Source organism: Mycolicibacterium flavescens (genome assembly GCF_001722335.1).
GTDB lineage: Bacteria > Actinomycetota > Actinomycetes > Mycobacteriales > Mycobacteriaceae > Mycobacterium > Mycobacterium flavescens.
Window position 1 is genome coordinate 346030 of the sequence record NZ_MIHA01000002.1, and the last position, 56244, is coordinate 402273.

At 69.3% G+C, this 56244-nt stretch carries 50 protein-coding genes, 1 tRNA gene, 1 rRNA gene and 2 pseudogenes (1 of these 54 only partly in view); 34 read left to right on the forward strand and 20 right to left on the reverse strand.

All coding sequences use genetic code 11. The annotated features are described in order from the left end of the window. From BHQ18_RS04115 to BHQ18_RS04130, 4 genes are all read left to right on the forward strand, one after another. Positions 1-130 carry the 3' end of a ribosome hibernation promotion factor gene (locus BHQ18_RS04115; RefSeq protein WP_069412287.1) on the forward strand. It extends 653 nt beyond the left edge of the window, so the window shows 130 of its 783 coding nt (coding positions 654-783); its start codon lies beyond the left edge, outside the window; it ends in the stop codon at positions 128-130. A gap of 33 nt (positions 131-163) precedes the next feature. After that, positions 164-1582 (forward strand): MFS transporter, encoded by a 1419-nt coding sequence (locus BHQ18_RS04120; RefSeq protein ID WP_069412288.1) that lies wholly within the window; start codon positions 164-166, stop codon positions 1580-1582. 10 nt (positions 1583-1592) lie between these two features. Beyond that, a complete protein-coding gene (locus BHQ18_RS04125) occupies positions 1593-2462 on the forward strand; it encodes an SCO6745 family protein (protein ID WP_069412289.1) in 870 nt (289 codons plus the stop codon). A 69-nt stretch (positions 2463-2531) separates the two neighbouring features. After that, positions 2532-2602: transfer RNA gene (locus BHQ18_RS04130), tRNA-Cys, on the forward strand. 17 nt (positions 2603-2619) lie between these two features. On the opposite strand, the gene BHQ18_RS04135 is transcribed toward BHQ18_RS04130, so the two are convergent. Next, positions 2620-2883, reverse strand: a complete 264-nt coding sequence (locus BHQ18_RS04135) for a hypothetical protein (protein ID WP_069412374.1) — start codon at positions 2881-2883, stop codon at positions 2620-2622. A gap of 221 nt (positions 2884-3104) precedes the next feature. Next, positions 3105-4325, reverse strand: a complete 1221-nt coding sequence (locus BHQ18_RS04140) for a cytochrome P450 (RefSeq protein ID WP_069412290.1) — start codon at positions 4323-4325, stop codon at positions 3105-3107. A 185-nt stretch (positions 4326-4510) separates the two neighbouring features. On the opposite strand from BHQ18_RS04140, the gene BHQ18_RS04145 reads away from it, so the two are divergent. After that, entirely contained in the window at positions 4511-5059 is a 549-nt protein-coding gene (locus BHQ18_RS04145; RefSeq protein WP_069412291.1) for a TetR/AcrR family transcriptional regulator, read from the forward strand. 3 nt (positions 5060-5062) lie between these two features. Here BHQ18_RS04145 and BHQ18_RS04150 read toward each other — a convergent pair whose 3' ends face one another. After that, on the reverse strand, positions 5063-5719 hold the full coding sequence (locus tag BHQ18_RS04150) for a UdgX family uracil-DNA binding protein (protein WP_069412292.1): 657 nt from the start codon (positions 5717-5719) through the stop codon (positions 5063-5065). A gap of 220 nt (positions 5720-5939) precedes the next feature. On the opposite strand from BHQ18_RS04150, the gene BHQ18_RS30390 reads away from it, so the two are divergent. Then, positions 5940-6380: a universal stress protein gene (locus tag BHQ18_RS30390; protein WP_069412293.1), complete on the forward strand. Its 441-nt coding sequence runs from the start codon at positions 5940-5942 to the stop codon at positions 6378-6380. On the opposite strand, the pseudogene lnt reads toward BHQ18_RS30390, so the two are convergent. The 4 genes and pseudogenes from lnt to BHQ18_RS04175 form a co-directional block, all read right to left on the reverse strand. Next, positions 6316-7731 (reverse strand): annotated as a pseudogene (gene lnt, locus BHQ18_RS04160) (apolipoprotein N-acyltransferase); the annotation flags it as partial. The gene BHQ18_RS30390 and the pseudogene lnt overlap by 65 nt on opposite strands. A gap of 26 nt (positions 7732-7757) precedes the next feature. Beyond that, the gene (locus tag BHQ18_RS04165; protein ID WP_069412294.1) at positions 7758-8642 is read right to left on the reverse strand and encodes a fructose bisphosphate aldolase; all 885 of its coding nucleotides are present in this window, start codon (positions 8640-8642) and stop codon (positions 7758-7760) included. A 129-nt stretch (positions 8643-8771) separates the two neighbouring features. Continuing rightward, positions 8772-9605, reverse strand: coding sequence for an SDR family NAD(P)-dependent oxidoreductase (locus BHQ18_RS04170; protein ID WP_069412295.1), 834 nt, complete (start codon positions 9603-9605; stop codon positions 8772-8774). Continuing rightward, positions 9599-10273, reverse strand: a complete 675-nt coding sequence (locus BHQ18_RS04175) for an MBL fold metallo-hydrolase (RefSeq protein ID WP_069412375.1) — start codon at positions 10271-10273, stop codon at positions 9599-9601. Before BHQ18_RS04175 ends, BHQ18_RS04170 begins: the two co-directional genes overlap by 7 nt. 75 nt (positions 10274-10348) lie before the next feature. On the opposite strand from BHQ18_RS04175, the gene uvrA reads away from it, so the two are divergent. Together uvrA and BHQ18_RS04185 are read left to right on the forward strand one after the other, a co-directional pair. Beyond that, entirely contained in the window at positions 10349-13252 is a 2904-nt protein-coding gene (gene uvrA / locus BHQ18_RS04180; protein ID WP_069412296.1) for an excinuclease ABC subunit UvrA, read from the forward strand. Positions 13253-13299: 47 nt separating this feature from the next. Next, on the forward strand, positions 13300-14511 hold the full coding sequence (locus BHQ18_RS04185; protein WP_069412297.1) for a cytochrome P450: 1212 nt from the start codon (positions 13300-13302) through the stop codon (positions 14509-14511). Between the two features lie 3 nt (positions 14512-14514). Here the strand turns inward: BHQ18_RS04185 and BHQ18_RS04190 are convergent, their stop codons facing one another. Next, on the reverse strand, positions 14515-15675 hold the full coding sequence (locus BHQ18_RS04190; RefSeq protein ID WP_069412298.1) for a winged helix DNA-binding domain-containing protein: 1161 nt from the start codon (positions 15673-15675) through the stop codon (positions 14515-14517). Between the two features lie 120 nt (positions 15676-15795). Between BHQ18_RS04190 and BHQ18_RS04195 the strand changes: the two genes are divergently transcribed. The 3 genes from BHQ18_RS04195 to BHQ18_RS04205 all read left to right on the forward strand — a co-directional run bounded on the left by BHQ18_RS04195 (position 15796) and on the right by BHQ18_RS04205 (position 19081). Continuing rightward, a complete protein-coding gene (locus tag BHQ18_RS04195; protein ID WP_069412299.1) occupies positions 15796-16281 on the forward strand; it encodes a lipoprotein LpqH in 486 nt (161 codons plus the stop codon). A 62-nt stretch (positions 16282-16343) separates the two neighbouring features. After that, positions 16344-17924 carry an ATP-binding protein gene (locus tag BHQ18_RS04200; RefSeq protein WP_069412300.1) on the forward strand — a complete coding sequence of 527 codons (1581 nt, stop codon included), beginning with the start codon at positions 16344-16346 and terminating at the stop codon, positions 17922-17924. Next, positions 17921-19081, forward strand: coding sequence for a CHAT domain-containing protein (locus tag BHQ18_RS04205; RefSeq protein WP_069412376.1), 1161 nt, complete (start codon positions 17921-17923; stop codon positions 19079-19081). The genes BHQ18_RS04200 and BHQ18_RS04205 overlap by 4 nt, the downstream gene beginning before the upstream one ends. Here BHQ18_RS04205 and BHQ18_RS30010 read toward each other — a convergent pair. Next, complete coding sequence (locus BHQ18_RS30010) at positions 19053-19226, reverse strand: hypothetical protein (protein ID WP_165614528.1); 174 nt, start codon at positions 19224-19226, stop codon at positions 19053-19055. The genes BHQ18_RS04205 and BHQ18_RS30010 overlap by 29 nt on opposite strands. A gap of 84 nt (positions 19227-19310) precedes the next feature. Here BHQ18_RS30010 and BHQ18_RS04210 point away from each other — a divergent pair, with 84 nt between their 5' ends. Then, on the forward strand, positions 19311-20612 hold the full coding sequence (locus tag BHQ18_RS04210) for a hypothetical protein (protein WP_069412301.1): 1302 nt from the start codon (positions 19311-19313) through the stop codon (positions 20610-20612). Further along, positions 20609-21691 (forward strand): hypothetical protein, encoded by a 1083-nt coding sequence (locus tag BHQ18_RS04215; RefSeq protein ID WP_069412302.1) that lies wholly within the window; start codon positions 20609-20611, stop codon positions 21689-21691. The genes BHQ18_RS04210 and BHQ18_RS04215 overlap by 4 nt, the downstream gene beginning before the upstream one ends. Here the strand turns inward: BHQ18_RS04215 and BHQ18_RS04220 are convergent. From BHQ18_RS04220 to BHQ18_RS04235, 4 genes and pseudogenes are all read right to left on the reverse strand, one after another. Continuing rightward, the gene (locus tag BHQ18_RS04220) at positions 21685-22050 is read right to left on the reverse strand and encodes a hypothetical protein (RefSeq protein WP_276045469.1); all 366 of its coding nucleotides are present in this window, start codon (positions 22048-22050) and stop codon (positions 21685-21687) included. The two genes, BHQ18_RS04215 and BHQ18_RS04220, sit on opposite strands and share 7 nt — an antisense overlap. Before the next feature lie 418 nt (positions 22051-22468). Beyond that, positions 22469-24034: pseudogene (locus tag BHQ18_RS04225) on the reverse strand (HNH endonuclease signature motif containing protein); the annotation flags it as partial. A 97-nt stretch (positions 24035-24131) separates the two neighbouring features. Further along, a complete protein-coding gene (gene lysX, locus BHQ18_RS04230) occupies positions 24132-27458 on the reverse strand; it encodes a bifunctional lysylphosphatidylglycerol synthetase/lysine--tRNA ligase LysX (RefSeq protein WP_069412303.1) in 3327 nt (1108 codons plus the stop codon). 59 nt (positions 27459-27517) lie between these two features. Continuing rightward, entirely contained in the window at positions 27518-27853 is a 336-nt protein-coding gene (locus tag BHQ18_RS04235; protein ID WP_069412304.1) for a DUF1844 domain-containing protein, read from the reverse strand. Between the two features lie 191 nt (positions 27854-28044). On the opposite strand from BHQ18_RS04235, the gene infC reads away from it, so the two are divergent. The 4 genes from infC to BHQ18_RS04255 are packed head-to-tail and all read left to right on the forward strand — an operon-like array spanning position 28045 to position 30107. Continuing rightward, positions 28045-28668 (forward strand): translation initiation factor IF-3, encoded by a 624-nt coding sequence (gene infC / locus BHQ18_RS04240; RefSeq protein WP_109789182.1) that lies wholly within the window; start codon positions 28045-28047, stop codon positions 28666-28668. A gap of 30 nt (positions 28669-28698) precedes the next feature. After that, positions 28699-28893, forward strand: a complete 195-nt coding sequence (gene rpmI / locus BHQ18_RS04245) for a 50S ribosomal protein L35 (protein WP_069412306.1) — start codon at positions 28699-28701, stop codon at positions 28891-28893. 42 nt (positions 28894-28935) lie between these two features. Continuing rightward, positions 28936-29325, forward strand: a complete 390-nt coding sequence (gene rplT / locus BHQ18_RS04250) for a 50S ribosomal protein L20 (protein ID WP_069412307.1) — start codon at positions 28936-28938, stop codon at positions 29323-29325. Between the two features lie 23 nt (positions 29326-29348). Then, entirely contained in the window at positions 29349-30107 is a 759-nt protein-coding gene (locus tag BHQ18_RS04255; RefSeq protein ID WP_069412308.1) for a TrmH family RNA methyltransferase, read from the forward strand. A 55-nt stretch (positions 30108-30162) separates the two neighbouring features. Here BHQ18_RS04255 and BHQ18_RS04260 read toward each other — a convergent pair whose 3' ends face one another. Further along, positions 30163-31395 carry an acyl-CoA dehydrogenase family protein gene (locus BHQ18_RS04260; RefSeq protein WP_069412309.1) on the reverse strand — a complete coding sequence of 411 codons (1233 nt, stop codon included), beginning with the start codon at positions 31393-31395 and terminating at the stop codon, positions 30163-30165. Positions 31396-31399: 4 nt separating this feature from the next. Then, positions 31400-32446: an oxygenase MpaB family protein gene (locus tag BHQ18_RS04265; RefSeq protein WP_069412378.1), complete on the reverse strand. Its 1047-nt coding sequence runs from the start codon at positions 32444-32446 to the stop codon at positions 31400-31402. Between the two features lie 215 nt (positions 32447-32661). Here BHQ18_RS04265 and BHQ18_RS04270 point away from each other — a divergent pair, with 215 nt between their 5' ends. From BHQ18_RS04270 to argH, 11 genes are all read left to right on the forward strand, one after another. After that, complete coding sequence (locus BHQ18_RS04270; RefSeq protein WP_069412310.1) at positions 32662-33477, forward strand: adenylate/guanylate cyclase domain-containing protein; 816 nt, start codon at positions 32662-32664, stop codon at positions 33475-33477. A 57-nt stretch (positions 33478-33534) separates the two neighbouring features. Continuing rightward, complete coding sequence (gene pheS / locus BHQ18_RS04275) at positions 33535-34578, forward strand: phenylalanine--tRNA ligase subunit alpha (protein ID WP_069412311.1); 1044 nt, start codon at positions 33535-33537, stop codon at positions 34576-34578. Next, positions 34578-37076, forward strand: coding sequence for a phenylalanine--tRNA ligase subunit beta (gene pheT, locus BHQ18_RS04280; RefSeq protein WP_069412312.1), 2499 nt, complete (start codon positions 34578-34580; stop codon positions 37074-37076). Before pheS ends, pheT begins: the two co-directional genes overlap by 1 nt. A gap of 100 nt (positions 37077-37176) precedes the next feature. Further along, positions 37177-38211, forward strand: coding sequence for an N-acetyl-gamma-glutamyl-phosphate reductase (gene argC, locus BHQ18_RS04285; protein WP_069412313.1), 1035 nt, complete (start codon positions 37177-37179; stop codon positions 38209-38211). Then, positions 38208-39410, forward strand: coding sequence for a bifunctional glutamate N-acetyltransferase/amino-acid acetyltransferase ArgJ (gene argJ / locus BHQ18_RS04290; protein ID WP_069412314.1), 1203 nt, complete (start codon positions 38208-38210; stop codon positions 39408-39410). The genes argC and argJ overlap by 4 nt, the downstream gene beginning before the upstream one ends. Next, complete coding sequence (gene argB / locus BHQ18_RS04295) at positions 39407-40279, forward strand: acetylglutamate kinase (RefSeq protein WP_069412315.1); 873 nt, start codon at positions 39407-39409, stop codon at positions 40277-40279. The genes argJ and argB overlap by 4 nt, the downstream gene beginning before the upstream one ends. Further along, a complete protein-coding gene (locus tag BHQ18_RS04300; protein WP_069412316.1) occupies positions 40276-41445 on the forward strand; it encodes an acetylornithine transaminase in 1170 nt (389 codons plus the stop codon). Before argB ends, BHQ18_RS04300 begins: the two co-directional genes overlap by 4 nt. Further along, entirely contained in the window at positions 41442-42365 is a 924-nt protein-coding gene (argF, locus tag BHQ18_RS04305) for an ornithine carbamoyltransferase (protein WP_069412317.1), read from the forward strand. Before BHQ18_RS04300 ends, argF begins: the two co-directional genes overlap by 4 nt. After that, positions 42362-42856, forward strand: a complete 495-nt coding sequence (locus tag BHQ18_RS04310) for an arginine repressor (protein WP_069412318.1) — start codon at positions 42362-42364, stop codon at positions 42854-42856. The genes argF and BHQ18_RS04310 overlap by 4 nt, the downstream gene beginning before the upstream one ends. Next, positions 42856-44058, forward strand: a complete 1203-nt coding sequence (locus tag BHQ18_RS04315; RefSeq protein ID WP_069412319.1) for an argininosuccinate synthase — start codon at positions 42856-42858, stop codon at positions 44056-44058. The genes BHQ18_RS04310 and BHQ18_RS04315 overlap by 1 nt, the downstream gene beginning before the upstream one ends. 82 nt (positions 44059-44140) lie before the next feature. Further along, positions 44141-45562: an argininosuccinate lyase gene (argH, locus tag BHQ18_RS04320; protein ID WP_069412320.1), complete on the forward strand. Its 1422-nt coding sequence runs from the start codon at positions 44141-44143 to the stop codon at positions 45560-45562. Here argH and BHQ18_RS29825 read toward each other — a convergent pair. Both BHQ18_RS29825 and BHQ18_RS04330 read right to left on the reverse strand, forming a co-directional pair. After that, positions 45559-45996, reverse strand: a complete 438-nt coding sequence (locus BHQ18_RS29825; RefSeq protein WP_131815650.1) for a hypothetical protein — start codon at positions 45994-45996, stop codon at positions 45559-45561. The two genes, argH and BHQ18_RS29825, sit on opposite strands and share 4 nt — an antisense overlap. A 22-nt stretch (positions 45997-46018) precedes the next feature. Then, positions 46019-47770, reverse strand: a complete 1752-nt coding sequence (locus BHQ18_RS04330; RefSeq protein WP_069412322.1) for an ABC-F family ATP-binding cassette domain-containing protein — start codon at positions 47768-47770, stop codon at positions 46019-46021. Between the two features lie 91 nt (positions 47771-47861). Between BHQ18_RS04330 and BHQ18_RS04335 the strand changes: the two genes are divergently transcribed. The 3 genes from BHQ18_RS04335 (at position 47862) to BHQ18_RS04345 (ending at position 51679) form a co-directional block, all read left to right on the forward strand. Continuing rightward, positions 47862-50831, forward strand: coding sequence for an acyl-CoA synthetase (locus BHQ18_RS04335; protein ID WP_069412323.1), 2970 nt, complete (start codon positions 47862-47864; stop codon positions 50829-50831). A 77-nt stretch (positions 50832-50908) separates the two neighbouring features. Beyond that, on the forward strand, positions 50909-51457 hold the full coding sequence (locus BHQ18_RS04340) for a hypothetical protein (protein WP_069412324.1): 549 nt from the start codon (positions 50909-50911) through the stop codon (positions 51455-51457). Between the two features lie 3 nt (positions 51458-51460). Continuing rightward, entirely contained in the window at positions 51461-51679 is a 219-nt protein-coding gene (locus BHQ18_RS04345) for a Trm112 family protein (RefSeq protein ID WP_165614529.1), read from the forward strand. On the opposite strand, the gene BHQ18_RS04350 is transcribed toward BHQ18_RS04345, so the two are convergent. From BHQ18_RS04350 to BHQ18_RS04360, 3 genes are read right to left on the reverse strand one after another with little or no spacing between them, the layout of a single operon-like run. After that, positions 51662-52273, reverse strand: coding sequence for a TetR/AcrR family transcriptional regulator (locus BHQ18_RS04350; protein WP_069412325.1), 612 nt, complete (start codon positions 52271-52273; stop codon positions 51662-51664). The two genes, BHQ18_RS04345 and BHQ18_RS04350, sit on opposite strands and share 18 nt — an antisense overlap. Beyond that, entirely contained in the window at positions 52270-53094 is an 825-nt protein-coding gene (locus BHQ18_RS04355) for an ABC transporter permease (protein ID WP_084293870.1), read from the reverse strand. The genes BHQ18_RS04350 and BHQ18_RS04355 overlap by 4 nt, the downstream gene beginning before the upstream one ends. Continuing rightward, positions 53022-53777 (reverse strand): ABC transporter ATP-binding protein, encoded by a 756-nt coding sequence (locus tag BHQ18_RS04360; RefSeq protein WP_069412326.1) that lies wholly within the window; start codon positions 53775-53777, stop codon positions 53022-53024. Before BHQ18_RS04360 ends, BHQ18_RS04355 begins: the two co-directional genes overlap by 73 nt. A 92-nt stretch (positions 53778-53869) precedes the next feature. Here BHQ18_RS04360 and BHQ18_RS04365 point away from each other — a divergent pair, with 92 nt between their 5' ends. The 3 genes from BHQ18_RS04365 to BHQ18_RS04375 form a co-directional block, all read left to right on the forward strand. Then, positions 53870-54481 carry a DNA-3-methyladenine glycosylase gene (locus BHQ18_RS04365; protein ID WP_069412327.1) on the forward strand — a complete coding sequence of 204 codons (612 nt, stop codon included), beginning with the start codon at positions 53870-53872 and terminating at the stop codon, positions 54479-54481. Positions 54482-54508: 27 nt separating this feature from the next. Further along, positions 54509-55795: a tyrosine--tRNA ligase gene (gene tyrS, locus BHQ18_RS04370; protein ID WP_069412381.1), complete on the forward strand. Its 1287-nt coding sequence runs from the start codon at positions 54509-54511 to the stop codon at positions 55793-55795. A gap of 389 nt (positions 55796-56184) precedes the next feature. Beyond that, positions 56185-56244 (forward strand): 16S ribosomal RNA (locus BHQ18_RS04375); the annotation flags it as partial.

Consider the following 56244-nt stretch of genomic DNA (forward strand, 5'->3'; position numbering starts at 1 on the left):
GCAGGCCGCGGAGCGGATGGGTCTGCTGGGGCTGCCGTTCATGTTCTTCATCGATGCGGCCCAGGGTCGTGCCGCGGTGCTCTACCAGCGCTACGACGGTCACTATGGGCTCATCACACCCGGCGGTTGACCTCAACCGGGATTGAGCTTCTAGCCTGACCCGGTGACCGACACCGCGAGTATGCGCCCCGCCGGTTGGCGGGAACTGCTGGGACCGAGGTACCTCGGCGCCAGCGTCGTCCTCGCCGGCGGGGTCGCCCTCTACGCGACCAACGAGTTCCTCACCATCAGCCTGATGCCCAGCGCGGTCGCCGACATCGGCGGTCAGCGGCTGTACGCGTGGGTGACGACGGTCTACCTCGTCGCGTCGGTGGTGGCGGCCACCACCGTGCACTCGACGCTGATGCGGCTGGGCCCGCGGCTGTCATACCTGGTGGCGCTGAGCGTGTTCGGGGCGGGCAGCGTGGCGTGCGCGGCCGCGCCCACGATGGAACTGCTGCTGGTCGGTCGCACAGTGCAGGGCCTCGCCGGTGGTCTGCTGGCCGGGCTGGGCTACGCCGTCATCAACACGGCGTTGCCGGAGCATCTGTGGACCAGAGCCTCGGCCCTGGTCTCGGCGATGTGGGGCGTCGGCACGCTGCTGGGCCCGGCGGCGGGCGGACTGTTCGCGCAATACGCTTCGTGGCGTTGGGCTTTCGGCGCGTTGGCCATCCTGACCGCGGTGATCGCCGCGCTGGTGCCGGTCGGCTTGCCGGCCCGAGGGGACGCCGACGTCGACGTGCCGAGGATCCCGATCCCGGTGTGGTCGCTGCTGCTGTTGGGTGCGGCGGCGCTGGCGGTCAGCGTGGCCGGACTGCCCCGGGACGAACGGGCCACCGGGGCGCTCGTCGGGCTGAGCGTGGTTCTGGTCCTGGTCTTCCTGGTGGTGGACCGGCGGACCACGGCTTCGGTGTTGCCGTCCAGCACCTTCGGGCCCGGGCCGCTGAAGTGGATCTACCTGACGCTGGGTGTGCTGATCGCCGCGACGATGGCCGAGATGTACGTTCCGCTGTTCGGCCAGCGCCTGGCGGGTCTGACGCCGGTGGCGGCGGGGTTCCTCGGCGCGGGGCTCGCTCTGGGTTGGACCTTCGCCGAGATCGCCAGCGCGTCGCTGAGCGGTGCGCGGACGATCCGGCTCGTCGTGGCCGTCGCGCCCGGGGTGATGGCCGCCGGGCTGGCGGTCGCGGCGCTGACGATACGCGCCGACGCCTCCCTGCTGCTGGTCGCGGTGTGGGTGGTCGGACTCTTCGTCGCCGGTGTCGGGGTGGGGATGGCGTGGCCGCACCTGTCGGCGTGGGCGATGGGCCGGGTCGACGATCCCGCGGAAGGCCCGACCGCCGCTGCCGCCATCAACACCGTGCAGCTGATCTGCGGTGCGTTCGGCGCGGGCCTGGCCGGCATCGTGGTCAACATGACCGAGGATGGTGGCGCCGCCCCCGCGCGGTGGCTGCTGGCCGGGTTCGCGGTGCTGGCGGCGCTGGGCCTGATCGCCTCCACGCGGAGCACCCGGCCCACCGCGCGACCAACACCCGGCGCGGCGTAGCGTCGCCCCCGTGGACGCCTACACCGCAGGTCGGCTGTGCCGCAGCGTCGACCCACTGCACTCGCTGTCGTACTTCCTCCCGGAGGTCGCCGAGCGCTTCGGCGCACTCGGAATGAGTGGTATGACACCGTATTTCGCGGTTCGCGCGGCGCCGATGGGCGCGGTTTCCGCCTCCGTTGTGGCGGCGGTCTTCTACACCTTCAACCCCGAGTTCGTCGCGCAATCGATCCCGGCGGCGTGGGCGCTGGCATCGCCGGACGAGGTCATCGCCACGCGCTACGAGATGCTCGGCGCGGTGCTGTCCCGTGTCCTCGGCGAGGAGTTCACCCGGTCGAACGAGTTGGTTCGGGCCGCGGCGATCCTGCGGCGTACGGCCGAGGACGCCCCGGACGGCGACGGCCGCCCGCTGTACGCCGCGCACGCCGAGTTGGCCTGGCCTGACGCGCCGCACATGCAGTTGTGGCACGCGGTCACGTTGCTTCGGGAGTATCGCGGCGACGGACACACCGCAGCGCTGGTCGCCAACGGGCTCAACGGCTTGGAGGCGTTGGTCAGCCACACCGCGGCGGGCATCGGGTTCTCGGTGCCGTTCGCCCAGACGCTGCGCGGATGGAGCGAAGAGCAGTGGGCGGCGGGGGTGGAGCGGCTGCGGTCGCGCGGACTTCTCGGCGGCGACGGGACGCTGACCGAGGCGGGGGAGCAGCTGCGGGTCCGCGTCGAGGACCTCACCGACGAGTTGGGCTACGCGCCGTGGGCGACGGTGAACGACGTCGACCGCGGGCACATCGTCGCCGTCGCCGATGTGGTCCGCGCGGCGGTGGGCGCGGCCGGTCTCATCCCGGCGCAGGCGTTCGGGCCGAGGTACGGTGAGCCGCGCTGAGATGTATTCAGCTCACGGCGATTTCAAACCTGGCCAACCGCCGTCGTCACCGGCAGGGTGGAATGTGACGCGGGTGTGGCTGAGTGGCTAGGCACCGGCCTGCAAAGCCGTTTACGCGGGTTCGAATCCCGTCACTCGCTCGCGTACCCGCCCGCTGTCAGCAGACCGCGGGCGGCACCCAGGCGGACACCGCCGGGGGAACCCACGCGCACGCGCTGTGCGGGGGCGGGCCGTGCCAGCCGCGACCACGCCAGCCGTTGTCCCAGTCGTCCCACTCGTGGTCGTGTGGGCGGTCCAGTTTCCAGGTGACCGACGGCGAATCGGTGAGCGGCTGTTCGGCGTTGGCGACTCCGGTGCCGATCCCGAGCGCGGGGACCGCCAACGTACCCGCCATGACCACTGCGCTTCCGATCATCTTCATCTTCACGATCAAACCCCTATTGCAGCACTGTTTCGCGTACCGACCCGGACCGAGTTTATCTCGCGCCTCCACCTGACGCGGTGACTGGTCGATCGGCAAATTCGTTGTGCCGCAACCACGGATGCGCTGATACCGGGCCGACCCCAGGCTGATGGACCGCGGCCGGTTTGCCTGCGCCGGGCGGCTCCGCACTCGGCGGGGTCCACCGCAAACTGACCGACTCATTCGACGGCGAGGTCGAGATGGTCGAGGCGCCTGACCAAGAGGCTCGGCAGCCACCTTCCCCGGCGGCTGGCGGTGAAAGAGCGTGTCTCGTGCAGGAGGAAGCGCAGGACGACGCGGGCTTCCATTCGTGCCAGCGCGGCGCCGACACAGAAGTGCACGCCTTTGCCGAAGGCGACGTGACCTTTGCCGCGAGGTCGGTCGAGTAGTAGTCGATCGGGCTCGTCGAAATGGTCCGGATCGCGATTCGCCGCTCCCCACAACAGGAGCAGCCGCGAATCCGCCGGCAATGCCACACCGCACAGTTCGGTGTCGACGACGACGTGCCGGTAGTGAGCACGGAACGGCGGCTCGAAGCGCAGGACCTCCTCGATGAAAGGGCCGAGCAGTTCGGGGGTTTCGCGGACCTGCTGTTGGATGTCGGATCGAGTCGCCAGCAGCCAAGCGGCCGAACCCAGAAGGGAGGCGGTGGATTCCCCTCCCGCGCTGAACAGTGTGGCCATCATGGCCAGTGCCGTGGTGTCGCTCATCTCACTGCGCGCACGCGCCGTGGCGAGGTCACCGATCAGATCGTCGCCCGGATCGCTCAGCGCGTTCTCGAACTGCTCGGTGATGTAGGCGGCCAGTTCCATCACCGCTGTACCTGCTTGCGCCATCTGGTCGTCGGTCACCAGGCCCTCGACCACCTGCGTCGCGGCGTAACCCCACCGGATGAGCCTGTCGACATCGCGGTCGGGGACCCCGATGATGCGGGCGACGATCATCATCGGTAGGCGGTTGGCGATTCCCGCCATCCACTCTATGCCGCTGCCACGAAAGGCGTTGCCCCACAAGCTGTGCGCTGTCTGGTCGATGTACGGTTCGAAAGCCGCGATCCGTTTGGCGGCCAGGTGGGGGAGCAGCATCTTGCGGTGGGCCGAATGAGCGGGTTCATCAGCTGTCGCCAATGCCTGGGTGGGACCGCCGATTTCGCCGATATGGAATTCGTCGACGGAACCGTCGGGCCGGTACATCATGGTCGCTGTCAGGTTCGACGAGAACTCGTCGCATCGAGTGACAGCTTCCTCGACTGCTGCCCAGCTGCTGACGGCGTAGAAATCGGACTCGCCGATCCGGTGGACAGCGCCTGAGCGATGCATCAGCGCGTACAGCGGATAGGGATCCTGAACGTAGCGGTCCTCGAAGAGTGCCAGGCCGAGGCTGCCGTCCAGCGTGCGCATGCGTCAACGCTGAGCGGTGGTCATCGCAGTGTCAACGGCCGCGGCACAGATCGGCATGGCTCCTGTCCGATGTCGACCGCTGCTGTCTCAGCTCGGGTCGTTGACCTGCGCGAAGCGGGCGATACAGCATCCACGCCGTCTCAAAGCTGAGAAGATGCCCGCGACGACGTTCGGAGGAGCAGGTGATGGCCCGGCCCGACTGGGTGGTTGGCGGTGATCGGCGGGCGGCAGCCGCAGAGCGGATCTACGCGGCGGCCACTGAACTCGTGCTTCGTGACGGGCTGGAGGCGTTCGACATCGACACCCTGGCTTCGGCCGTGCACTGCTCGCGCGCCACCGTCTACCGCTATGCGGGCGGGAAGGCGCAGATCCGTGACGCCGTACTGATGCGGTTGTCGGCCGGGATCGTCGCCGCGGTCAGAGAAGCGGTCGAGGGATCGGTCGGCCCACAACGGGTGATCACGGCGATCGCGGTGGCGCTCGAGCAGATCCGCTCCGATCGGTTGCGTCGGTTGATGTTCGCCACCCGAGCACCGGAGGTCGCGGGTCTGCACTCCTCAGAGGTGCTGAGCCGGTTGGCGGCGGATCTGGCGGGGATCACCGACGACGACCTTGCGGCCGCGCAATGGATCGTCCGCGTGGTCGTTTCGCTGGCGTACTGGCCCATCGGAGATCACCGGGAAGAGGAGCAGGTGATCCGGCGCTTCGTCGCACCCGCCTTCGGCGGCGACTGACCGTCAGCGGCGCCGTTGCCCGGCGGCGAACCGCAGATCCGAGACCAAGGCCTGGAAGGCCTGCTCGCGATCTTCGGGCGGTCCGCGCAGCACCGAGGACGGATGGGGACTGACGACGACGGCCGGATCGATCCCGAGTTCGCCGGCGTCTGGCAGGTCCAGGACCTCGCCGCGGTGCTGCGTGAGGCGAAATGTACTGCCCAGCAACGACTGTGCGGCCGTCGCGCCCATCAACACCAGCACGTCGGGCTGCACAACGGCCAATTCGGCGAGCAACCACGGCCGGCACGCCACCACCTCGGTGCGGCTCGGCGTCTTGTGGATGCGGCGCGTACCGCGCTCGGGAAGCGTGAACTTGAAGTGCTTCACCGCATTGGTCACGTACAGCCCGTCACGGTCGACACCCGCCTCGACGAGCGCCTTGTCGAGCAACCGGCCGGCCGGGCCGACGAACGGTTCACCAGCCTTGTCCTCCTGATCACCGGGTTGCTCGCCGACCAGCATCATGTCCGCGCGCTCGGAACCGCCGCCGAACACCACCTGCGTCGCGTCCAGATGGAGGTCACACCCTTTGCAACCGTGTGCTGCGTCGGCCAACACCGTCAGATCGGAGGTGTCGGGCACGAACTCCGCTGCGGTACGGGAGGTCCGGGTGGCCATGGCGGTGGAATACCCGGCCGAACGGTTTTCACCCGCGCGGTTCGGCTGTGGGAGGCCGAAATTGGCGCGCGCGCAAATGCGGCGGGACGCGGTGTAGGCGCGGTCACGTCGGGTACGCGGAGGTGACGTTACCGGGCAATGTGCCATGAAAGTGCAGGCAAATGGCCTGTGAGAGGCTACTGTTCCGGATGGCGAAGGAATTGACACTGGGAGGATATGGATGAGCGCGTATCAGACCGTCTTGGTAGGCACGGACGGATCGGACTCGTCGCTTCGCGCGGTCGAGAAAGCTGGTCAGATCGCCGGTGACGCCAAGCTGGTCATCGCCACGGCGTACTTCCCCCAGAACGAAGACCAGCGCGCAGCCGACGTGCTCAAGGACGAGGGCTACAAGATGGCCGGCAACGCGCCCATCTACGCGATCCTGCGCGAGGCGAAGGAACGCGCCCACCAGGCGGGCGCCACGAACGTCGAAGAGAAGGCCGTCGTCGGCGCCCCCGTCGACGCGCTGGTCGAGCTCGCCGAGGAAGTCAAGGCCGATCTGCTGGTCGTCGGTAACGTCGGCCTGTCCACGATCGCCGGCCGCCTGCTCGGTTCCGTTCCCGCCAACGTCGCACGCCGGTCCAAGTCCGACGTGCTGATCGTGCACACCACGCCGTAACCACCACCAGCGCCGTCACCGGCAGCCAGTCGCCGAATCGCCGGTAGCCGGTGTCGCGCGCGGTCAGCGGCACGTCCACCACGACGACACCCTGCTCGGCTGCGGGCATCCACGCCAGTGCCCGCCCGCGCGCGTCGAACGCCGAGCTGACGCCGGACAACGCCGCGTGGACCGCCGGCAGGCCCACCTCGACGGCGTGGACTGCGGGCATGCTCGCCAGCTGCGGCTGAGCCCAGCTGCCCTGGTACGACGAGGTCGAACTCTGGTAGGCCACCAGCTGCGCGCCGCGGCGCGCCTGTTCGCGGGACAGGTCGGAGAACAACGTCTCGAAGCTGATGAGCGGGCCGACGGCGACTCTGTCGGTGTGCAGGACGACGGGTCCCGGGCCGCGTCGACGGTCTTCGGCGGCGGCCCGCGTCGTCGCCGTGAACCGCTCGAGGACCGGCCGCAGCGGAACGTACTCACCGAACGGCACCAGCCGGGTCTTGGCGTACGCCCCGCGCACCCCGTCCGGGCCGACGAGCGCCGACGTCTTGTAGATGCCGCCCGTCGGTCCGCGGGCGTCGACGTTGACCAGCAGATCGGCGCCCACCCGCCGTGACAGCGCGCTCAGCCGCTGCGCGACCTCCGGATGCGAGGTCAGGTCCACCCCGACACTGCTCTCACCCCACACGACCAGATCCACTTGTTGCCCGGCCAGGCCCTCGGTCAGCGTTGCGCTGTCGAGGTCGCCGGGCTGCACCAGCGCGACCCGCACCGTCGGCCCGGGTGTCGGCGCCGGGGCGAGCCAGAACCACGCCGGGCCGGCCGCGGCCAGCAGCACGGCGAGGACGGCCGGAACCGCCTTACGCGTCAGCACCGCACCGGCGACCGCCGTGTTGGCCGCCACCAGCAGCGCGCTGACCAGCCATACCCCGCCCAGCGACGCGGGCGCCAGCGTCAGCGGCTGGTTCCACTGCGAGGCCCCGAGCAAGGCCCACGGTCCGCCGAGCCGGTCCCAGGACCGCACCGTCTCGGCGAGGATCCACAGCGACGGCAGCACCGCGACGGCCGTCGACCACCGGCGGGTCGTCAGCTCGCCGGCCAGCAACCGGTGTGCGGCCCACCCGAACGGCAGCCACAGTGCGCCCAGCGCCGCGGCGAGCACCAGAAGCATGGGACCGGCGAGCGGCCACAGCCAGTGCTGGGTGACGGCGATGAACGCGGCGAGACCGCACCATGCGCGCACGGCGCCCTGCGCGGGTGTCGGGGCGGCGCGGACGACGAGCAGCAGCGGGACCAGACCGATCCACGCCAGCCACCACCACGCGGGGGCCGGGAACGCGAGCGAGGGCAACGCGCCGGCGACCAGCGCCGACGCGTAGCCCCGCAGCGGAATCAGGTCGCGGACGCCTTGGCGATCGCCGCGATCGCCTCATCGAGGGTGGAGTTGAACTCCTCGTCGCTCTGCTGAGCGCTCAGGCCCTCGGTCAGCGCGCGCGAGAAGCTGGCGATCACACCGATGTTGCGGGTCAGCTTCTCGTTGGCGACGTCCCGGCTGTAGCCACCCGAGAGCGCCACCACCCGCACCACCTTCGGGTGGTCGACGAGGTCCTTGTACAGGTTGTCGGTGTCGGGCAGCGTCAGCTTGAGCATGACCTTCTTGTCATCGCCGAGCTTGTCGACTCCGGCGAGCAGCGCGGCCTTGAGCTGTTCCTCGGCCTCGGCCTTCTTCGGGCTGTTGATGTCGACCTCGGGTTCGATGATCGGCACCAGCCCCTTGGCCAGGACCTGCTCGGCGACCTCGAACTGCTGGTCGACGACGGCCTGCAGACCCGAGCCCGGAAGCTTGATCACCGAGCGTTCCTTGGTGCCGAAGATGCCCTTCTCGACGGCGCGGTCGAGCAGGTCGTCGAGGCCGGGCATCGGCTTCATCGTCTGGGCGCCGTCCTTCTCGTCGGCCAGGCCCTTGTCGATCTTGAGGAACGGGACGATGTTCTTGACGTTCCACAGGTAATCCGCGGTCGGACGGCCCTCGATCTCGCGGTCCATCGTCTGCTCGAACAGGATGGTCCCCATGATGCGCTCGGAGTCGAAGGCCGGGCTGGTGATGATGCGGCTGCGCATCTCGTGCACCAGGTCGAACATCTGGTCTTCACCGGAGTAGCTGTCCTCCGGGATGCCGTAGAGCTTCAGCGCCTTCGGAGTGCTGCCGCCGCTCTGGTCGAGTGCCGCGATGAACCCTGCGCCGCTCTGCGCCTTCTTCAACTGATCGTCATTCATCTATGTCTCCTCACAGACTTCAGTCCCCTCACAGACTTCAGCGATAACCCTAGGCCAGCGCGTTTTCGGCGTCGCCGCGGCCCGGCGTGCTGCCCATCTTCGTGGCTCCCGCGCTCCCGCGCAGCGCGATCAGCGCAATACCCGGTCGAACTGCCGGAGCGGATGCACGCCGTGCAACTCCCGGTACGACGGTGGACGGCGGCCGCCGGCGTCGGTGATCCCGTACTCGCGCGCGAGTTCGGCGCCGATGAAGGTCTGGCCGCTCTTGTCCGGCAGCGCGCCGTCGCGGTAGAGCGCCCAGACGAGGTGGCCGGTGAACTCGGGTGTCTCGGCGTTGTCGAGCAGGTGGGCGAATTTGTCGGGGGCGGCTTCGATCATCGCCGTGAAGCGTTCGGTGAGCAGCACGCCCATCCAGATCGAGGCGGTGGCTATGCCGAAGTCGCGGAAGTCGACCGCCATGTCGGCGGCCATCTTGTCGACGCCCGCCTTGTGCACGCCGTAGGCCGGACCGAAGACGTAGTGCGCGGCGCCCGGGGCCGAGGTGAACACCACCAGCCCGCGCCGCTGCGGCAGCATCAGCGGAGCGGCGTACACCGTCGCGACGTAGGCGCTGCGCAGCCCGACGTCGAAGATGTCGGCGAGGTCGACGGACTCCTCCCAGAACCGGGTGCGGGCCATCATCGTGTCGCGGATCATCGCGGCGTTGTTGACCAGGATGTCGAGCCGGCCGTGGTCGGTGCCGACCCGGTCGAACAGCGTCCTGGTCTGCTCGTCGTCGGCGTGGTCGACGGCCACCGCGATCCCGGTGCCGCCGGCCGCCGTCACCAGCTGCGCGGCGCGGTGGATGCCGTCGCTGCGCCCGGTGACGTACACGGTGCAGCCGTGGCTGCCGAGCGCGTGGGCGATGCCCAGCCCGGCGCCGCGGCTCGCCCCGGTCACGACCGCGACCGGCGCGTCTACCAACCGCGTTCTTTCCACTCGGCCAGATGCGGGCGCTCGGCGCCGAGCGTGGTGTCGTCGCCGTGACCGGGATAGACGACGGTCGAATCGCCGTAGACGTCGAACACCCGGGTGCTCACATCACCCAGCAGCTGCTCGAAGGCGCCGTCCTCCCACGTCTTGCCGACCCCGCCGGGGAACAGGCAGTCACCGGTGAACAGGTGCGTCGCCTCCGGGTCGGCGCCGTCGAGCGCCAACGCCACCGAGCCGGGGGTGTGGCCCTGCAGGTGGATGACATCGAACGACAGGTCGCCGACCTCGACGGTGTCACCGTGCGCGAGAAGACGATCCGGCGGCACGGGCAGCGGTTCGGCGTCGAGACGGTGCGCGGCGGTCGGCACACCTGTGGCCTTGGCCACTTCCTCGAGCGCCTGCCAGTGGTCGAAGTGCTGGTGGCTGGTCACGATCAGCGACAGTTTCGGCGCGTGTTCGGCGATCAGGCCGAGCAGCACCGAGGCGTCGTTCGCCGCGTCGATGAGCAGCGTCTCACCGGTCCGGGAACAGGTCACCAGGTAGGCGTTGTTGTCCATGGGACCCACCGAAGCCTTGATGATCGTCGCTGCGGGGAGGGTGCGACGCGCTGCGGTTCCGGGGTCGGTGTGGCCGGTGTAGTTGTCGTCGACGGCGGTCATGTTGCTCACGGTATCGGGCTTGTCGGTAGGGGCACATAGAGTGGGCTACAACCATGTCTTGGGAGGATTCACCGGGTGGCTGACCGCCTTGTCGTCAAGGGTGCGCGCGAGCACAACTTGCGAAGTGTTGATCTTGATCTACCACGCGACGCGCTGATCGTCTTCACGGGTTTGTCCGGTTCGGGCAAGTCGTCGTTGGCGTTCGACACCATCTTCGCCGAAGGTCAGCGCCGCTACGTCGAATCGCTGTCGGCCTACGCCCGTCAGTTCCTCGGCCAGATGGACAAACCCGACGTCGACTTCATCGAGGGCCTTTCGCCGGCGGTGTCGATCGACCAGAAGTCGACCAACCGCAACCCGCGGTCCACCGTCGGCACCATCACCGAGGTCTACGACTACCTGCGGCTGCTCTACGCGCGCGCCGGCACGCCGCACTGCCCGGTGTGCGGTGAGCGCATCGCCCGCCAGACCCCGCAGCAGATCGTCGACCAGGTTCTCGCCATGGACGAGGGCCTGCGCTTCCAGGTGCTCGCGCCGGTGGTGCGCACCCGCAAGGGCGAGTTCGTCGACCTGTTCGACAAGCTCAACACGCAGGGCTACAGCCGGGTTCGGGTGGACGGCGTGGTGTATCCGCTGACCGACCCACCGAAGCTGAAGAAGCAGGAAAAGCACGACATCGAGGTGGTGGTCGACCGCCTGACCGTCAAGGCCAGCGCCAAACAGCGGCTGACCGACTCGGTCGAGACGGCGCTGAACCTGGCCGACGGCATCCTCGTGCTCGAGTTCGTCGACCGTGAGGACGACCATCCGCACCGCGAACAGCGGTTCTCCGAAAAGTTGGCCTGCCCCAACGGCCACCCTCTGGCCGTCGACGACCTCGAACCGCGGTCGTTCTCGTTCAACTCGCCCTACGGCGCCTGCCCGGAATGCTCCGGGCTGGGCATCCGCAAGGAGGTCGACCCCGAACTCGTCGTCCCCGACCCGGACCTGACGCTCGCCGAGGGTGCGATCGCGCCGTGGTCGATGGGCCAGACCGCCGAGTACTTCACCCGGATGCTGTCCGGGCTCGGCGACGCGCTCGGCTTCGATGTCGACACACCGTGGAAGAAACTGCCCGCCAAGGCTCGCCGGGCCATCCTCGAGGGCTGCGACGAGCAGGTGCACGTGCGGTACAAGAACCGCTACGGCCGAACCCGTTCGTACTACGCCGATTTCGAGGGCGTGATGGCGTTCCTGCAGCGCCGCATGGAGCAGACCGACTCCGAGCAGATGAAGGAACGGTACGAGGGCTTCATGCGCGACGTGCCGTGCCCCGAATGCGACGGCACCCGGCTGAAGCCCGAGATCCTCGCGGTGACGATGGAGGCCGGGCAGTTCGGCCCGAAGTCGATCGCCGAGGTCGCCGAACTGTCGATCGCGGAGTGCTCGGAGTTCCTCAACGCGCTGACGCTGGGCGCCCGCGAACAGGCGATCGCCGGGCAGGTGCTCAAGGAGATCCAGTCGCGGCTGGGGTTCCTGCTCGACGTCGGCCTCGACTACCTGTCGCTGTCCCGCGCGGCGGCGACGTTGTCCGGCGGTGAGGCGCAGCGGATCCGGCTGGCCACCCAGATCGGTTCGGGCCTGGTCGGTGTGCTCTACGTGCTCGACGAACCCTCGATCGGTCTGCACCAGCGCGACAACCGACGGCTGATCGACACCCTCGTCCGGTTGCGGGATCTGGGCAACACGCTGATCGTCGTCGAACACGACCTCGACACCATCGCGCACGCCGACTGGGTGGTCGACATCGGCCCCGCCGCCGGTGAGCACGGCGGTCAGATCGTGCACAGCGGAACGTACGCCGATCTGCTGAAGAACCCGGAATCCCTGACCGGAGCGTATCTTTCGGGCAAGGAAGAGATCGAGGTGCCGGCGATCCGGCGTCCCGTCGACAGGAAGCGGCAGCTGACCGTAGTCGGCGCCCGTGAACACAACCTGCGGGAGATCGACGTGAGCTTCCCGCTCGGCGTGCTGACCGCGGTGACCGGGGTGTCGGGGTCGGGCAAGTCGACGCTCGTCAACGACATCCTGGCGTCGGTGCTGGCCAACAAACTCAACGGGGCCCGCCAGGTACCGGGCCGGCACACCCGGGTCAACGGGCTCGATCAACTCGACAAGCTGGTGCGCGTCGACCAGTCGCCGATCGGCCGGACACCGCGGTCCAACCCGGCGACCTACACGGGCGTCTTCGACAAGATCCGCACGCTGTTCGCGGCCACCACCGAGGCCAAGGTGCGCGGCTACCAGCCGGGCCGGTTCTCGTTCAACGTCAAGGGCGGCCGCTGCGAGGCGTGCTCCGGCGACGGCACCATCAAGATCGAGATGAACTTCCTGCCCGACGTCTATGTCCCGTGCGAGGTCTGCCAGGGCGCGCGGTACAACCGCGAGACGCTGGAGGTGCACTACAAGGGCAAGACCATCGCCGAAGTGCTGGACATGTCGATCGAGGAGGCCACCGAGTTCTTCGAGCCGATCACCTCGATCCACCGCTACCTCAAGACGCTCGTCGACGTCGGCCTGGGCTATGTGCGGTTGGGGCAGCCGGCGCCGACGCTGTCCGGCGGCGAGGCGCAGCGCGTCAAGCTGGCCTCCGAGCTGCAGAAGCGCTCGACCGGCCGCACGATCTACATCCTCGACGAGCCCACCACCGGCCTGCACTTCGAGGACATCCGCAAGCTGCTCAAGGTGATCAACGGCCTTGTCGACAAAGGTAATACGGTGATCGTCATCGAGCACAACCTCGACGTGATCAAGACGTCGGACTGGATCGTCGACATGGGCCCCGAAGGCGGCGCCGGCGGCGGCACACTGGTGGCCAGCGGCACACCCGAAGACGTCGCAGCCAACCCCGACAGCTACACCGGGCACTTCCTCGCCGAGGCCCTGAACATCGCACGGCCGAAACCGAAGACGCGCCGGCGCAGCAAGGTCAGCGCCTGACGGTGCCGTACCTTTACGAATACTGTGCGTTGTGTCACATTGATGCAATGACGACCTCGACGACGGTGTTCAACCCCTTCTCCGCCGAGTTCTTCGAGGATCCCTATCCGATCTATCGCAAACTGCGCGACCACACGCCCGTTTACTACAGCCCCGAGCACGACTTCTACGCGCTGAGTCGGCATGCCGATGTCGCGCTGGGCTTCAAGGATTTCGCGACGTTCTCCTCGGCCCGCGGTGTGACGCTCGAAGAGATCCACTCCGGTGAGGTGGCCCACGGCCAGTCGATGATCTGGATGGACCCCCCGGAACACCGCCGCATGCGCAGCCTGGTGAACAAGGTCTTCACTCCGCGAGCGATCAAGGCGCTCGAGAACGTCGTCCGGGACAGGATCGAGTTCCATCTGTCACGAGTGGATCCGGCGGGTTTCGATGTCGTGGCGGACTTTTCGGCATTCTTCCCGGTCGAGGTGATCAGCACCATGCTGGGTGTACCGGAAGCCGATCGCCAGCAGGTTCGGATCCTCATCGACAAGTTCCTCGAGCGTAAGCCCGGTGAGGCCGGCAAGAGTTCCGACGGCGCCGAGGCCATGGTCCAGGCAGGGATGTTCTTCTACCAACTCGTCCTCGAGCGCCGCGCCGAGCCGCGCGACGACATGATCAGCGCGTTGATCGCCGCACAAGTCGACCGCGACGACGGCGGTGCTACGAAGCTGGACGACAACGAGATCGTCAGCTTCTGCCTTCTGCTCGGCGGAGCGGGCGCGGAGACGGTGACGAAGTTGATCGGCAACGCGATGGTCGTTTTTGCCGAGTACCCCGACCAGTGGCGCCAACTGCGCGAGGACCGCAGCAAGATCCCGGCGGCCGTCGAGGAGGCGCTCCGCTATGTGGGACCGGTGCAGTACGACTGCCGCTACACCCTGGCGCCCGTCAGCCTGCACGACACCACGATCCCGGCGGGCAGCGCCGTCATGCTGCTCGGCGCATCCGCCAACCGCGACGAACGCGCGTTCACCGACGCGGAGGAGTTCGATATCAACCGTGACCGCGCCGAGGCGCAGAATCTCGGCTTCGGCTACGGCATACACAGTTGCCTGGGTGCGGCACTGGCCCGCATGGAGAGCGCTCTTGCCCTCGAAGGCCTGCTGCAACTGTTGCCCGCATTCGAGGTGGACCAGGCGAATTTGCGCCGTGTCGCCATGACGAGCGTGGGCGGCTACTCCCATGTTCCGGTGCGTGCCACCGCGCCGACTTAGCAGCTACCCGCTCTTCGACAGCGGCGACGGGAAGCGGGGATTGATCCGCACGCCGTCGAGCCACTCGGTCAGCTCGGCCGCCCGCTGCTGCAACGCTTTCGCAGCGGCGCGTCCGACCTCCGCCGCCAACCGCACCTCGACGCGGCCGTCGTCGTCCTGCGCCCACGCCCCCACGACGCGGCCGTCGCACCATGCGGTGGGGCCGGCGTTGCCGTTGCGGTCGAACACCCGCTCACGCAGGCCGTCGAGGTACCACCCGCGGTCGAACCAGCCCATGGTGGTGACGTCGAGGCCGGGCAGCAGCGCCACCCACGGCTCCGGTTCCGGTTCGGGTTCGAGGTCGTCGGGCAGCACGTAGCCGGAGGTGCCGTCGAGATCGACCTCGACCGCGTCGACGTCGCGCAACCCCTGCCGGGCCCACGTCAGCGTGTGGCCGAACCACCACTTGACGTCGGTGACGGTGGCCGGGCCGAACGCGGAAAGCCAGCGCCGCAGCAGCGTCGCCCGCGCGGCCTCCGGGTCGACCGGCTCGCCGGGCTCTATCCAGTCGCGGGTGGGCACCCAGCGCGGCCGCGACGTCGTCCAGCGGCCGTCGTTCGGTCCGCGCACGATGTCGCCCTCAGCCGCGATCACGGTGAGAACCCTTGGCGCGAGCGGTGTCTCGCCGCCCCAGGTCTTACCCGGAGCGGGATCGTAGGTGCCGGCGAGTTCCGGTAGGGCGGTGCGCAGCGACTTGGCGTCGGTCGGCCCGTTGGCAGTCAGGTAATCCAGCACCGCGGTCCGCGCGGCCGCCAGCCACTTCGCGCCGTCGACGCACACACCGGCCTTCTGAGCGTCGGCGATCAGGCGGCGGCGCTCGTTGCCGGCCACCCGGTCGCTGGCCGCGCACTGCACCGCCGGCAGATCGTCGGTGGGCACCGCCCACAGAGTGCGGCGCATCGCGAGGTGCTTCACCACGCCCCGGTGGTGGTAGAGCGCGGCGTCGAGGTCGGCGACGCTGAAACCGGGCAGCCGGCTCCACAGCGACAGGTACGGGGTCGCGGGGTCGGTGGCGTGCAGGGCGATCAGGCCGCGTACCACGTCGTCGACGGATCCGGCGGGCGCGCACAGGAAGTGCCGCCGGGCCAGCCGGGCCCGCCGCTCGTCAACGGTGAAGCTGCGCATGTCCTCGGAACCGTACCTGCGGGGCCGGACAAAGTTTGGGATCGGTAGCGCCGCCGGCGGCATTCACTTGTCTCGCGAACGGACGCCATCGGGGCGGACGGACCAACGAAAGGGACATCGATGAAGCGAGTTGTCGTAGGCATGGTCGGGCTGGTCGCGGGTGCCGCCGTGCTGGTGGGGTGCTCGGACGACAAGGGCAGCACCGCGCCGGTCTCCCCGGCGGCCGGTGACACCCAGGTCGCCGCGGGCGGCAGCACAGAGGTCAAGGTCGACGGCAAGGACCTCGCCGGCCTGGACCTGGACTCGGTGACGTGCGTCAAGCAGGGCGGCAAGATCAACGTCGCCAGCGGTGCGATCGGGGGTCAGCAGGGCCTGGGCATCGTGATGAGCGACGAGGCGACCCCGACCGTGGAGTCGCTGGGCATGGTGGTCGACGGTAACGCGCTCGCGGTCACCAACACCATGGGCGCCAAGGTCGGCTCGGCCGAGGTGAAGGTCGACGGCAGCACATACACGATCACCGGTGAGGCGGCCGGAGCCGACATCGCCAACCCGATGGCCGGCATGATCACCAAGCCGTTCACCGTGACGGTGACCTGCAGCTGATCGTCCCTTTCAAAATGAAGCGGCGGGCGTGTCGACGCGCCCGCCGCTTCTATGATTCGACCGTGACGATCGCCGCGGACCTCGAACGTGCGCGTCACCTGGTGTTCGCGGCCAACGAGGAGGCGGCCAAAGATCTACTGCTGTCGCTGCTGCCGCAGGTCGAACAGGCCGACCGCGATGACTGGGCACTGGAGATCTTCGCGCTGCTCGGCGAGCTGTACCTGGTGCGCACGGCGTATCCGGGCACCGAGGAGTGCCTGCGCCGCATCGAGGACTGCCTGACGGCCTACACCGGGCGCGCGGACGCCGAGACTGTGCAGATGGTCTGCCGCTACCGCCGACGGGCGCAGTTCCTGCGGACCGGCCTGGCTGCCGCACACGGCGACCACGAGGCGGCCGAGGCAGCGCTCGGGGTGCTCACCGACGACGAGCCCCGGCATCACGAACTCGCCGACGAACACGGGTTCCTGATCACCTACGCGCAGATCCTCTGCGCGGTCGCGCTGTGCGACGACGATCTACATGTGCGCTCGATACCGTTGTGGCAGCCGGTGATCGACGTTATCTCGCGACCCGGCGACGGCTCGCAGTCCCACGACCACCTGCTGGTGCTCGGCGCGCTCGGCTACGGACGCTTCTGCGTCGAGACCGGCCGGCTCACCGAGGCGGAGCCGTGGCTGCGGCGTGCGGGCGCGCGGGCCGACGCCCGCGGCTGGCGCCTGGCGACCGCGCGTGCCCAGTTCGAGAGGGCGACGGCCGCATGGGCGGCAGGGGACCGGCCGACCGCACAGGAGTTGGTGCACGCCGCCTACCCGGCCATCGCCGAACACCTGCGCGCGCACGACGTCTCCCGATGCTGGCTGTACTTCGGCCTCATCAGCATCGCGGTCGGGGCGCTCGACGACGCCGACGAACGCCTCGGTCACGCCGAGCGCCACTGGCGCGAGATCGAGAAGCCTCTGCACATTCACCGGATCCTGTTGCAGCGCAGCTGGGTCGACATCTTCCGCGGCCACTTCGCGGCCGCGCTCGAACGGGTCGCCGAGGCCCGCGAACTGCTCGACGGATGGCCGCGGCACAGCTGGCTGCAGTACGCCCGGCTCGATGACCAACTCGGAAACATCTGGCGTGCCGACGCACTGGCCGATCCCGACGGTGCGGCGGAGAAGTTCGCGCGGGCCGCCGAACTGAAACTGCCCGCGGCGCTGGCGGTCGACGCGGTGCGTCACTCCATCCCTGACGCTGACGCCCGAATGCGGTGGGCCACGTTCGTGTCGGCGCCGATCCTGGCCGGCGCGTTCGCAGTGGCGTGGGAATCGGGCAACACCCAGCTGGTCAGCGAGCTGGTCGAATACCACAGCGCACGAGGCACGTTCACCGTCGAACCAGGCTCAGCGGATGCTCTGGACTGGGCGGACACCGCCACGGCTGCGGTGCCGGTCGAATCAGTCGACGACTACGCGCTCGTCGCGGCAGGACCGGCGGCCGGTGTGCGGTCGGCGCTGACGACGCTCGGACCGCTGCCGCCGTTGGTGATGGACCCGAACAGCGCGCCGATCATCAGCCGGTACCGAGCGTTGGCCGCCGAACGGTACGGACGCGACGTGACCGCCGATGCCCCCGCGTGGTCCACGTGGCCGTGACCGACACGCTGGTGCTGCGGTTCGCCGACGTCGGCGTCGCCACCTACGCCAGCCTGCGCCGCGTCGGCGATCCGGGCGACACCGTCACATGGGTCGTCGATCAGGCCGACCTGCTCGAGGCGGTTGACCGGCTCCGCCGCGCGCTCCCCGACCCGGTGGGTGAGGAGACCCGCCGCGATGCGCTCGAGCGCGCCCTGACCCACGGGGCCCTCTCCGCTCCGGCGACGGAAACCGGCCTCGCACAAGCGCTCGGCGAGCGGTTGATCGCGCCCCAGGGTTGGCGGCTGATCGCCGAGGCGGCGACGGTATTCGTCTCGCCCAGCGCCCGGCTGGCCCAGGTGCCGTGGGGCCTGCTCGCGGCGCCGGGCGGCGAGCGGCTGATGGAGCTCGCCGACGTACTGCTGGCGGCACCGCCGAACATCGTCAATGCCCCACGGGCAACGGCGAATTGGTCCAGCAGACACGACCGGCCCGCGCTGCTGGTGCTCGATCCGCGGGTGCCCGGCCAGCGACCCGATGCGGCCCTGGGCTCGGTGCTGGGCCGACCGTCCCCGGAAACCGCGCTGGCCCGACACTACGCCGGTCGCCCAGTCCTGCCGGAGGTGCCGGCGGCTGTGGACCTGTTTCGGCGCACCGACATCGACCGCAGGTGGCTGGCAGAACACCTCGCACGGCAGCCGTCGCGGCTGCTCTACGTCGGACACGCCTCCGCGGCCGACGGTGACGTCGGGCACGCCGACCGCGCGGCGCTGCACCTGGCCGAGGATCGTCCGCTCACCGCTGCGGACCTGATGGCGTCACGGTTGCCGTTCCCGCCGCGGGTTGCCCTGCTGGCCTGCGCATCCGGCGGCGACTACCAGTTCGACGAGGCCAGCGGGCTGGTGGCAGCGGCGATCCTCGGCGGTGCCCAGTTGGTCACCGCCACGCTGTGGTCGCTGCCGACGGCGGCCGGCTATCGCCAGTACACCGCGCTCGAGGCCGACCCGATGAGCGAGGCGATCCTGGCCGTCGACGAGGCCCACGAAACCGACGAAGCGGGACGGGCGCTGAATGCCTGGCAGCGGCGGCGGATGCGGGATTGGCGCGACGGCGACGCGACGGCCAGCCCGCTGTACTGGGCGGCGTTGGTCACGTTCGCCGTCGACGGGGCGCGCTGATGCCTGCGGCCGCGATGTCATCGGCGGTGACCAGACGTTCCTGCGCCTCACCCGGATCGGCCGGGGGAGTCCGGTCGAGCAGGAAAGGCGCGAGCGCCATACCGACGATCACGAAGACGAAGAACGGCACCAACGCAGTGAACATGGCCTCGAGATTCGCGCGTCCCCACGGCTACCGAACCCAACTTTGCGGCTGTCGCCGCACGGCCCGGCCTCCTATTCTGTCGTGATGAACACCGAGACGGCCGTCGCCGTCGCCCAGCCGCGCCGGGCGGTCATCGACCGCGCATGGCGAGCAATCGGGGCGGGGGTCGAGGTGTTGAGCGGCGACGACGGAGGTCCGTTGCGCCGCACCGTGAAACGGATCATCGACCCGCTGGTGCTGCGGCTGCGGTCGAACGCGGAGTTCTCCGCACCGTTCGTCTCGGTCGAGGTCGCCGAAGCGATGTACGACGTGATCGTCGGACAATCCGACCGGTTACGCGCTGCGGCAGCATGGTTCGAGGTGCTCAAGCGGGAACGACGCCGACTGCGGATCACCACCGGAAACGCCCAGGAGCTGTACTTCCCGGTGTGCTTCGAATTGGCCGTGACCCGCGGCTTCCCCGACGAGAACGCTTCCGGCGCCGAGCAGTTGCTGCGCGAGATCCACTCCGAACGTGACCGCACCGCCGTAGAGGTGCTCAACCGGCACGTGTCCGACAGCGCGGTGATCGCCGAACTGCAGCGGCAACTCGATGCCAGCTGGCGTGACGTGCGTGCCGGCCACGAGAGTGCCGAACAGTTCATGACCGGGTTGGCGACAGTGCTCGGGTCAGGTGGCGAGTACTGGGAATCCGTTGCGCGGCAACGGGTGTGGCGTTTACTGGTTGACAGTGCCGCGCCGTACAACCTGGGCGCGGCGGCGCGCAGTGATGCATCGGACCTGCCGTGGTCGCTCGTCGTGGTGGGGCTCAGCGCGACCGAACCGCAGCAGCCGCCCGACATCGTCGGCGCGGACAGGGCCCGCCCGTTGGACCGCAGCGTGGTCGACCGGGTGCGCGCGACCCTGCGGCGGGCGTTGGATCGCGACGAACTGCCGGACGTGCCGACGCTGTGTTCCGAGGAGGTGGACCGGGCAGCGGCCCCGTGGGGTCTGCTCGGCGAGGACAAACAAGCAACGCTGGTGGCCGGCGTCGAACTGGCCGGTGATCTGGCGCCGCTCAGCCCGGCCGCTGAACCGCGTTACGGTCTGGGCAGGGTGATCCAGGCGCGGCTGCGCAAGGAGGCCTACGTGCTGCACGCGCGGCGCTATCTGGCCGACGGAGGTCCGATCCATCCGCGCCAGCAGCAGGTCGTCGACGAACTCGCTGCGTTCGCGCGGCCGTACTCGAACCGGCTGTGGGCCCGGTTGCACGGCCGCGATGTGTGGCAGGAGCCGTGCGACGACGTCGACGACGTCCGCGCGGTGCTGGAGGGTGTTGCGCGGTCGGTGAGCCTCGATCACCGCCAGCGGATCAAGTCGATGCTGGAACTGCAGGTGGCCGGATGAAGCTGAGCGCAGAAGCCGGGCTGTGGTGCACGCGCGCACTCGACGCGCCGGCGCCGTTGGTGGCGGTGCTGGAGGTCAGCGGTGCGGTGCTGTCGTGGTTGGTGGACGACGCGGACGCCGAACCGCAGATCACGTTCACTGACGTTCGAGGAGCCGACTGGCTGTGGCGGGTGGTGGGCGAAACGGGGCACGCGACGGTCGCGACGGCGCTCAACGGCGGTCCTGCGGCCGGTGACCTCGAGATCGCCGGTGTTGATGTACTGCCGGGTGCGCTGGACGCATTGCGGCGGTTGGCCGTCGGGCACTGGCTTCGGCGGTGGTGGCCGGCGAGTCACCGCGACGCGATCGCGGTGCTCGACGCGGCGGTGCTGGACGGGGAGATCGCGGTGCTGACTGCGGGCGCCCAGGAATTCTTCGGCGACGACACGTTCGACTCGGATGTGACGCAGCTTCTGGAGCCGCATGCGGCCGCGCTCAGCTCGGCTGCGCTGCAGGGTGATCCGCGGATCGGTGAGCTGGCCGGGCGGTGCCGGGAGATCGCCGAGGACGTGGGCGTGGCGTGGGACGTTCCGGTGGCGGCGGTCCGGCGGGACGATTACGCATTGGCCGCGGGCGCGGATATCGGCCGCGGCGCAGATCATTTCGTCGCCTCCGGTGTCGCATCGATCAACTGGTCGGCGGTGCCTGCGGGCGTGTTCGATGCTGCCGAGAACACGGTGGCGTGGGCGGTCGAAGCGGACCGGGACACCGTGCAGGCGATGGTGAGTGCGGACCTGCTCGGCGGAGGATCACCGAACGGTATCCCGGTGCGGCTGCGTGCGGGTGGGTTCGGCGGCAGCGGGTCGCTGTCCGCGGACGGTCGCTGCCGGTTCGCGATCACCGGGGCCGACGGGCAACCGGCTACCGATTCGCAAGGATGGAACCATGATTGGCGGGCTACGGCGGTGAGCGTCGGCGCGGAGGTCGAGGAGTCGGCGGAGATGCGGGAGCGGGTACGCGCGCTGGCGCGGTCGCGGTTGGACCGGCCCGGCGATGACGCCTTCCTGGCCGAGATTCTCGCCGCCGAGTCGGACTATTGAGTATCGGACTGTTTGCGTAGCTGCTCGCGGATCTGGTCGAGGCGTTCGGCGGCCGCGCGCTGCCGCTCGTCGTACTGTTCGGCGACACTGCGGCCTTCCGGTGTCTCGGCGGCCAGTTCGGCTGATCCGATCGCGGTGCCGTACCGGGTTTCGATCTTCTCGCGCACCGACTCGAACGTCGGGACGCCGCCGGGGGTGTAGCCGGTGTCGACGGGCTCCACGGGTGCGGTGCTCTGGGGCGCCGGGTCGACGATCTCGGCCTCGACGGCAGGCTGTTCCGGCGCGGCTTCCTCAGGTGTCGCGTCCTCGAGCTTGGGTTGCTCAGGTGTGGCGTCCTCAGGCGCAGGTTCCTCAGGCATGGGTTCACGGTACTCGTCAGCCCGCAGCCGTTCCGGCTGTTCTATTCCGAGCCGCCAGCGACGGCGCGGAAAACCATACGGGCACATGCCTCTAGCCCGGATGACCCCTTTCTCTGGTCACCGGGTTGGAGGTCTGGGCCCGTCAGGCCGCGTGGCCGCCGGGTGGTGAGGGTCCGCCGGGATGGTCGGCGGGGTCAGGTGGTGGGGCAGTCGGTTCGGCGTCGCGATGGCGCCCGTCGGCGGACACGGCCGGTTCTGCGGCCACGCCCGGTTGGTCGATGGACTCGGCCGGTTCTGCGGCCGCGCCCGGTTGGTGGGTGGACTCGGCCGGTTCCGCGGCCACTCCGGGTTCCTCGGCAAGGTCGGTCGGCGCCGGGCGCACCTCGGCATACCGGTCATCCCCGTCAGCGGACACGGCCGGTTCTGCGGCCACTCCGGGTTCATCGGCAGGGTCGGTCGGCGCTGGGCGCATCTCGGCATACCGGTCATCCCCGTCGACGGGATCTGCGCGGTCCGCGTCGGCGGCGCCTGCCGGGGGTGTGGTGGTGTCGGTTTGGAGGTGGCGGTTTCGTTTGGCCGCTTCGGCGGCCGGGTCGAAGGGTTCCTCGTCGTCGTCGGGGCGTAGGAGCAGTTCGGGGCGGTGGTGGTAGTTGAGGCGGGCCTGGCCGGTGTCCAGCGGGGGTGGGGGGAGCCATTCCACATCGTGGCGTTGGCTCATCCTCGTGGTCCAGCCGCCGTCGTTGTTGACGCTGCGGTTATCGGGCCCACAGGCCAGGCCGAGCTCATCGACGTTGGTTTGGCCGCCGTGGGTCCAGTCGTCGATGACGTGATGAGCTTGGCACCCGTAAGCGCCGACGGTGCAGCCAGGTTTGGTGCAGCCCCCGTCGCGGGCGATCAGCATGATCCGCTGCGCGCGGCTGGCGACGCGCTTGGCGCGGTAGAGGTTCAGTGCTGAGCCGGTGGCCCGGTCGAACACCGCCAGATAGTGGCGAGCGTGAGCGGCCATGCGCACCACATCATCGATCGGCACCACGCTGCCCCCACCGGTGGTGCCGATCCCGGCACGCGATTCCAGATCCTGCAGGGTGGTGCGGATGATGACCGAGACCGGCAGCCCGTTGAGTTGGCCCAGATCCCCACTCATCAACGCGATCCGCCCGACGGCCAGCAGCGCGTCATGCTGGCGCTGGGACAGGCTGCGGTGATCGTTGTCGATCTGGGCCTGCGAGGGCGTGCCCGACACGCAGGGTTCCTCGTCGGCGGGGTTGCACATACCGGGAGCGGCGAACTTGGCGAACAACACCTCCCAAACCGCCCACGCTTCCGGGGTCATGGTGGCGCGCAGCTCGACCATCCCGTCGGCGCCCTGTTTGGACTTGGTCACGCTGCGTTTGCGGGCGCGTTCGGCCTCATCCGGGGCCGGGCCGTCCTGATCCATCAGAAACAACCGCAACGTGGCGGTGTCTTGCACCGCGCTGGGTCCGGCGGTGGCCGCACAACGCACCAGATCCAGTTCCAAGCTCTCGCGGGTCGCGGTGTCGACAAACCCGGGCACCTTGTTCATCGCCTTGCGGATGATGTCCACATGCTCGGCGGTGATCAACCCATGGGCCTGAGCCGCCGCGGTGGCCGGCAGACGCGGCGCCAGCGCCTGCCCAGACAATGCTTGGCGCGGGGCCAGCAGCTCAGCCTCGGTCAGGCGCCGGTTGGCCTCACTGGTCGAGATGCGCCACCGCACCGACAACACTTCCCGCCACGATTTGGCGCCCATCTGCGCCGGGGTGGTCTCGGTCTGCAGGCGCGCCAACGCGCGGTGCCCGATCGCGGGCAGGCGGCACTTCACCGTTTCCAGCTCATCGAGAACGGCGATCAGTTCCGGGGCGGTCGACAGGTCGAAATCGCAGGCCGCCAACCGGTCAACCGCGGCGCGCAACCCGGCCATCGCGTCCTGCGACTCCGTCCCCGACATACTTCGAACATACATTCGAGGTCTGACAAGTGGGGTGGAAGCGGCGCGAGGCTGTGGATCAACTCCCACTTGGGGATAAACCCCGGCCCTCGAAAGGTTGAGACGAGTGCTGTCAGCGCGGTTTGGCCAACGGGAACGGCAGCGTCTCGCGGATGCTGCGGCCGGTGATCAGCATGACGACGCGATCGACGCCCATGCCCAGCCCGCCCGTCGGCGGCATCGCGTACTCCATCGCCTGCAGGAAATCCTCGTCCAGTTCCATCGCCTCCGGGTCACCGCCGGCCGCAAGCAGCGACTGTTCCTGTAACCGACGGCGCTGCTCGACCGGATCGGTCAATTCGCTGTAGGCGGTCCCGAGTTCGACGCCCCAGGCCACCAGGTCCCAGCGTTCGGCGACGCCGGGGATGCTGCGGTGCGGCCGCGTCAGTGGCGACACCGACGTCGGGAAGTCCTTGTAGAACGTCGGTTCCTCGGTGCGGTCCTCGACAAGCCGCTCGTACAGTTCGAGCACCACCGCCCCGGTGTCCCAGTGGTTCAGATAGGGGATGCCGGCGGCGTCGCACAGCCTGCGCAACGCCGGAAGCTCGGTCTCGGGGCCGATCTGCTCGCCCAGCGCCTCGGACACCGCGCCGTGCACGGTCTTGACCGTCCACTGCCCGGAAATGTCGACCGGTTCGAGCGTGCCGTCGTCGCGCGGACGCAGGAACACGTGCGCGCCGTTGGCGGCCTGCGCCGCATTCTGAATCAACTCGCGGCAGCCGTCGATCCACACGTGGTAGTCCGCGTGGGCCTGGTAGGCCTCCAGCAGCGTGAACTCCGGGTTGTGGCTGAAATCGACGCCCTCGTTGCGGAACGCGCGGCCGAGCTCGAAAACCCGCTCCACCCCGCCGACACAGAGTCGCTTGAGGTACAGCTCGGGGGCGATCCGCAGGTACAGGTCGAGATCGTAGGCGTTGATGTGGGTGAGGAACGGCCGTGCGTTGGCGCCGCCGTGGATCTGCTGCAGTATCGGCGTTTCGACCTCGAGAAAACCCTTGCCCACCAACGTTTCCCGGATGGCGTGCAGGACACCGCTGCGCGCCCTGATCAGGTCACGGGCATCGGTGTTGATCGCCAGGTCGACGTAGCGGGCGCGCACCCGCGCCTCCTGATCGGTCAACCCCTTCCACTTGTCCGGCAGCGGGCGCAGGCACTTGCCGATCAGCCGCCAGCTCCGCACCAGCAGCGATCGGGTGCCTTTCTTGCTGTAGCCCATCGTGCCGGACACCTCGATCAGGTCACCGAGGTCGATGGCGCGTGTGAAATCGGCCGTCGTCCCGGAATCGAGCACCGAATTGTCCAGCAGCAGTTGCACATCGCCCGACCAGTCGCGCAGCTGCGCGAACAGCACCCCGCCGTAGTCCCGGTTGCGCAGCACCCGGCCGGCAACCGTCACCGGTACGTCGTCGCCGGCCTCGACGGCCTGCGCGACGGTGTGTGACGGCGGCCTGCCCACCGGGTAGGCATCGATCCCGTTGTCCTGCAGGGCCTTCAATTTGGCCATTCGTACCCGGACCTGCTCGGGCAGGCGGGTTTCCTCCTCGTCGGGCAGATCGGCCTGCAACCCCGCCATGTCGGGCGCGGTACCGTCGTGGTGCAGCACACCGCTGTCGATCAGGTTCTGCGGCACCGCGCTGTGATGGCCAGTGTGGGGCTGCTGATGACGCCGCGAGAACGGCAGCACCAGAAACCCTTCGGCGATCACGGAGGCCACCCCGACGCGCGGCACCAGGCGGGCATCCTCGTAGCAGGCGTAGCGCGGCACCCACTCCGGCTGGTACTTCATGTTCGAGCGGTACAGCGTCTCGAGCTGCCACCACCGGGAGAAGAACACCAGCAGGCTGCGCCACACCCGCGCCACCGGACCGGCCCCCAACTGGGCGCCCTGCTCGAACGCCGACCGGAACATCGCGAAGTTCAACGAGATTCGCGTGACACCGATGTCCTCGGCCTGCATGCACAGCTCGCTGACCATCAGCTCGATGGTGCCGTTCGGCGACTGCGGCGAGCGGCGCATCAAATCGAGAGAGACGCCGTTGGTGCCCCACGGCACCAGCGACAGCATCGCCACCACCTGGCCGTCCGAGTCCTGAACCGCCTCGACCAGAAGACAATCCCCGTCGGCCGGGTCACCGAGACGACCGAGCGCCATCGAGAAGCCGCGTTCGTCGTCGGTGTCGCGCCACGCCTCGGCGCGCGCGATCACCTCGGCCATCTCCTCGGCGCTCAACTCGCGGTGCCTGCGGATCCGCGCCGCCGCCCCCGCGCGCCGGGCCCGCGTCACGGCCTGGCGGACCGCCCGCATGTCCGGACCGGACAGGCGGAACGTGTCCGGATGCAGAATGGCCTCGTCGCCGAGCTGCAGCGCGTTCAGTCCGGCCTCCCGAAACGCTTGCGCCCCTGCCGAACTCGCGCCCATCACACCCGGCGCCCAGCCGTAGGCCTGACACAGCGCCAGCCACGCCTCGATTGCGGCGGCCCACGCCTTCGGATCCCCGACGGGGTCACCGCTGGCCAGGCAGACGCCTACCTCCACCCGGTAGGTGATCGCGGCACGGCCGTTGGGCGCGAACACGACCGCCTTGTCGCGGCGGGTGGCGAAGTAGCCGAGCGAGTCGTTCTTGCCGAACAGTTCCAGCAGACCGCGGATCGCCGACTCGTCCTCGCCGGTGAGCGCGTTCTCGGCGCGCTGAGACTGGAACAGCACGACGGCCGCGACCATCAGCGCCAGCGCCCCGAACAGCCCGAGCAACGCGTTGACCAGTACGTGCGGATGCCCGGAGAAGTTCGACGCGTCCGCGCCGGCGAACGCGCCGACCCGGTTCAGTGCGTAGAAGAACCGGTCGCCGCGGGCCAGCGAGCCGGGAAACAGTTCCAGCAGGCCCCAACCGATCAGCGTGCCGACCGTCATCCCGGCCACCAGCACGACGGCGGCTTTGAGCAGCGCGCCGCGGCGTACTTTCGCCCAGAACTCGCCGCGGGCCAGCAGCAGGAACAGGATGGCCGCCAGATGGAAGGCAAGGCCGATCACCTCGCCGAGCTCTTCGCCCACCGTCTCCTCGCCGCTGACCAGCCCGGCGATGTTCCAGCCGGCGGCGCCGACCATGTAGCCGATCAGGATCCACCACGCGATGCGTTTGCGGGCGGCGAGCGCGGCGGCCAGCAGCGCCAGCACGAATGCCCACGCGAAGCTGGTGTCGGGGAAGTTGAAGATGTAGTCGTTGACGAACTCGCGCGGAACCCGGATGACCGCCCGGACGAACGGCGAGACGCTGGCGAGCAGCGACAGTGTGGCGATGACGCCGACCGTCCAGCCGGCCGCGGCGGGAACCCACCATGCGTATCGGGAGGACGTGCCGTGGGGTACCGGAGTCCGAGCGGTCGGGCTGCTGACGGTCATAGGCCGCGAGGATATTCGCTCGAGCGGTCAATTTGGTGCGATGACCCGCGGAAATCGGTTTACCAGACGGGGCCGGTGAGTTTCTCGCCGGGACCGTGGCCCGGCTCGTCGGGGGCGGCGCTGGCTTCCCGGAACGCCAGCTGCAGGGTCTTGAGTCCGTCGCGCACCGGGCCGGCGTGCGGGCCGAGGTACTCCGCGGACGCGGTCACCAGCCCGGCCAGCGCGGTGATCAGGCGGCGCGCCTCGTCGAGGTCGCGGTGCGGGCTGTCCTCCGGGTTCTCCGCCGACAGGCCGAGCTTCTCCGCCGCCGCGCTCATCAGCATCACCGCCGACCGCGTGATCACTTCGACGGCCGGGATGTCGGCCAGCTCGCGGATGTTAGGAGTATCGGTCATGCCTGCTAGACTGGCATGCGCGACCGTCCCGGCATCCGCCAGGGACAGCAAGTGGAGTCCCACTCCCACCGTTGGCCACAGGATTCGTCCGCAGGCTCAGCGGTCCGGTCACAGGCATCCTATGCCTGTCCTGGTCGGCTTGGGCCCTGCTTTGAGCAGGGCTTTTCTGTTCGACGAACAGAGCGCTGACGGTGTGGGCCTCCTGGAAGACAACAGTAGGAGGGCCCATCAGCACTGAGACCCGCGTCAACGAGCGCATTCGCGTACCTGAAGTCCGCCTGATCGGACCGGGCGGTGAGCAGGTAGGGATTGTGCGCATCGAAGATGCACTCCGCGTCGCCGCGGATGCCGATCTCGATCTCGTCGAAGTAGCACCGGACGCCAAGCCGCCGGTCTGCAAGATCATGGACTTCGGAAAGTTCAAATACGAGACGGCTCAGAAGGCACGCGAGTCTCGCAAGAACCAGCAGCAGACCGTCGTCAAGGAGCAGAAGCTCCGTCCCAAGATCGACCCGCACGACTACGAGACCAAAAAGGGTCACGTGATCCGCTTCCTCGAAGCCGGGTCCAAGGTCAAGGTGACGATCATGTTCCGCGGCCGCGAGCAGTCGCGACCGGAACTGGGATTCCGGCTCCTGCAACGGCTGGGCGCCGACGTCGCCGATTACGGCTTCGTCGAGACGTCCGCCAAACAGGACGGCCGCAACATGACGATGGTGCTGGCACCGCACCGCGGCGCGAAGACTCGCGCCAAGGCGGCGCAGCAGGCCGAGGCCCCGGCGGGGCCGGCCCCAGAACCTGACAACTCGAACTGACCCACCCCTCGCAAGAAACTGAGGACACTTATGCCCAAGGCGAAGACCCACAGCGGCGCATCGAAGCGGTTCCGGCGCACCGGAACCGGAAAGATCGTGCGCCAGAAGGCGAACCGTCGCCACCTGCTCGAGCACAAGCCGAGCAAGCGGACCCGGCGTCTCGACGGGCGCACCGTCGTGTCGGCCAACGACAACGCCCGCATCACCAAGATGCTCAACGGCTGACCGACTCACACCCGTACGACCTGAACCAAGAAGGAATTTGCCATGGCACGCGTCAAGCGCGCAGTCAACGCACAGAAGAAGCGGCGCACGATCCTCAAGGCCTCGAAGGGCTATCGCGGCCAGCGGTCACGCCTGTACCGCAAGGCCAAAGAGCAGCAGCTGCATTCGCTCAACTACGCCTTCCGGGACCGGCGCGCCCGCAAGGGGGAGTTCCGCAAGCTGTGGATCTCGCGGATCAACGCCGCCGCCCGCGCCAACGACATCACCTACAACCGGTTGATCCAGGGCCTGAAGCTGGCCGGGGTCGAGGTGGACCGCAAGAACCTGGCCGAGATCGCGGTCAGCGACCCGGACGCCTTCACCGCGCTGGTCGAGGTCGCCAAGGGTGCGCTGCCCGCTGACGTCAACGCGCAGTCCGACGAGGCTGCCTGACGCTCACCGAACGCTCCGCACGCGTGGCCGCTGCGGTCAAGCTGCAGCGCCACACAGGACGACGCCGCGCCGCGCGCTTCCTCGCCGAGGGTCCCAACCTCGTCGAGGCGGCGCTGCGGCGCGGACTCGTATCCGAGGTCTTCGCCACCGAGGCGGCACTGGACCGGTTCGGCGCGATGCTCACCGAGGCGCCGGTGCACCTGGTCACTGAGCGGGCCGCGAAAGCGTTGTCCGACACCGTGACCCCGGTCGGGCTGGTCGCGGTGTGCACGATGCCGCAGACGTCGGTCGCCGACGTGCTGGCGGCCTCGCCGCGCCTGGTGGCGGTGGCGGTGGAGATCTCCGAGCCGGGCAACGCCGGCACCCTGATCCGGGTGGCCGACGCGATGGGCGCGGACGCGGTGGTGCTGGCCGGACACAGCGTCGACCCGTACAACGGCAAGTGCCTGCGTGCGTCGGCGGGCAGCATCTTCTCGATTCCCGTTGTCTCCGAGCTGGATTCCGCTTCCGCAGTCACAGCGCTGAGCGCAGCCGGGCTGCAGGTGCTGGCCACGACGATCGACGGCGAGGTGTCGCTCGACGACGTCGGGCTGGCGGCGCCCACGGCATGGCTGTTCGGCCCCGAGGCGCACGGCCTGCCCGCCGAGTTGGCGCGACAGGCGTCGCACCGGGTGCACATCCCGATGCCCGGCCACGCCGAGAGCCTCAACGTGGCCTCGGCCGCCGCGATCTGCCTGTATCAGAGCGCCCGCGCCATGCGCATCTCCCGAGCGGCCACTTAAGGCGCACAGATCGCGAATCCGCGCGCCATAACTGGCCACTCGGCGGGAGACGGCCTCAGTCGCTGAGCAGTCCCCGCGCCACATGGGTGATCTGCACCTCGTTGCTGCCGGCGTAGATCATCAGCGACTTGGCGTCACGGGCCAACTGCTCGACGCGGTACTCGGTCATGTAGCCGTTGCCGCCGAACAACTGCACCGCGTCCATCGCGACGTCGGTGGCGGCCTGCGAGCAGTACCACTTGATCGCCGAAGCCTCCGGAAGCGAGATCGCCACACCGTTCTGCGCGGCTTCGATCACCCGGAACAGGATGTTGCGCACGTTCATTCGCGCGACCTCCATGTTCGCGAGCTTGAGCTGGATCAGCTGGAACTGGCCGATCTCCTGGCCCCACAGCTTGCGGGTCTTGGCGTAGTCGACCGACAGGCGCAGGCATTCCTCGATCACGCCCAGCGACATCGCGGCCACCCCGATCCGCTCGGCGGAGAAGTTCGACCGGGCGCTGGCCCGGCCGTCGCCGGCGGAGTTGTCCTCGGTCTCACCGAGCAGTCGGTCGCGGCCCAGCCGCACGTTGTTGAAGAACAGTTCACCGGTGCGCGAGCTGTGAATCCCCATCTTGCGGAACGGCTGCGACTGCACGAAGCCGTCCATGCCGCGGTCCAGCACGAACGTCAGCACCTTGCGGTCGCGTTTGTCGACACCGGGCTCGTCGAGCTTGGCGTAAACCACGACGACGTCGGCGTCGGGACCGTTGGTGATGAACGTCTTCTGCCCGTTGAGGATGTAGTCGTCGCCGTCGCGGACGACGTAGGACTTCATGCCGCCGAACGCATCCGAGCCAGAATCCGGTTCGGTGATCGCCCAGGCGCCGATCTTGTCGTAGGTCACCAGGTCGGGCAGCCAACGCTCCTGCTGTGCCAGCGTGCCGCGGCCCATGATCGTCGGCACGGTCAGGCCCAGGCTGACGCCCATCCCGGTGACGATGCCCATCGACACCCGGCACAGTTCGCTGACCACGACGAAACCCATGCCGCCGGAGCCGTCGCCGAACATCCCGCCGCCACCGCCGGAGGACTTCGACTCGCCGCCGTCGCGCAGCCGGGCCAACCGCTTGTTGAGCGACTCACGGGCCATGTCGGCGATGCCGAACGTCGCGAACAGCTTGCGGATGATGGGGTAGGGCTCCATCTCGCCGCTTTCCAGCGCGTCGACGTGCGGACGGATTTCCTTGTCGACGAACTCGCGCACCGCATCGCGCACCGCGAGATCGACATCAGACCAATCGAGCATCCCCCTAGGCTGCCTTATGCCGTCCGCGCGCCGGACGCAGCCCCGTCAATGCGAACGTCGTGTGCACCAGCGAGCCCGCCCGGTCGAGCAGCGACCGGCGCGGCGGCACGTAATGCATGGGCATGCCGCGGCGGTCGCTGGGTGGTGCCATGAACGACGGCGCCTCGATCAGCGGCGCGTCGGCGGCCAGCTTTCCCTCCGCGCGCCGGTACGCCGCCAACGCCCGTGGGTGCAAACGGATCTCGTCGGGCACCGCCACGAACGCGAACTCGACGAGCTTGCCGAACAGCCGCAGCAGCACCTCGTCGCCGGGGGTCCAGCGCATGTTCGCCTTCTCGCGCACGGCGTCGTCGAACAACCCCGCCGCGATCCAGCGCTGCGCGCCCACCATCGGTTTGAACAGCTGATCCCACACCGGGGTCGGCATCAGCACGAACCACGGCTTGGGGATGCGGATGGTCAGGATGTCGAGGGTGGCGCGGTTGATCTCGAGTTCCTCGCGGCACTTGCGGTCCCAGTACTGGCAGAACTCCTCCCAGCTGTCCGGCACCGGGCGCATGCTCATGCCGTACATGCGGTACCACTGCACGTGCTCGTCGAACAGCTGGCGCTTCTCGGCCTCGGTGAGTCCACCGCAGAAGTACTCGGCGGTCTTGATGATCAGCATGAAGAACGTGGCGTGCGCCCAGTAGAACGTCTCGGGGTTGAGCGCGTGATAGCGCCGCCCCTCGGCATCCACGCCCTTGATCGAGGTGTGGTAGCCCTTGATCTGTTCGCCGGTGTCGGCGGCGCGGTCACCGTCGTAGACGACGCCCATGATCGGGTAGACCGAGCGGGCGACGCGCTGCAGTGGCTCGCGCAGCAGGATCGAGTGGTCCTCGACGCCCGCGCCGAGCTCGGGGTACATGTTCTGGATCGCGCCGATCCACACGCCGAGCAGCCCGGTGCGCAGGTCACCGAAGTACTTCCAGGTCAGTGAGTCGGGTCCGAGCGGGTGAGGGTCCGCGGGCGGCCGGGATTCCGGTGATGCTGTCGGCGATGTCACGGTCATCGGTTCCTCGCTGATCGGTGGTGCCCCCACGATAATGTTGACAACGAACGTTGTCTACGATTTGCTGGGCGCGCCGCCCTGCACCGTTACCCAGCGGCAACGGTCCCTCCACGCGGATGTGACCAGTGCGTTTGGCGACGCTTGTTTCGCTGCCCGGATTGCCTTCTGCCGAACCGAAATTGCTCGGCGGCAAGCGGGCCGCTTACGCTGGCCGAGTGGATGTCGAGCCGCAGCGGTCCCCGGGACCGTTCGGATGGCTCCGCAACACCAACCACAACGACAGCGTCATCGCATTCCTGCGCCGGGCCCGGCGGGCGCTTCCCGGCGATCCGGAGTTCGGCGACCCGCTGTCGGCCGCCGGGGAGGGCGGACCCAGCGCCGCGGCCCGCGCCGCCGACCGCCTGCTCGAACGCGACGCCGCCACCCGTGAGGTGAGCCTGGGTGCGCTGCAGGTGTGGCAGGCGCTGACCGAGCGGGTGTCCGGCAAGCCGGCCAACCGGGAGGCGACCATCGTGTTCACCGACCTGGTCGGCTTCTCGGCGTGGTCGCTGAGCGCAGGCGACGACGCGACGCTGCGGCTGCTGCGCCGGGTGTCGCAGGTCGTCGAACCGCCGCTGCTGCAGGCCGGTGGGCACATCGTCAAGCGCATGGGCGACGGCCTGATGGCGGTGTTCTATCAGCCGACGACGGCCGTGCGGGCCGCCATCGCCGCCCGCGCCGCCGTGAAAGCCGTTGAGGTGGAAGGTTTCACGCCACGGATGCGAGTCGGCGTGCACACCGGACACCCGCAGCGGATCGGCTCGGACTGGCTCGGCGTCGACGTCAACATCGCCGCGCGCGTGATGGAGCGGGCGACGCGCGGCGAGCTGATGGTGTCGCAGGCCACACTCGACCGCATCCCCGACGAGGACTTCGAGACGCTCGGGGTCGAGGCCAAACGCCTTCGCCGTCAGGTCTTCCCGATCAAGCAGGACGGGGTGCCGGCCGATTTCGTGATGTACCGGCTGAAAACCCGCAGGACCGGCGAGTAGCGGCCGGCCGCCGATACGCCGTCGAGGCCCGGTCCGCGCATCGCCTATGATCGCCGGGTGGCTGATCAGCCCATAGACCTGTCCGAAGAAGCGCTGACCGAGGCGGTCAGCGCGGCTCGTCATGCGTTCGACGCGGCCCCCGACCTCGACGCACTGGCCCGCGCCAAGACCGAGCACCTCGGAGACCGCTCGCCGATCGCCCAGGCCCGTCAGTCGCTGGGCGCATTGGCCAAGGCCGACCGCGCCGACGCCGGCAAGCGGGTCAACGTCGCGCGCGGGGAGGCGCAACGCGCCTACGACGAACGACTGGCGGCGCTGCGGGCCGAACGCGACGCCGCCGTGCTGGTGGCCGAGCGGATCGACGTCACCCTGCCGTCCACGCGGCAACCCGTCGGCGCCCGTCACCCGATCACGATTCTGTCCGAGCGGATCGCCGACACGTTCGTCGCGATGGGCTGGGAACTGGCCGAGGGGCCCGAGGTCGAGACCGAACAGTTCAACTTCGACGCGCTGAACTTCCCGCCCGACCATCCCGCGCGCAGCGAGCAGGACACCTTCCACATCGCGCCCGAAGGTTCCCGTCAGGTGCTGCGCACACACACTTCTCCGGTGCAGATCCGCGCGCTGCTCGAACGCGAACTGCCGGTCTACATCGTGTCGATCGGGCGCACGTTCCGCACCGACGAACTCGACGCCACCCACACCCCGGTGTTCCACCAGGTCGAAGGCCTCGCGGTGGACAAGGGGCTGACGATGGCGCACCTGCGCGGCACGCTCGACGCGTTTGCTCGCTCGGAGTTCGGTCCGCAGGGCCGCACCCGGTTCCGGCCGCACTTCTTCCCGTTCACCGAGCCGTCGGCCGAGGTCGACATCTGGTTCGAGAACAAGAAGGGCGGCCCCGGCTGGGTGGAGTGGGGCGGCTGCGGGATGGTCAACCCGAACGTGCTGCGCGCCTGCGGGATCGATCCCGACGTCTACTCCGGTTTCGCGTTCGGCATGGGGCTCGAGCGAACCCTGCAGTTCCGCAACGGCATCCCCGACATGCGCGACATGGTCGAGGGTGACGTCCGGTTCTCGCTGCCGTTCGGGGTGGGCGCCTGATGCTGCTGCCGTACAGCTGGCTGCGCGACGTCGTGCAGGCCGGGGCCCCGGGTTGGCATGTGTCCGCCGAGGAACTCGAGGCGACCCTGATCCGGATCGGGCACGAGGTCGAGGAGATCATCCCGGTCGGCCCGGTCACCGGCCCGCTGACCATCGGGCGGGTCGCCGAGATCGAGGAGCTCACCGAGTTCAAGAAGCCGATCCGCGCGGTCAAGGTCGACGTGGGTGAGGCCGAACTCCGCGACATCGTCTGTGGGGCAACCAACTTCGCGGTCGGCGACCTCGTCGTGGTGGCGCTGCCGGGCACCGTGCTGCCGGGCGACTTCACGATCGCCACCCGCAAGACCTACGGGCGCGTCTCGGACGGCATGATCTGCTCGTCGACCGAACTGCGCCTGGGCGCCGACCATTCCGGGATCCTGGTGCTGCCCGCGGGCACCGCCGAACCGGGCGCTCCGGCCGCCGAGGTGCTGGGCCTCGACGACGTCGTCTTCCATCTCGCCGTCACCCCCGACCGCGGCTACTGCCTGTCGGTGCGCGGGTTGGCGCGCGAGATCGCCAACGCCTACGACCTCGACTTCGTCGATCCCGCCGACGTCGCGCCGTTGCCCGTCGACGGTGAGGCGCTGCCGGTGCGCATCGACGCGGGCACCGGCGTGCTGCGGTTCGGTCTGCGACCGGTCACCGGCATCGACCCGGCCGCGGTCTCACCGTGGTGGCTGCAGCGACGGCTGCTGCTGTCCGGGATCCGGGCCATCTCACCGGCCGTCGATGTCACCAACTACGTGATGCTCGAACTCGGCCACCCGATGCACGCCCACGACCGCAGCCTGATCACCGGCGGCTTCCGGGTACGGTTCGCCGAACCGGGGGAGACGGTGGTCACGCTCGACGACGTCGAACGCAAACTCGACCCCGCCGACGTGCTGATCGTCGACGACGTCGCGACCGCCGCGATCGGCGGTGTGATGGGCGCGGGCACCACCGAGGTCCGTGACAGCACCACCGATGTGCTGCTCGAGGCGGCGGTGTGGGATCCGGCCGCGGTGTCGCGCACCCAGCGGCGCCTGCACCTGCACAGTGAGGCCGGGCGACGCTACGAACGCACCGTCGATCCCGCTGTGTCGGTCGCCGCGCTGGACCGCTGCGCCGCGCTGCTCGCCGAGATCGCCGGGGGCACAGCCGAACCCACGTTGACCGACTGGCGCGGCGATCCGCCGCGACAGGACTGGTCGCCGCCGCCGGTGACCATGGCCGTCGACCTGCCCGACCGTACGGCGGGCGTCGACTACGCGCCGGGCACCGCCGAGCGCCGGCTGACCCAGATCGGCGCCCGCGTCGTCGTCGAAGACGGCCGGCTGACCGCGACGCCACCGAGTTGGCGACCCGACCTGCGTCAGCCCGCCGACCTCGTCGAGGAGGTGCTGCGCCTGGAGGGCCTCGAGGCGATCCCCTCGGTGCTGCCCAAGGCGCCGGCCGGCCGCGGCCTGACGCCGGTGCAGAAGCGGCGCCGTGCGATCGGAAAGTCGTTGGCGCTCAGCGGATACGTCGAGATCCTTCCGACGCCGTTCCTGCCCGCGGGCGTCTTCGACCAGTGGGGGCTGGCCGCCGACGATGCGCGCCGTTCGACGACGCGCGTGCTCAACCCGCTCGAGGCGGACCGCCCGCAGCTGGCCACCACGCTGCTGCCCGGTCTGCTGGAAGCGTTGAACCGCAACGTCTCCCGCGGCGCCACCGACGTGGCGCTGTTCGCGATCCAGCAGGTGGTCGAGCCGACGCCGGACACCCGCGCTTTCGAGCGGATCCCGACCGACCGGCGCCCGACCGACGACGAGATCGCGGCCCTGGACGCGTCGCTGCCGCGGCAACCTCAGCACGTGGCCGCGGTGCTGGCGGGTCTGCGCGAACCGGCGGGCCCGTGGGGGCCCGGGCGCGCCGCGGAGGCCGCCGACGCGTTCGAGGCGGTGCAGGTGGTCGCCCGCGCGGCCGGCGTGACGCTGCGGCTGCGGCCCGCTCAGCGCCTGCCCTGGCATCCGGGCCGGTGCGCCGAGGTCGTGCTCGGCGACCGCGACACCGGCATCGTGGTGGGGTATGCCGGCGAACTGCACCCGGCGGTGGTCGAGCGGACGGGACTGCCCGCCCGCACCTGTGCGGTCGAGTTGGATCTGGACGCGGTCCCCATCGTCGAGACGCTGCCCGCACCCCGGGTGTCGCCGTTCCCGGCGGTGTTCCAGGACGTCAGCCTGGTGGTCGACGCCGACGTCGCCGCGGCCGACGTGGTCGACGCGGTTCGGGCGGGTGCCGGACCACTGCTGGAAGACGCCCGGTTGTTCGACGTCTACACCGGCCCGCAGATCGGTGAGGGCCGCAAGTCGGTCACACTGGCCCTGCGCTTCCGGGCGAGCGACCGCACGCTGACCGAGGACGAGGCCAGCGCTGCCCGCGAGGCGGCCGTACAGGCGGCCGGTGAGCGCGTCGGCGCCGTCCTGCGGGCATAACCAGCGATTTCGGCGCGCTACCGATCGCCCAGCGACTGGCAGCGCACCGAAGTCGCTAATGAATTTGCACATATGTGCATAACCATGCAGAATTGCGCGCATGGTTTCTGTGGCAGTGGCCGGTGCCAGCGGCTATGCCGGAGGCGAGATCCTTCGACTCCTCCTCGGCCATCCCGCGTACGCGGACGGCCGGCTGACGATCGGCGCGTTGACCGCTGCGGCGAGCGCGGGCACCGCGCTCGGTGAACATCACCCGCACCTGCTGCCGCTGGCCGACCGCACTCTGCAAACGACCGACGCCGACACGCTGGCCGGTCACGACGTCGTGTTCCTCGGCCTCCCGCACGGGCACTCGGCGGCGCTGGCCGAGCAGCTCGGTGCCGACACCTTGATCATCGACTGCGGTGCTGACTTCCGGCTCACCGACCCCGCGGCGTGGGAGCGGTTCTACGGTTCGGCGCACGCCGGCAGCTGGCCCTACGGGCTGCCCGAACTGCCCGGCGCGCGCGAGCAACTGCGCGGCGCCCGCCGGATCGCGGTGCCCGGGTGCTACCCGACCGCGGCGCTGCTGGCGTTGTGGCCCGCGGTGGCGGCTGATCTGGTCGAACCGGCGGTCACCGTCGTCGCGGTCAGCGGCACCTCGGGGGCCGGCCGCGCGGCCAAGGTCGACCTGCTCGGCGCCGAGGTGATCGGTTCGGCGCGGGCGTACAACATCGGCGGTAAGCACCGGCACACGCCCGAGATCGCGCAGGGGCTGAGCGCGCTGACCGGACAGGGCGTGAGCGTGTCGTTCACGCCGGTGTTGATCCCGACCTCGCGCGGCATCCTGGCGACGTGCACCGCGCGCACCGCGGCACCGGTCTCAGAGATCCGGGCCGCCTACGAAAAGGCCTATGACGCTGAGCCGTTCGTGTATCTGCTGCCCGAGGGCCGGCTGCCGAAGACCGGTTCGGTGCTCGGCAGCAACGCCGCGCAACTGGCCGTGGCCGTCGACGAGGAGGCCCAGACGTTGGTCGCGGTCGCCGCGATCGACAACCTCGTCAAGGGCACCGGCGGCGCGGCCGTGCAGTCGATGAACCTGGCACTGGACTGGCCGGAGACCGAAGGGCTTTCGATCGTGGGAATGGCGCCGTGACCCAGAATCGGCTGATCCGCAGCCAGGGCGTCACCGCGCCCGGCGGATTCCGCGCGACCGGAATCGCCGCCGGCATCAAGGCTTCCGGGGCGCTCGACCTGGCGCTGGTGTTCAACGAGGGACCCGACTACGCGGCGGCGGGTCTGGTGACCCGCAACCAGGTCAAGGCGGCGCCGGTGCTGTGGACCCAGCAGGTGCTGACCACCGGGCGGCTGCGCGCGGTGATCCTGAACTCCGGCGGCGCCAACGCGTGCACCGGCCCGCAGGGTTTCCAGGACACTCATGCGACGGCCGAGGCGGTGGCGGCCGCGCTCAGCGACTGGGGCACCGACACCGGCGCCATCGAGGTCGCGGTCTGCTCGACCGGGCTGATCGGCGACCGGCTGCCGATGGACAAGGTGCTGACCGGGGTGACCGAGATCGTGCACGAGCTCGCCGGCGGGCTGACCGGCGGAGAGGAAGCCGCGCGCGCCATCATGACCACCGACACGGTGCCCAAACAGGTTGCGCTGCACCATGCCGACAACTGGACCGTCGGCGGGATGGTCAAGGGCGCGGGCATGATCGCGCCGTCGCTGGCCACCATGCTGTGCGTGCTCACCACCGACGCCGTCGCCGAACCGGCGGCGCTGCAGGAGGCGCTGCGCAAGGCCGCCGCCCGCACCTTCGACCGTCTCGACATCGACGGATCGTGTTCGACCAACGACACGGTGCTGCTGCTGGCGTCGGGCGCCAGCGCGATCACCCCGAGCCAGAGCGAGCTCGACGAGGCCGTCCTGCGCGTGTGCGACGACCTGTGTGAACAGCTGCAGGCCGACGCCGAGGGCGTGACCAAGCGCATCACCGTGACGGTGACGGGCGCGGCCTCCGAGGACGACGCGCTGGTCGGTGCCCGGATGATCGCGCGCGACAGCCTGGTCAAGACCGCGCTGTTCGGCTCCGACCCGAACTGGGGGCGGGTGCTGGCCTGCATCGGGATGGCGCCGTTCAAGGTCGAGGCGGAACGGACCACGTTATCGTTCAACGGCATCCCGGTGTGGCAGGACGGTGCACCCACGCCCGGCGCCCGCGACGTCGACCTGTCCGGCGCCGACATCACGGTGACCATCGACCTGGCCTCCGGTTCGGCGCGGGCCTCGATCCGCACCACCGATCTGTCGCACGGCTACGTCGAAGAGAACTCGGCCTACAGCTCATGAGCGTCGAAACCCCGCTGAAGGCAGCGGTTCTGGCGGCCGCGCTGCCGTGGCTCAAGCAGCTGCACGGCAAGATCGTGGTGGTCAAGTACGGCGGCAACGCGATGACCGACGACGTGCTCAAGGCCGCATTCGCCGCCGACATGGTGTTCCTGCGCAACTGCGGCGTGCACCCGGTGGTCGTGCACGGCGGTGGACCGCAGATCAGCGCGATGCTCAAACGCCTCGGCATCCAGGGCGATTTCAAGGGCGGTTTCCGCGTCACCACACCCGAGGTGCTCGACGTGGCGCGGATGGTGCTGTTCGGTCAGGTCGGCCGCGAACTGGTCAACCTGATCAACGCGCACGGACCGTACGCCGTCGGCGTCACCGGTGAGGACGCGCAGCTGTTCACCGCGGTACGCCGCGACGTCATGGTCGACGGGGTGGCCACCGACATCGGGCTCGTCGGCGACGTCGAACGCGTCAACGCCGGCTCGCTGCTGGATCTGATTGCCGCCGGCCGGATCCCGGTGGTTTCGACGATCGCCCCCGACGCGGACGGCGTCGTGCACAACATCAACGCCGACACCGCGGCCGCCGCCCTGGCTGAGGGGCTCGCCGCCGAGAAGCTGGTCATGCTGACCGACGTCGAGGGTCTCTACACCCGCTGGCCCGACCGCGACTCGCTGGTCAGCGAGATCGACTCGGCGTCGCTGACCCAACTGCTGCCCACGCTGGAGACCGGGATGGTGCCGAAGATGGAGGCCTGCCTGCGTGCGGTGGCCGGCGGAGTGCCGAGCGCACACGTCATCGACGGTCGCGTCGAACACTGTGTGCTGGTCGAACTTCTCACCGACGAGGGCACCGGGACCAAGGTGGTGAGCTCATGACTCTTTTGGATCGGTGGCAGGCCGTGATGATGAACAACTACGGCACCCCACCGCTGGCGTTGGCCAGCGGGGACGGCGCCGTGGTCACCGACGCCGACGGCAAGTCCTACCTCGACCTGCTCGGCGGCATCGCGGTCAACATCCTCGGGCACCGCAACCCCGCGGTCATCGAGGCCGTCACCCGGCAACTCAACACGCTCGGGCACACGTCGAACCTGTACGCCACCGAACCGGGTATCGCGTTGGCCGAGGCCCTCGTCGGGCTGCTCGGCGCACCGGCCCGGGTCTTCTTCTGCAACTCCGGTGCCGAGGCCAACGAGGTCGCGTTCAAGATCACCCGGTTGACCGGTCGGACGAAACTCGTTGCCGCTCAAGGCGCCTTCCACGGCCGCACGATGGGTGCACTGGCACTGACCGGTCAGCCCGCCAAGCAGGAACCGTTCGCGCCGCTCCCCGGTGACGTCACCCATGTGCCGTACGGGGACATCGATGCGCTGCGCGCGGTCGTCGACGACACCACCGCAGCGGTCTTCCTCGAGCCGATCATGGGGGAGGGCGGCGTCGTGACCCCGCCGGCCGGTTACCTGGCGGCCGCCCGCGAGATCACCGCGGCGCACGGCGCGCTGCTCGTACTCGACGAGGTGCAGACCGGGATGGGTCGCACCGGAGCGTTTTTCGCGCACCAGCACGACGGGATCACCCCGGATGTGGTGACTCTGGCCAAGGGGCTGGGCGGCGGCCTGCCGATCGGCGCGTGCCTGGCGGTCGGACCGACCGCGGATCTGCTGACGCCGGGCCTGCACGGCAGCACGTTCGGCGGCAACCCGATCTGCACGGCGGCGGCGCTGGCGGTGCTCAAGGTGCTGGCCGACGACGACCTGATCGGGCGGGCCGACGTGCTGGGCAAGACGCTGGCCTCAGGCATCGAGGGGCTCGGCCACCCGCTGGTCGACCACGTGCGCGGCCGCGGACTGCTGCTCGGGGTGGTCCTGACCGCGGAGAAGGCCAAAGCGGTCGAGGCCGCGGCCCGGGATGCGGGTTTCCTGATCAACGCCGCGGCCGCCGACGTGGTCCGGTTGGCGCCGCCGCTGGTGATCAGCGAGGCCCAGATCGACGACTTCCTGACCGCTCTGCCCGATGTGCTCGACAAAGGGGCCGCCTCGTGATCCGTCATTTCCTGCGCGACGACGACCTGACCCCGGACGAGCAGGCCGAGGTGCTCGCGATGGCCGCCGAGCTCAAGCGCGCACCGTTCAGCCGCCGGCCGCTCGAGGGCCCGCAGGGGGTCGCGGTGATCTTCGACAAGAACTCCACACGCACCCGGTTCTCCTTCGAGATCGGCATCGCGCACCTGGGCGGGCACGCGGTCGTCGTCGACGGGCGCAGCACCCAGCTGGGGCGCGAGGAGACGCTCGAGGACACCGGCCGGGTGCTGTCGCGCTACGTCAACGCGATCGTCTGGCGCACGTTCGCCCAGGAGCGCCTGACCGCGATGGCGTCCGGCGCGACCGTGCCGATCGTCAACGCGCTGTCCGACGAGTTCCACCCCTGCCAGGTGCTCGCCGACCTGCAGACCCTGGCCGAGCGCAAGGGGACGCTGGCGGGGCTGCGGATGTCGTACTTCGGCGACGGCGCCAACAACATGGCGCACTCGCTGATGCTCGGTGGCGTGACCGCGGGCATCAACGTGACGATCGCCGCGCCGACCGGTTTCGAACCGCACCCCGATTTCGTCGCCGCCGCCCGAAAGCGCGCCGCCGAGACCGGCGCCGAGGTCACCCTGACCGCTGACGCCACCGCCGCCGCCGACGGGGCCGACGTGCTGGTCACCGACACCTGGACGTCGATGGGTCAGGAGAACGACGGCCTGGACCGGGTGCGACCGTTCAAGCCGTTCCAGCTCAACGCCGGCCTGCTGGCGTTGGCCGACCCCGATGCCGTTGTGCTGCACTGCCTTCCCGCGCACCGCGGACACGAGATCACCGACGAGGTGATCGACGGACCCAACAGCGCGGTGTGGGACGAGGCCGAGAACCGGTTGCACGCCCAGAAGGCGCTGCTGGTGTGGTTGTTGGAGCGATCGTGACGTCGGCGGCTACCCGCGCGGGACGGCAGGCTCGCATCGTGTCGATCCTGTCGTCGCAGTCGGTGCACAGCCAGTCGGAGTTGGCCGCGATGCTGGCCGACGAGGGCATCGAGGTCACCCAGGCCACGCTGTCGCGCGACCTCGAGGAACTCGGCGCGGTCAAGCTGCGCGGCGCCGACGGCGGCGTCGGCGTCTACGTCGTCCCGGAGGACGGCAGCCCGGTGCGCGGGGTTTCCGGTGGCACGGAACGCATGTCGCGGCTGATGACCGAGCTGCTGGTGTCCACCGACGCCAGCGGCAACCTCGCGATTCTGCGCACCCCGCCCGGCGCGGCCCACTACCTGGCCAGCGCGATCGACCGCGCGGCACCGTCCTACGTCGTCGGCACCGTGGCCGGCGACGACACCATCCTGGTCATCGCGCGGGAGCCGATGACCGGCGCCGAACTGGCGGCGAAACTGATGAGCATCAAGCAGAAGGAGAGCAACTGATGTCCGATCGCGTCATCTTGGCCTATTCCGGCGGTCTGGACACTTCGGTGGCGATCAGCTGGATCGGCAAGGAGACCGGCCGCGAGGTGGTCGCCGTCGCGATCGACCTCGGTCAGGGCGGCGAAGACATGGAGGTGGTCCGGCAGCGCGCAATCGACTGCGGCGCCGTCGAAGCCGTCGTCGTCGACGCCAAAGACGAGTTCGCCGAGCAGTACTGCCTGCCGGCGATCCAGAACAACGCGCTCTACATGGACCGCTACCCGCTGGTGTCGGCGCTGAGCCGGCCGCTGATCGTCAAGCACCTGGTGGAGGCGGCCCGTGCGCACGGCGGCGGGATCGTCGCGCACGGCTGCACCGGCAAGGGCAACGACCAGGTCCGTTTCGAGGTCGGATTCAACTCGCTGGCACCCGATCTCGAGGTGCTGGCGCCGGTGCGGGACTACGCGTGGACGCGGGAGAAGGCGATCGCGTTCGCCGAGGAGAACGCGATCCCGATCAACGTCACCAAGCGTTCGCCGTTCTCGATCGACCAGAACGTGTGGGGCCGCGCCGTGGAAACCGGTTTCCTCGAACACCTCTGGAATGCGCCGACCAAGGACGTCTACGACTACACCGAGGACCCGACCGTCAACTGGAGCACCCCGGACGAGGTCATCATCGGCTTCGAACGCGGTGTGCCGGTTTCGATCGACGGGCGACCGGTCACGGTGCTGCAGGCCATCGAGGAACTCAACCGTCGCGCCGGTGAGCAGGGCGTCGGGCGCCTCGACGTGGTCGAGGACCGGCTGGTCGGCATCAAGAGCCGCGAGATCTACGAGGCTCCGGGAGCGATGGTGCTGATCACCGCGCACACCGAACTCGAACACGTCACGCTCGAACGTGAACTCGGCCGGTTCAAGCGCCACACCGACCAGAAGTGGGGCGAGCTGGTGTACGACGGCCTGTGGTACTCGCCGCTGAAGACCGCGCTGGAGTCGTTCGTCGCCACCACCCAGGAGCACGTCACCGGCGAGATCCGAATGGTGTTGCACGGCGGGCACATCGCGGTCAACGGTCGGCGCTCGGCGGAGTCGCTGTATGACTTCAACCTGGCCACCTACGACGAGGGCGACACGTTCGACCAGTCGGCGGCCCGCGGCTTCGTGCAGATCCACGGTCTGTCGTCGAGCATCTCGGCCCGCCGCGACCTGGGCATCAAGTGACCCCGAAACCGACGTTTTGGTCGAGAAGTGCCCGCGAAAACCGCCATTGCGTCGGTCTCGGCGCTGGACGGGGGGCGCGCACGTGAGCACCAACGAAGGCTCGCTGTGGGGTGGGCGGTTCGCCGACGGCCCGTCGGACGCGTTGGCGGCGCTGAGCAAGTCCACCCACTTCGACTGGGTGCTGGCGCCCTACGACATCGAGGCGTCCAAAGCCCACGCCAAGGTGCTGCACAACGCGGGCCTGCTGACCGCTGAACAACGCGACGGGCTGATTGCAGGCCTGGACAGCCTCGCGTCCGACGTCGCCGACGGCAGCTTCGGCCCGCTGGTCACCGACGAGGATGTGCACGGCGCACTGGAACGCGGGCTGATCGAGCGCGTCGGCCCCGAACTCGGCGGCCGCCTGCGCGCTGGCCGCTCGCGAAATGATCAGGTGGCCACCCTGTTTCGGATGTGGCTGCGCGACGCCATCCGCCGGGTCGCCGACGGCGCGCTGCAGGTCGTCGACGCGTTGGCCACCCAGGCCGCCGCCCATCCGACCGCGACCATGCCGGGCAAGACGCACCTGCAGTCCGCGCAGCCGATCCTGCTCGCACACCACCTGCTGGCGCACGCGCATCCGCTGCTGCGCGACGTCGACCGGCTCGCCGACTTCGACAAGCGCGCGGCCGTGTCACCTTACGGATCCGGCGCGCTGGCCGGTTCGTCGCTGGGGCTGGACCCCGACGCGATCGCCGCGGATCTCGGTTTCGCCGCGGCCGCCGACAACTCCGTCGACGCCACCGCCGCCCGTGACTTCGCGGCCGAAGCGGCGTTCGTGTTCTCGATGATCGGCGTCGACCTGTCCCGGCTCGCCGAGGACATCATCCTCTGGAGCACAACCGAATTCGGGTACGTCGAACTGCACGACTCCTGGTCGACCGGCAGCTCGATCATGCCGCAGAAGAAGAACCCCGACATCGCCGAGCTGGCCCGCGGCAAGTCCGGCCGGCTGATCGGCAACCTGACCGGGCTGCTGGCCACGCTCAAGGCGCAGCCGCTGGCGTACAACCGCGATCTGCAGGAGGACAAGGAGCCGGTCTTCGACTCGGTGGCCCAACTCGAGCTGCTGCTGCCGGCGATGGCCGGCCTGGTCGCGACGCTGCGTTTCGACGCCGACCGGATGGCCGAACTCGCGCCACTGGGCTACACGCTGGCGACCGACGTCGCCGAGTGGCTGGTACGCAGGGGAGTGCCGTTCCGGGTCGCGCACGAGGCGGCGGGCGCGGCCGTGCGCGCCGCCGAAGCCCGCGGCGTCGGGCTCGAAGAGCTCGAGGACGCCGAACTCGCGGCGATCCACCCGGACCTGACCGCGGAGGTCCGGGATGTGCTGACCGTCGACGGATCGGTGAATTCGCGTGATGCGCGCGGCGGGACGGCGCCGGTGCAGGTCGCACGCCAGCTCGGCGTGGTACGCGAGACCGCCGAGCGCTACCGGCGGCAGCTGCGGGCGGACGGCAGCTAGTCACCGTCGTTGCAGATGCTGACCTCGAGCCTGCCGTCGTCCACTTCCACCTCGAGGTCGAGTTCCTCAGCGCCCCTGCGGAACGCGATCTCGACCTCCTCGGGCTCCTGATCGTCGACCCGGTGCGTCCAGCCCTCGGCCGGGGTGGCCGACTGCAGCGTCAGCCGGTTCTCGGCGAACGTCACCACCGCCGAGCCGGCGTCGAAGACCCGGTAGCGGCCGTCCGGTGCGGGTTCGACGCGCACGCACTGGCCCGGTGCGGGTCGGGCGTTCGGTGCCGCCGCAGTCGGTGACGGTGCCGGCGGCGGCGCGGCAGCGGGGCTCGTCGTCGACGCCGGCGCTGTGACGGTGACCGTGGATGGCGCTTCGGCGTCCGACCCGCAACCCGACAGCAGCAGCGCGGCCCCCGCGGCGGCCAATGACAGGCTTCTCATGCCCCCACGCTACGCGGGCACGCTAGCCTTCCGCGGCTGTCAGCCAGGCTTCCTCCAGAGATTCCTTGCGGCCCACCAACTCCTGCAGCTCGGCGGTCAGTTCGGCCAGCCGGACGTGGTCGGATGCGGCCTCGGCCATCGTCTCGTGCAGGGCCGCGATGCGCTCCTCGAGCTTCTGCAGCTGCCCTTCGATACGGGTCATCTCCTTGCCTGTGCGGCGCTCCCGCGCCGAGGCCGTCTCGCCCTGGGGCGCCGCCGTCGCCGGTGCCGCTGACGGCGCTGCCGCGGCCCGGTCGGCCAGGTACTTGTCCACTCCGCCGGGAAGCAGGTCACACCGCCCACCGCCGGTCAACGCGTAGGTGACATCGCAGACCCGCTCCAGGAAGTACCGGTCGTGCGTGACGACGATCAGCGTTCCCGGCCAGCCGTCGAGGTAGTCCTCGATCACGGTCAGCGTGTCGATGTCGAGGTCGTTGGTCGGCTCGTCGAGCAGAAGCACGTTCGGCTCGTCGAGCAGGATGCGCAGGAACTGCAGCCTTCGCCGTTCACCGCCGGACAGGTCGGCGAGCCGCGCGGTCAACTTGTCCCCGGTGAACCCGAAGTCCCGCAACAACGTGTCGGCGGTGATCTCGCGCCCACCGGCCAGCTCGGTCACCCGGCGCCGGTCCTCGACCGCGTCGAGCACCCGCTCGGAGCCGTCGAGTTCGGCCAGCGCCTGGCTGAGATGCCCGATGCGCAGCGTGCTGCCGCGCTTGATGGTCCCCGACGACGGCGCCGCATCGCCGGCCAGCAGACGCAGCACGGTCGTCTTGCCGGTGCCGTTGACCCCGACCAGGCCGATGCGCGCACCCGGTCCGATCGACCAGTCGACACCGTCGAGCACGATGTTGTCGCCGGCCTCGAGGCGCACCCGGTGCAGATCGAAGACGTCCTTGCCCAGCCGCGTCGTCGCAAACCGCTGCAGCACAAGCGAATCCCGAGGCGGCGGTTCGTTGGCGATCAGGTCGTTGGCGGCCTGGATCCGGAACTTCGGCTTGGAGGTGCGCGCCGGCGGGCCGCGCCGCAGCCAGGCCAGTTCCTTGCGCATCAGGTTCTGGCGGCGGGCTTCGGTGCCCGCGGCAAGCCGCATCCGCTCGGCGCGCGCCAGCACGTAGGCGGCGTAACCGCCGTCGTAGGCGTCGACCTCCCCGCCGTGCACCTCCCACGTCCTGGTGCACACGGCGTCGAGAAACCAGCGGTCGTGGCTCACCACCACCAGGGCCTTGGCCCGGCGGCGGTTCAGGTAGTCGGCGAGCCAACCGATCACCTCGACGTCGAGGTGGTTGGTGGGTTCGTCGAGGACCAGCACGTCGTGCCCGGCGATCAGCACCGCCGCCAGTGCCACCCGCCGGCGCTCACCGCCGGACAGCGCGCCGATCGACCGGTCGAGGTCGACGCCCGCCAGCAGGTGCGACACGACGTCGCGGGTCTCGGGTTCGGCGGCCCAGACATGGTCGGCGCGGCCACCGACGATCACCTCGCGAACGGTCTGCTCGGCGCCGAAGTCGTCGCTCTGCCGCAGGTAGCCCACCGACAGCCCGGAGGTGTGGGTGACGCGACCCGAATCCGGTGCCCGCGCCTCGGTCAGGATCTGCAGCAGGGTGGTCTTGCCGTCACCGTTGCGTCCGACCACGCCGATGGCATCGCCTTCCTCGATGCCCAGACTGATCCCGTCGAGCAGGGTGCGGGTGCCGTAGCCGACCGTCGCGCGTTCGACATTGATCAGGTTCGCCATCGATCGCCGATGATAGGTCGGCTCTTCTGTACCGCCTGCTGTGCCATGATTACGTCGGCATTCGGGGGCATCCAGACGAGGGGAGCGCGTGGTGGACCTGTCGGCGTTTACCAGGCCGGTCGGCCGGCTGGTGGCCACCGCTCAGAACGGGCTCGAGGTGCTGCGGTACGGCGGGCTGGAAACCGGCGCGGTGCCGTCGCCGTTCCAGATCATCCAGAGCGTCCCGATGTACCGGTTGCGGCGCTACTTCCCGCCGGACACCCGGCCCGGCGCCAAACAGCCGGGCCCGCCCGTGCTGATGGTGCACCCGATGATGATGTCGGCCGACATGTGGGACGTGACCCGCGACGACGGTGCCGTCGGGATCCTGCACAAGGCCGGTATCGACCCGTGGGTCATCGACTTCGGCTCGCCCGACGAAATCGAGGGCGGCATGGAGCGCACGCTCGCCGACCACGTCGTCGCGCTGAGCGAGGCCATCGACACGGTCAAGGAGGTCACCGGCCGCGACGTGCACCTGGCGGGCTACTCGCAGGGCGGCATGTTCGCCTATCAGTCCGCGGCCTACCGCCACTCCAAGGACCTGGCGAGCATCATCGCGTTCGGCTCCCCGGTCGACACGCTGGCTGCGCTGCCGATGAACCTGCCCGCCAGCATCGCCCCGGTCGCCGCCGATTTCATGGCCGACCACGTGTTCAGCCGGATCGACATCCCGGGATGGTTGGCGCGCACCGGGTTCCAGATGCTCGACCCGCTCAAGACGGCGCAGTCGCGGATCGACTTCCTGCGCCAGCTGCACGACCGCGAGGCGTTGTTGCCGCGCGAACAGCAGCGACGCTTCCTGGCCTCCGACGGATGGATCGCCTGGTCCGGTCCGGCGATCGCCGAACTGCTCAAGCAGTTCATCGCGCACAACCGGATGATGAGCGGCGGGTTCTCCATCCACGGCGACCTCGTCACGCTCTCGGACATCGACTGCCCGGTGCTCGCGGTGATCGGCGAGGTCGACGACATCGGCCAGCCCGCCTCGGTGCGCGGCATCAAGCGCGCCGCGCCCCGCTCCGACGTCTACGAGTTCCTCATCCGCGCGGGGCATTTCGGCCTCGTCGTCGGGTCGAAGGCGGCCAGCCAGACGTGGCCGACGGTGGCGCAGTGGGTCAAGTGGCTCGACGGCACGGGCGATCTGCCCGAGGGTGTCAACCCGATGGCGTTGCAGCCCAGCGAGCCACACGAGTCCGGGGTGTCGTTGAGCTCTCGGGTGGCACACGGCACCGCCGCCGCCACCGAGATGGCCTTCACGTTCGCGAAATCGGCGGCGGGAGCGGTGGTCTCGGCCAACAAGTCGGCGCGGGCGCTGGCCGTCGAGACCGCCCGCACGCTGCCGCGGCTGGCCCGCCTCGGCCAGATCAACGAGCACACCCGGATCTCCCTGGGCCGCATCATGTCCGAACAGGCCCGCAACCTGCCCAACGGCGACTGCCTGCTGTTCGACGGCCGTGTGCACACCTACGAAGCGGTGGACCGGCGGATCGACAACGTTGTGCGCGGCCTGATCGAGGTCGGCGTCCGGCAGGGCACCCGCGTCGGCGTGCTGATGGAGACCCGGCCCAGCGCGCTGGTCGCGATCACCGCCCTGTCGCGGCTCGGCGCGGTGGCGGTGCTGATGCCGCCCGACGTCGACCTCGCCGACGCGGCCCGCCTCGGCGCGGTGAGCGACATCATCGCCGACCCGAACTACCTGGACGCCGCCCGCGAACTCGACATGCGGGTGCTGGTGCTCGGCGGCGGTGAGGCGCGCGACCTGCAGGTCCCCGAGGACGCGGACGTCGTCGACATGGAGAAGATCGACCCCGATGCGGTCGACCTGCCCGGCTGGTACCGCCCGAACCCGGGGCTGGCGCGGGACCTGGCGTTCGTGGCGTTCAGTTCGATCGGCGGCGAGTTGATCGCCCGGCAGATCACCAACGCCCGCTGGGCGATCTCGGCGTTCGGCACCGCGTCGGCGGCCAACCTCGGGCGCGGCGACACCGTCTACTGCCTGACGCCGCTGCATCACCAGTCGGGGCTGCTGGTCGCGCTGGGCGGCGCGGTCGTCGGCGGCTCACGCATCGCGTTGTCGCGGGGGCTGCAGCCCGACCGGTTCCTCAAGGAGATCCGCCAGTACGGCGTCACCGTGGTGACCTACACGTGGGCGATGCTGCGGGAGGTCATCAACGATCCGTCCTTCGCGTTGTACGGCGACCACCCGGTGCGGTTGTTCATCGGTTCGGGCATGCCGACAGGCCTGTGGAAGCGGGTCGTGGAGATCTTCGCGCCGGCCAACGTCGTCGAGTTCTTCGCGACGACGGACGGGCAGGCGGTGCTGGCCAACGTCTCCGGCGCCAAGATCGGCGCGAAGGGCCGTCCGCTGCCCGGCGGCCGGGAAGTGGCGCTGGCGGCGTACGACCCGCAGGAGGACCTGATCCTCGAGGACGATCGGGGTTTCGTGCGTCGCGCCGAACCGAACGAGGTCGGTGTGCTGCTGGCGCGCCCCCGCGGGCCGATCGACCCGACCGCGCCGGTCAAACGCGGGGTGTTCGCCCCGGCCGACACCTGGGTGTCCAGCGAGTACCTGTTCCGCCGCGACCACGACGGCGACTACTGGCTGGTCGACAACCGCGGCGCGATCATCCACACCGAACGCGGCTGCGTGTACGCCTCGGCGGTCAACGACGCCATGGGCTGTCTCGGCGCGGTCGATCTGGCGGTGACCTACGGTGTGCCGGCCAACGGTCACGAGCTGGCCGTCACGGCGCTGGCGGTGCGCCCGGGCGGCAGCATCCCGTCCGCTGACCTGTCCGAGGCGCTGGCCGAACTGCCGGTCGGTGAGCCGCCCGACATCGTGCACGTCGTGCCGAAAATGACGCTCAGCGCGTCGTACCGGCCGCTGGTCAGCCCCCTGCGCGCCGAGGGAATCCCGAAGCCGTCGCGTAACGCCTGGTATTTCGATCCCGATACGAATCGGTACAAGCGGTTGACCGTGGCGGTCCGCACCGAGATCGCCGAGGGCCAGCCTGGATGACCGTGCCGCCCGGTGCGGTCGCTGTTAGGCTCCGGCTTGGCGGCGGCCCGTCGGCCACGCCCCGACCTGGAGGATCGATGACATCGCAGACCGGTAGGCACCGTGACATCTGGCGTCGCCTCGTCTTCGGGGGAGTCGGTGGTGTGATGGCGGCGGGCCTGCTGTGCGGCGTCGCGGCGCCCAGCGCGCTGGCCCAGCCGTCCGCACCGTCGACGACCGAGACCCCCGCGCCCGAAGCGCAGGCGGCCGAACCGAAGCGGCCGTGCACCGGAGACGACTGCAAGAGGCAAGAGGCCCCGACGACCCCGAAAATCAACGGCGACCAGGTACTGATGGCGATCTACGAGCAGTACCGCCAGGGCGACGGCGGCGGGCAGATCTCGACGTTGATCGACGACGCGATGAAGCTGCGCCGGCAGGGGTTCAGGCCCTCGCAGCTCAACGCGGCTGCGCTCGCCGACGCGCTCGAACGCCGGCCCAACCAGACACCGCTGATCGAGGCGCTCAAGAGCACCATCTCCTATCAGCGCAAGCAGCAGGCGCAGGCGCAGGCGTCGGTCACCACCAACGGGCCCGTCGCGGGCCCGGTGCCCGTGCTGCCCGGCATGAACGTCCCGCTCGGCTGACCCGTGGCACTGGACGAGAAACTCCTCGACATCCTGGTCTGCCCGCAGGACCGCGGCCCGCTGCTGCTGGTCGGCGACGACTTCCTCTACAACCCGCGGCTGCGCCGGGCCTACCGCATCGACGACGGCATCCCGGTGCTGCTGGTCGACGAGGCGGTGGCAGTGGCCGACGACGCCGAACACCAGCGGATGCTGGACCGCGCGTCAGCTCAACCCGGGTAACTCGCCGGTGAGATAGCGCTGCAGGTTCGGCGCGATGGTGTCGACGATCTGCTCCACGGGCAGCGACTTGAACGGCTCGAGTTCGAGGATGTAGCGGGCCATCACCACACCGACCAGTTGGGACGCGACGAACTGCACGCGCAGCCGGCCGCTTCCCGGCGGATCGTCGACCCGGGACCCGACCTCCTTGGCGATCACCTCCTGCAGAAACGACCGCACCAGCGACGGGTCGTTGCCCGCCAGCAGCGACCGCAGCGTCGCGATGAAACCCTTGCCCGCCTCCGAGTCCCACAGCGGCAACAGCAGCGACGGCAGCGTGCGGCCGATGTCTTCGACCGGGACCTTCTTGAGCGGCCCGATGACGTCCATCGGGTCGATCGGGATGTGGATGGCCGCGGCGAAAAGCTGGGTCTTGGTGCCGAAGTAGTGGTGCACGAGCGCCGGGTCGACGTCGGCCTGCGCGGCGATCGCGCGGATCGAGGTCTTGTCGATTCCGTTGCGGGCAAACAGTTCTCGCGCTACCGCCAGGATGCGGTCGCGGGTGTCCGACGGTCCGGGCGGGCGCCCGGGACGCTTGCGCTCTGCGTTGGTCACGGTGTCCTTCGTCGTAGCGTGGCTGCGGCCAGACCGAGCGAGACCACCGCGAACCCGACGACGACGGCGATGTCTCGCACCACTATCGACGTCGGCTCGGCGTAGGCGCCGACCTGTTGCAGCGCCTCCAGAGCGTAGCTTGCCGGCAGCACGTTGCTGATCCACTGCAGCCAGTCCGGCAGCAGTTCGCGCGGCACGAGGACCCCGCACAGCAGCAGTTGCGGCACGATCACCACCGGCATGAACTGGACAGCCTGAAACTCCGTGCGCGCGAACGCGCTACACAACAGCCCGAGCCCGACGCCGAGGATCGCGTTGATGATCGCGATCGTGAACACCAGCACCGGGCTGCCCTCGGTGTGCAACCCGAGGAACAGGTAGGACACCAGGCAGGCCAGGACGGCCTGCGCCGCGGCGGCGAGCGAGAACGCGGTGCCGTAGGCGGCGAGCAGGTCGGTGCGCCGCAGGGGGGTGGTCAGGATGCGTTCCAACGTGCCCGAGGCCCGTTCGCGCTGCATCGTGATCGAGGTGATCAGGAACATCACCACCAGCGGGAAGATGCCGAGCATGATGAGGCACGCGGTGTTGAACGGGCTGAGGCCGCCGGGCGGCTGCGGCGCGTTCTGAAACATGAAGTACATCAGCGTGATGATCAGGCTGGGGACGAACAGGATCATCGCCACGCTTCGGTGGTCGGCGGCGAGTTGACGCAGGATCCGGGCGGTGGTGGCGGAATACCCGCGCGAGGTCACTCGGCCGCGGCGACGGCTGCGGTGCTGTGCTCGATGACGGACAGAAACGCCTGCTCCAGTGACTGACATCCGGTGTCCTCCCGTAATTCGGCGGGCGTGGTGTGGGCGAGCAGTCGGCCGTCACGCATCAGCAGCAATTCGTCGCAGTGCTCGGCCTCGTCCATGACGTGGCTGGAGACCAGCAGTGTCGTTCCGTCGGTGGCCATCTCACGGAACTGTCGCCACAGTTCGACCCGCAGCACCGGGTCCAGTCCGACGGTGGGCTCGTCGAGCACGATGAGGTCCGGCCGGGCCACCAGCGCGCACGCCAACGAAACCCGGATGCGCTGACCGCCGGAGAGGTTGTCGCACAACGCGGTGCGATGGTCGGCGAGCCCGACGGCCGCGACCACCTCGTCGGCGTCGGTGGCCGCGGCGCCGTACAGCGCGGCGAAGTAGCGCACGTTGTCGATGACCCGGAGGTCGCGGTAGATCGTCGGGTCCTGGGCGACGTAGCTGACCCGGTGGCGCAGATCGGCCGAGCCGGCGGGGCGCCCCAGCACGGTGACGGTGCCGGCGGCGACGATCTGGGTGCCGACGATGCTGCGCATCAGCGTCGTCTTGCCGCATCCGGACGGCCCCAGCAGACCGGTGACGGTGCCCGGGGCGACCCGCACGGAGACGTCGTCGAGGGCCAGGCGGCCGCCGCGGACGACGCGTAACCCGGTGATCTCCACCGCCGCCGGTAATTCATCCGGTGATGAAGTCATCATGCGATGAATACTCCGCTGCGCTCACCGCGGCTGTCAAGGGCGTTTGTAGGATCGTCCGCGATGGTCAGTGACGGATCCTGCGACGAGCCGATATGAGCATGCGAGCGCTGGCGGTCGATCCCTTGACGGCCGCTCACCGGTTACTCGGCGCCGACCTGACCGGGCGCGGCGTGAGCGCGATGATCGTCGAGGTCGAGGCGTACGGCGGCCCCGAGGACGGTCCGTGGCCGGACGCCGCGGCGCACTCGTACCGCGGGCCGACGCCGCGCAACCAGGTGATGTTCGGCCCGCCCGGGCGGCTCTACACCTATCGCAGCCACGGCATCCACGTCTGCGCGAACGTGGCGTGCGCCACCGACGGCGTCGCCGGCGCGGTGCTGTTGCGGGCCGCCGCGATCGAGGCGGGTCTGAGCACCGCTCACGCCCGGCGCGGCGAGTCGGTGCCGCCCGCCAGCCTGGCCCGCGGCCCGGGCAACCTGTGTTCGGCGATGGGAATCCTCTTGGAGGACAACGGAATCGACCTATTCGACCCGGCCAGCCCGATCCAGTTGACGCTGGGTGAGCGGTTCGACGCCGAGTACGGCCCGCGGGTGGGCGTCAGCAAGGCCGCCGACCGGCCGTGGCGGTTGTGGCTCGCGGGCCGACCCGAGGTGTCGGCGTACCGGCGCAGCCCACGGGCACCGACTCCCGGTGAGAGCGACTAGTACGGAAAGATCGACCACGTGACTGTCCTGGGCACGCCGAACATCCTCGACGAACTGGAATGGCGGGGGCTGGTGGCGCAGTCCACCGACCGCGACGCGCTGGCCGAAGCGCTGTCCGCCGGACCCGTCACCGTCTACTCCGGTTTCGATCCGACCGCCCCGAGCCTGCACGCGGGACACCTGATCCCGCTGCTGACGCTGCGGCGCTTCCAGCAGGCCGGGCACCGCCCGATCGTGCTGGCCGGCGGCGCCACCGGCATGATCGGCGACCCCCGCGAAACCGGTGAGCGGACCCTGAACACCGCCGACACCGTCGCGGAGTGGGCCGCCCGGATCCGCGGGCAACTCGAAAGGTTCGTCGAGTTCGACGACACCCCGACCGGCGCCGTGATCGAGAACAACCTGTCGTGGACGGGTCCGCTGTCGGCGATCGAGTTCCTGCGCGACATCGGGAAGTACTTCTCGGTCAACGTGATGCTCGACCGCGACACGGTCCGGCGCCGACTCGAGGGCGAAGGCATCTCATACACCGAGTTCAGCTACATGCTGCTGCAGGCCAATGACTACGTCGAACTTCACCGGCGCCACGGCTGTTCGCTGCAGGTCGGCGGTTCCGATCAGTGGGGCAACATCATCGCCGGGGTGCGACTGGTCCGCCAGAAAGAAGGTGCGACGGTCCACGCGCTGACCACACCGCTGGTCACCGACTCCGAGGGCAAGAAGTTCGGCAAGTCGACCGGCGGCGGCAGCCTGTGGCTCGACCCCGAGATGACCAGCCCCTATGCGTGGTACCAGTACTTCATCAACACCGCCGACGCCGACGTCGTGCGTTACCTGCGGTGGTTCACGTTCCTGTCACCCGACGAACTGAACGACCTCGACGAAGCGACCCGTGACCGCGCCCACGAACGCGCGGCTCAGCGCAGGCTCGCCCGCGAGCTGACCACGTTGGTGCACGGTGAGGCCGCCACACGTGCGGTCGAACACGCGAGCCAGGCACTGTTCGGCCGCGGCGAACTGGGCGAACTCGATGAGCAGACGCTGGCCGCGGCGTTGCGGGAAGCCAGCAACAACCAGGTCGCCGTGCTGGACCCCGGCGGGCCGGACACGATCACCGACCTGTTGGTGGCCAGCGGGCTCTCGGCGAGCAAGGGCGCGGCGCGGCGCACCGTCGCCGAGGGCGGGGTGTACGTCAACAACACCCGGGTCCCGAGCGACGACTGGTCGCCCCAGCCCGACGACTTCCTCTACGGGCGGTGGTTGGTGCTGCGCCGCGGCAAGCGGAATATCGCCGGCGTGCAGCGGGTTGGATAGTGGTACTGCCGTACGACTGTGTCGGTGGCCAACTGCGTTCAAAACCTCCGCTGACCTGGAGATTTGACTCCGAGTTTCCACTGACGTAACTTATCTCAGGTCGCCGCGACACGGTCCCCGGACCGGAGAGCGCGGCGGACTTCCAGAGGGAAATCCACTTCGGTGGGTTCCTGAGCGTCCGCACTACGAGTACGCGGCTTTTGGCCGCGGACTGGTTGCGCGGTCGTGCGGGTGTGTTGTTTGAGAACTCAATAGTGTGTTTGGTGGTTTTTGTTTGTTGTTTGTTTTTTGCCATGCCCTGTTTTCCCGTTTGTGGGTGTGGTTTTTTTGATGCCAGTTTTTGGTGTCTTGTTTTGAGGTCAGATTTTTCTGAATTGCCTTTTAGGTTTTGTTTGGAGAGTTTGATCCTGGCTCAGGACGAACGCTGGCGGCGTGCTTAACACATGCAA

Bases quoted from the DNA above. Each gene is read 5' to 3' on its own strand.
- BHQ18_RS04340 (WP_069412324.1), top strand. From the start codon at position 50,909: ATGACATCGCAGACCGGTAGGCACCGTGACATCTGGCGTCGCCTCGTC.
- BHQ18_RS04260 (WP_069412309.1), bottom strand. From the start codon at position 31,395: ATGCTCGATTGGTCTGATGTCGATCTCGCGGTGCGCGATGCGGTGCGC.
- BHQ18_RS30390 (WP_069412293.1), top strand. From the start codon at position 5,940: ATGAGCGCGTATCAGACCGTCTTGGTAGGCACGGACGGATCGGACTCG.
- BHQ18_RS04355 (WP_084293870.1), bottom strand. From the start codon at position 53,094: ATGTCAGTCACTGGAGCAGGCGTTTCTGTCCGTCATCGAGCACAGCAC.
- argC (WP_069412313.1), top strand. From the start codon at position 37,177: ATGGTTTCTGTGGCAGTGGCCGGTGCCAGCGGCTATGCCGGAGGCGAG.
- BHQ18_RS04140 (WP_069412290.1), bottom strand. From the start codon at position 4,325: ATGCGCACGCTGGACGGCAGCCTCGGCCTGGCACTCTTCGAGGACCGC.
- BHQ18_RS04300 (WP_069412316.1), top strand. From the start codon at position 40,276: ATGACTCTTTTGGATCGGTGGCAGGCCGTGATGATGAACAACTACGGC.
- BHQ18_RS04330 (WP_069412322.1), bottom strand. From the start codon at position 47,770: ATGGCGAACCTGATCAATGTCGAACGCGCGACGGTCGGCTACGGCACC.
- BHQ18_RS04315 (WP_069412319.1), top strand. From the start codon at position 42,856: ATGTCCGATCGCGTCATCTTGGCCTATTCCGGCGGTCTGGACACTTCG.
- BHQ18_RS04220 (WP_276045469.1), bottom strand. From the start codon at position 22,050: ATGCCTGAGGAACCTGCGCCTGAGGACGCCACACCTGAGCAACCCAAG.
- BHQ18_RS04365 (WP_069412327.1), top strand. From the start codon at position 53,870: ATGAGCATGCGAGCGCTGGCGGTCGATCCCTTGACGGCCGCTCACCGG.
- BHQ18_RS04215 (WP_069412302.1), top strand. From the start codon at position 20,609: ATGAAGCTGAGCGCAGAAGCCGGGCTGTGGTGCACGCGCGCACTCGAC.
- BHQ18_RS04360 (WP_069412326.1), bottom strand. From the start codon at position 53,777: ATGATGACTTCATCACCGGATGAATTACCGGCGGCGGTGGAGATCACC.
- BHQ18_RS04195 (WP_069412299.1), top strand. From the start codon at position 15,796: ATGAAGCGAGTTGTCGTAGGCATGGTCGGGCTGGTCGCGGGTGCCGCC.
- BHQ18_RS04190 (WP_069412298.1), bottom strand. From the start codon at position 15,675: ATGCGCAGCTTCACCGTTGACGAGCGGCGGGCCCGGCTGGCCCGGCGG.
- lysX (WP_069412303.1), bottom strand. From the start codon at position 27,458: ATGACCGTCAGCAGCCCGACCGCTCGGACTCCGGTACCCCACGGCACG.
- BHQ18_RS04135 (WP_069412374.1), bottom strand. From the start codon at position 2,883: ATGAAGATGATCGGAAGCGCAGTGGTCATGGCGGGTACGTTGGCGGTC.
- BHQ18_RS04150 (WP_069412292.1), bottom strand. From the start codon at position 5,719: ATGGCCACCCGGACCTCCCGTACCGCAGCGGAGTTCGTGCCCGACACC.
- BHQ18_RS29825 (WP_131815650.1), bottom strand. From the start codon at position 45,996: ATGAGAAGCCTGTCATTGGCCGCCGCGGGGGCCGCGCTGCTGCTGTCG.
- BHQ18_RS30010 (WP_165614528.1), bottom strand. From the start codon at position 19,226: ATGTTCACTGCGTTGGTGCCGTTCTTCGTCTTCGTGATCGTCGGTATG.
- rplT (WP_069412307.1), top strand. From the start codon at position 28,936: ATGGCACGCGTCAAGCGCGCAGTCAACGCACAGAAGAAGCGGCGCACG.
- pheT (WP_069412312.1), top strand. From the start codon at position 34,578: ATGCTGCTGCCGTACAGCTGGCTGCGCGACGTCGTGCAGGCCGGGGCC.
- BHQ18_RS04165 (WP_069412294.1), bottom strand. From the start codon at position 8,642: ATGAATGACGATCAGTTGAAGAAGGCGCAGAGCGGCGCAGGGTTCATC.
- BHQ18_RS04235 (WP_069412304.1), bottom strand. From the start codon at position 27,853: ATGACCGATACTCCTAACATCCGCGAGCTGGCCGACATCCCGGCCGTC.
- rpmI (WP_069412306.1), top strand. From the start codon at position 28,699: ATGCCCAAGGCGAAGACCCACAGCGGCGCATCGAAGCGGTTCCGGCGC.
- BHQ18_RS04145 (WP_069412291.1), top strand. From the start codon at position 4,511: ATGGCCCGGCCCGACTGGGTGGTTGGCGGTGATCGGCGGGCGGCAGCC.
- BHQ18_RS04185 (WP_069412297.1), top strand. From the start codon at position 13,300: ATGACGACCTCGACGACGGTGTTCAACCCCTTCTCCGCCGAGTTCTTC.
- BHQ18_RS04210 (WP_069412301.1), top strand. From the start codon at position 19,311: ATGAACACCGAGACGGCCGTCGCCGTCGCCCAGCCGCGCCGGGCGGTC.
- BHQ18_RS04175 (WP_069412375.1), bottom strand. From the start codon at position 10,273: ATGACCGCCGTCGACGACAACTACACCGGCCACACCGACCCCGGAACC.
- argB (WP_069412315.1), top strand. From the start codon at position 39,407: ATGAGCGTCGAAACCCCGCTGAAGGCAGCGGTTCTGGCGGCCGCGCTG.
- BHQ18_RS04265 (WP_069412378.1), bottom strand. From the start codon at position 32,446: ATGACCGTGACATCGCCGACAGCATCACCGGAATCCCGGCCGCCCGCG.